This is a genomic window from Bacillus sp. RHFS10 (assembly GCF_016757475.1).
Classification (GTDB): domain Bacteria; phylum Bacillota; class Bacilli; order Bacillales; family Bacillaceae; genus Bacillus; species Bacillus subtilis_G.
Genome location: NZ_JAESPO010000010.1, coordinates 1 through 56,080 on the forward strand (window position 1 = coordinate 1; position 56,080 = coordinate 56,080).

A 56,080-nucleotide genomic window follows, 5' to 3' on the forward strand; every position below is an offset into this window, starting at 1 on the left:
GGCATTTGTTTGGTGGCGATAGCGAAGAGGTCACACCCGTTCCCATGCCGAACACGGAAGTTAAGCTCTTCAGCGCCGATGGTAGTCGGGGGTTTCCCCCTGTGAGAGTAGGACGCCGCCAAGCAATTGCACGATAGTGCATTTATGGAGGATTAGCTCAGCTGGGAGAGCATCTGCCTTACAAGCAGAGGGTCGGCGGTTCGAGCCCGTCATCCTCCACCATTTTTCATTATACATATCGGTTTTACATATATGCCGGTGTAGCTCAATTGGTAGAGCAACTGACTTGTAATCAGTAGGTTGGGGGTTCAAGTCCTCTTGCCGGCACCACTTTTATATGATATAATATTCAAGTCTCTTGTAAGAAGAGCCATTAGCTCAGTTGGTAGAGCATCTGACTTTTAATCAGAGGGTCGAAGGTTCGAGTCCTTCATGGCTCACCATTTACATCTTGCGGATGTGGCGGAATTGGCAGACGCGCTAGAATCAGGCTCTAGTGTCTTTACAGACGTGGGGGTTCAAGTCCCTTCATCCGCATCATTTCTGCGGAAGTAGTTCAGTGGTAGAACACCACCTTGCCAAGGTGGGGGTCGCGGGTTCGAATCCCGTCTTCCGCTCCAACTATACCATCCACGCCGGGGTGGTGGAATTGGCAGACACACAGGACTTAAAATCCTGCGGTAGGTGACTACCGTGCCGGTTCAAGTCCGGCCCTCGGCATTAAGTTTTGCGCCCGTAGCTCAATTGGATAGAGCGTTTGACTACGGATCAAAAGGTTAGGGGTTCGACTCCTCTCGGGCGCGCCATGATATACATGTAATCGGGAAGTAGCTCAGCTTGGTAGAGCACATGGTTTGGGACCATGGGGTCGCAGGTTCGAATCCTGTCTTCCCGACCATTCTTGGGGCCTTAGCTCAGCTGGGAGAGCGCCTGCTTTGCACGCAGGAGGTCAGCGGTTCGATCCCGCTAGGCTCCACTTGGTTTTAATAAATATTTGGCGGTGTAGCTCAGCTGGCTAGAGCGTACGGTTCATACCCGTGAGGTCGGGGGTTCGATCCCCTCCGCCGCTACCAATGGACCTTTAGCTCAGTTGGTTAGAGCAGACGGCTCATAACCGTCCGGTCGTAGGTTCGAGTCCTACAAGGTCCACCATTATACGGAGGAATACCCAAGTCTGGCTGAAGGGATCGGTCTTGAAAACCGACAGGGGTGTCAAAGCCCGCGGGGGTTCGAATCCCTCTTCCTCCGCCATATATATTCTTAATCATCGCGGGGTGGAGCAGTTCGGTAGCTCGTCGGGCTCATAACCCGAAGGTCGCAGGTTCAAATCCTGCCCCCGCAACCAAAAAATGGTCCGGTAGTTCAGTTGGTTAGAATGCCTGCCTGTCACGCAGGAGGTCGCGGGTTCGAGTCCCGTCCGGACCGCCATTTAAATAATACTTAGGCTCGGTAGCTCAGTTGGTAGAGCAACGGACTGAAAATCCGTGTGTCGGCGGTTCGATTCCGTCCCGAGCCACCATTTATCAATATATATGTTTTGGCGGTTGTGGCGAAGTGGTTAACGCACCAGATTGTGGCTCTGGCATTCGTGGGTTCGATTCCCATCAATCGCCCCAAATAAAAATTGCGGGTGTAGTTTAGTGGTAAAACCTCAGCCTTCCAAGCTGATGTCGTGGGTTCGATTCCCATCACCCGCTCCATTTCTATATTGTCATGGGCCTGTAGCTCAGCTGGTTAGAGCGCACGCCTGATAAGCGTGAGGTCGATGGTTCGAGTCCATTCAGGCCCACCATGATTTATATTCCACAGTAGCTCAGTGGTAGAGCTATCGGCTGTTAACCGATCGGTCGCAGGTTCGAATCCTGCCTGTGGAGCCAAATGGAGAAGTACTCAAGTGGCTGAAGAGGCGCCCCTGCTAAGGGTGTAGGTCGTGTAAGCGGCGCGAGGGTTCAAATCCCTCCTTCTCCGCCATATGATTACAGTTAGAAGTTCTCAATCATCGGCCCGTTGGTCAAGCGGTTAAGACACCGCCCTTTCACGGCGGTAACACGGGTTCGAATCCCGTACGGGTCATCATCCAAAAACCTTGCATATTCTGCAAGGTTTTTTATTGTGGAAAAGAAAACCCTCGGCTAGGCCTATGATTCCAAAAAGCTTCCAGCGCGTTATAAAAAAACATTCCTCCGAGGTGCTAAATATTTTTGGTTCGCCAACCAAAATATGAGCATACGGAGGAGTTATAATGTCAAAAGACAGTAATAGTCTAGCACACACATAGTATCACATCGTAATTGCCCCGAAGTACAGAAGACAAGTCATTTATGGGAAAATCAAAAAAGATATAGGGGGAATTTTCGGTACCCTACGTGAAAGAAAAGGTGTCGAGGTTATCGAAGCAACAGCGTGCAAAATAGATCCATATGTTAGTGAGCATTCCGCCAGTGATAAGTGAATAGGCATTCATAGGATATTTGAAAGGAAAAAGTAGTTTAATGATATTTGATCGTCACGCAAATTTGAAATACAGATATGGGAACCGGAAATTTTGGTGTACTTGATATTATGTAGATACGGTTGGGAGAAGGTAAACGAAGAATATATACGAAATCAGATACAAGATGATATCGTGGCAGAACAATTAACAATGATGGAATATATCGATCCATTCACAGGTGAAGAGGTCAAGAAAAAGAAAAGGAAATAGGGAGAAGGCCTTTGAGGTCTCGCCAGTAGAAGTAGTACATAAGGCGAACCATTCAGAAGCCCTTTAGGGTTTGGTCAGTAACAAAGGCTTTCAGCCGCAGAGAAAACCACCCGTTATCACGGGTGGTCATTATTTTATATAATTCATGATAGATTTCATGCTTTATTCTATAAAAAAACAACAAAAATCTCCATATATTTCGTTTTTCTTCAGAAAATGAATTTAAATGTCAATAAGTATAAGCGCTTTCATGAAAGGGCTTTTTTTTATTTCTTCGAATAAATACTATATATAAAAACTATGATGTCAGAAAGGATGATTACATGACCGCTGCCAGCCCGACAGCACATGATGTTTATCTTTATCACGAAGGCAGTCTGTTTAGAAGCTATCAGCTATTTGGCTCGCATTATCGTGAGCTGAATGGCCAAAGCGGATATGAATTCTGTGTGTGGGCGCCTCATGCGTCAGAAGTTCGAGTAGCTGGGGATTTTAACAGCTGGTCAGGAGAACAGCATGTGATGCATAGAGTGAACGATAACGGCATTTGGACTTTATTTATTCCGGGCTTGGCAGAACAGGAACGATATAAGTATGAAATCGTGACTCATAGCGGTGAGATCAGGCTGAAAGCAGATCCATACGCCTTTTATTCAGAAGTCCGGCCTCATACAGCGTCACTGACTTATGATCTGACAGGATACAGCTGGCAAGATCATAAATGGCAAAAGAAACAAAAGGTTAAGACGATGTATGAGAAACCACTTTTTATTTATGAACTTCATCTCGGTTCTTGGAAGAAACATTCTGATGGCAGGCATTACTCTTATAAAGATTTAAGTCAGTCGCTTATTCCTTATATCAAAAAGCATGGGTTTACCCATATCGAACTGCTCCCGGTATATGAGCACCCCTATGATCGTTCCTGGGGATACCAAGGAACGGGGTACTACAGCCCGACAAGCAGGTTTGGCACGCCTCATGATTTGATGAGGTTTGTCGATGAATGCCATCAAGAAAACATCGGAGTCATTCTCGATTGGGTACCCGGACATTTTTGTAAAGATGCACATGGTCTTTATATGTTTGATGGAGGGCCTCTTTATGAATATCAAGATGAACGTGATCGGGAGAACTGGCTATGGGGAACGGCAAACTTTGACTTGGGAAAACCGGAAGTTCATAGTTTTTTAATTTCTAATGCGTTGTACTGGGCGGAACTCTATCATATAGATGGATTTAGGGTTGATGCAGTGGCTAATATCCTGTATTGGCCAAATCAGGATGAACGCCACACGAATCCATATGCTGTTGGGTTTTTAAAAAAACTCAATCAAACGATGAGAGAGGCATATCCGCATGTCATGATGATTGCGGAAGATTCGACGGAATGGCCTCAAGTGACGAGTGCCGCTGAGGAAGGGGGGCTCGGTTTTCATTTTAAATGGAATATGGGCTGGATGAATGACGTACTGAAATACATGGAGACGCCGCCAGAAGAAAGGCGGTATTGTCATCAGCTTATTTCTTTTTCATTACTGTATGCGTTTAGTGAACATTTTGTATTGCCATTTTCTCATGATGAAGTCGTTTACGGAAAAAAATCAATTCTTAATAAAATGCCTGGCGACTATTGGCAGAAATTTGCCCAGTATCGGCTTTTGCTCGGTTATATGACGGTTCATCCCGGAAAGAAATTGATTTTTATGGGAACAGAATTTGCCCAATTTGATGAATGGAAAGACACAGAGCAGCTTGATTGGTTTTTGGACTCCTTCCCCATACATCGGAAAGCCAGCGTTTTTACGCAAGATCTTCTCCGTTTTTATAAAAAAAGCAAAATCCTTTATGAACATGATCATCGTGCACAGTCATTTGAATGGATTGATGTCCATAATGACCAACAATCGATTTTTTCTTTTATTCGATATGGCAAAAGGCACGGTGAGGCGCTTGTCATCATTTGTAATTTTTCACCCGCAGTCTATCATCAATATGATGTTGGAGTTCCTTTTCTTACCCAATACATCGAAGTGCTGAATAGCGACAGTGAAACATATGGAGGCTCAGGACAAATCAACAAAAAGCCGTTAGCATCCAAAAAGGGAGCTTTACATCATAAACCGGGTTATATCACGATGACCATTCCCCCTTACGGCATTTCGATTTTACGGGCGGTTAAAAAAAGAGGAGAGATAAAAAGATGAAAAAACAATGTGTAGCCATGCTCCTTGCCGGCGGGAAGGGCAGCCGTCTCAGCGGATTAACAAAAAATATGGCCAAACCGGCTGTATCTTTCGGGGGAAAATACAGGATTATTGATTTTACCCTCAGCAACTGTTCCAATTCAGGCATAGACACAGTCGGGATTTTAACACAATATCAGCCGCTTGAGCTGAATTCCTATATTGGCATCGGCAGTGCGTGGGACCTTGACAGACATAATGGCGGCGTGACGGTTTTACCCCCTTATGCCGAGTCATCAGAAGTCAAATGGTATAAAGGGACGGCAAGCGCCATTTATGAAAATCTCAATTATTTGAATCAGTATGATCCTGAGTATGTGCTGATTTTATCAGGAGATCACATCTATAAAATGGACTACGGCAAAATGCTTGATTTTCACATTGAAAAGAAAGCGGATGTAACGATCTCTGTCATCGAAGTGGGCTGGGAGGAAGCAAGCCGGTTCGGTATCATGAAGACCAATGCAGATGGGACGATCACACATTTTGATGAAAAGCCCAAATTCCCTAAGAGCAATCTTGCCTCAATGGGAATTTATATATTCAATTGGCCGCTTTTAAAACAGTATCTTGAGATGGACGACCGAAATCCTTATTCAAGCCACGACTTCGGCAAAGACATTATTCCTATGCTTTTAGAGGAGAAAAAGAAGCTATCTGCTTATCCGTTCAAAGGATATTGGAAGGATGTCGGAACAGTGCAGAGCTTGTGGGAAGCCAATATGGATTTGTTACGAGAGGACTCGGAGCTGAAGCTTTTTGAACGGAAATGGAAAATTTACTCCGTCAATCCGAATCAGCCTCCGCAATTTATTTCATCTGACGCACAGGTTCATGATTCGCTTGTGAATGAAGGGTGTGTTGTGTATGGAAATGTGACTCATTCCGTTCTTTTTCAAGGTGTTACTGTCGGTAAGCATGCGACTGTCACGTCGTCGGTTATTATGCCGGATGTGACGATTGGCGAGCATGTGGTGATTGAAAATGCCATTGTTCCTAATGGTCTGGTGCTTCCGGATGGCACAGTAATTCAGTCTGAAAAAGACATTCAGGAGGTGCTGCTCGTTTCCGGGGAATTTGTAGAAAAAGAATGGATCTAATACTGAAGAGGGGGCAGAGTCAGTGTTTAATAATCAAATGTTAGGTGTTATAGATGAAACCACATATAAGCATTCTCTTCAGGATTTAACGGCACAGCGGTCGCTGGGGGCAATCCCTTTTGCCGGCAGGTACCGTCTGATCGATTTTATGCTCTCCAACATGGTAAATGCGGATATTAGGAGTGTCGCGATTTTTCCGAAGTATCGCTACCGTTCGCTTATGGATCATCTTGGAGCGGGTAAGGAATGGGATTTGCATCGAAAAAAGGATGGTCTCTTTTTTTTCCCGTCGCCCCACCTTCATCAAGAATATGATGAATTCGGTTCTTTCCGCCAGTTTTCAGACCATCTTGATTACTTCCACAGAAGCACACAGCAATATGCTGTCATCTCCAACAGTCATACCGTTTGCAACATTCAATTTCAATTTGTGCTGAAACGCCATCAGGAGGTTGGCTGCGACATCACAGAGGTATTTCAGGACGGCCAGTCGCTGCAAATCTATATCATGTCTACAACGCTTTTGAAGGACCTGATCTATGGACATCGTGAAAAAGGCTATAAAACCATTCAGGAGGCTGTTGAAAAGGAAGCTTCCGCCTTGACCATTTGCCCTTATGAGTATTCAGGTTATGCCGCTGTCATTGATTCGGTGGAAAAATATTATACCCACAGTATGGAACTCATTCAGCCTCGTTTTTGGCAGCAGGTGTTTTTGCCGCAGCAGCCGATCTATACAAAAGTGAAGGATGAGCCGCCGACGAAATACGGAAAACACAGCACTGTTAAAAACGCCTTGGTGGCAAATGGCTGTGTGCTTGAAGGAGAGATTGAAAACTGCATTTTGTTCAGGGGGGTTCATGTCGGAAAGGGAACGAAGCTAAAAAACTGCATTATTATGCAAAAAACGCAGATTGGCGAGGAGTGTCTGCTTGAGCAGGTTATTTCTGATAAGGACGTTAAAATCGGCAATTCGACTGAGGCTGCGGGAACAGCCGAGCAGCCGCTTGTATTAAGAAAAGGTTTGGTGCAAGGCGAGCTGATGAATTCTTGAAGATATTGTTTGCTGTATCTGAATGCACCCCGTTTGTTAAATCAGGAGGTCTTGCCGATGTAGCCGGCGCTCTGCCAAAGGCACTTGCGCGATTAGGCAATGAAGTAGCTGTGATATTGCCGAAGTACAGCCAAATACCTGAACGCTGGAAAAAGTGTATGAGAAAAGCGGCTGAGTGTACGGTAGCCGTCGGCTGGCGTCAGCAATATTGCGGGGTTGAATATATGGCCGATGATGATGTGAATTATTATTTCATCGACAATGAATATTATTTTAACAGGGATTCGTTGTACGGGTATGATGATGACGGTGAACGCTTTGCTTTTTTTTCTAGAGCTGTGCTGGAGGCCGTCGAAGCTGTAAATATTCAAGCCGATATTGTTCATACTCACGACTGGCATACAGCGGTGGTCAATTATTTGCTGAAAGAGGAATACGGGAAACATCCTTTTTATGAACAGATGAAAAGTGTGCTCACGATCCACAACCTGCAGTTTCAGGGTATTTTTCCGCCTGATGTCACACATGACTTGCTAGGGCTTGAGATGGATCATTTTCATTATGAAAAGTTAGAATGCAACGGATTCGTTAATTTTATGAAGGCGGGCATCATTGCGGCTGATCATGTGACAACTGTAAGCCCGACTTACAGAAATGAAATATTGACGCCTTATTACGGTGAACAGCTGGATCAGGTTTTGCGATATAGGGAAAATGATGTAACCGGCATTTTAAACGGCATTGATGATTCTTTCTATCAGCCGAAGAGCGATCCTTATATAGCTGTGCATTACGATTCGGAGCATCTTGCATGCAAGGAAGAAAATAAAACGAAGCTTCAGCGGCGGATGGGGCTTCCAGAGCGAAACGATATTCCGCTGATCAGTATGGTGACAAGGCTCACTAAGCAAAAGGGACTTGATCTTGTGCGCAGGATTATGCACGAACTCCTTGAGGAGCAGGACATACAGCTGATTGTGCTGGGTACAGGGGAACGTGAATTTGAAGACTATTTCCGGTATGCAGAATTTGCTTTTTATGAGAAGTGCCGAGCGTATATGGGGTTTGACGAGCCGCTTGCCCATCAAATTTATGCCGGCTCTGATGTGTTTTTGATGCCTTCGAAATTTGAGCCGTGCGGCTTGGGCCAGCTGATTGCTCTCCAATATGGTGCCATTCCGATTGTCAGGGAGACAGGCGGTCTTTATGATACTGTTCATTCTTATCAGGAGGAAGAGGGATCGGGCAATGGCTTTACGTTTTCCGCCTTCAATGCGCATGATCTGAAATATACGATTGAGAGGGCGCTGTCGTTTTATCGCCAAAAGGATGTATGGAAGAGCCTCATGAAGACCGCAATGAACGCAGATTACAGCTGGGAGCAGTCAGCGAAAGAGTATCAGCGCATTTTCGAGCATGTGACAAGGAGTGGACGGGATGTTCTCGAGTAAAGAACGATTTGCAGCCTTATTTTTAAAGCGTCTGGAAATGACGTGCGGAAAAAGCTTTAGAGACTCTGCCAAGCTGGACCAATATAAAACGTTGGGCAATATGGTCAGAGAGTATATCAGCGCTGAGTGGATCCAGACGAATGAAAAGAGCAGGTCCAATTCCGGAAAGCAGACATATTATTTGTCAATCGAATTTCTTCTCGGTCAGCTCCTTGAACAAAATTTAATGAATCTTGGCGTTCGTGATGTGGTAGAAGCAGGCTTGAAGGATATCGGCATCAATTTAGAGGAGATCCTTCAGATAGAGAGTGATGCAGGTCTGGGCAACGGCGGGCTTGGGCGCTTGGCCGCTTGCTTTTTAGATTCTCTCGCTTCGTTGAACTTGCCGGGACACGGGATGGGCATTCGTTATAAGCACGGCTTGTTTGAGCAAAAAATTGTAGACGGGCATCAAGTGGAGCTGCCTGAACAATGGCTGAAAAACGGAAACGTATGGGAAGTAAGAAATGCGGATCAGGCTGTTGACGTGCCGTTTTGGGGCGAGGTGCATGTGACAGAAAAAAACGGGCGTCTGCATTTTCGGCATGAACAAGCTACAATCGTTACCGCTGTTCCTTATGATATTCCGATTATCGGCTATGAAACGGGGACCGTCAATACATTGAGGCTATGGAATGCCGAGCCCTATGCGCATTATCATGGCGGCAATATTTTGTCTTATAAGCGGGAAACAGAAGCCGTTTCAGAATTTTTATATCCTGATGACACCCATGACGAGGGGAAAATTTTACGGCTGAAGCAGCAGTATTTTTTAGTATGCGCAAGCTTAAAAAGCATTGTGAACAATTACCGCAAAACGAATAAATCTATGTCCGGCCTGCATAAAAAAGTAAGCATTCATATTAATGACACCCATCCCGCGCTTGCGGTGCCTGAGCTGATGCGGATTTTACTTGATGAAGAGAACATGAGTTGGGAAGAGGCCTGGCATATCACCGTACATACGATTTCTTATACTAATCATACGACATTGTCAGAAGCGCTTGAGAAATGGCCGATTCATTTGTTTAAGCCGCTGCTTCCGCGAATGTATATGATTATTGAAGAAATCAATGAAAGGTTTTGCCGTGCGGTTTGGGAAAAGTATCCCGGAGACTGGAAAAGGATAGAGGACATGGCGGTTACGGCGCATGGTGTTGTCAAAATGGCTCATCTGGCCATAGTGGGCAGCTACAGTGTAAACGGCGTTGCCAAAATCCATTCTGATATTTTAAAGGAAAGGGAGATGCGCGACTTTCATTTGCTGTTCCCGAATCGTTTTAACAATAAAACGAATGGAATTGCCCACAGACGCTGGCTTCTAAAAGCGAATCCAGGTCTGTCTGCTGTCATCACGGAGGCGATCGGCAATGAATGGGTAAAACGGCCGGAATCACTGATCCGCTTAGAACCGTACGCCTCAGATCCCGCGTTTATTGAGCAGTTTCAAAACAACAAAAGCAGGAAAAAACAAGAGCTTGCTGATTTGATTTTTTGTACGGCTGGGGTGGTTGTGAACCCTGACAGCATATTCGACGTACAGGTGAAACGGCTTCATGCATACAAACGGCAGCTGCTGAATGTTCTTCATATTATGTATTTGTATAACCGTCTAAAGGAGGACTCGGGATTTTCTATCTATCCGCAAACCTTTATTTTCGGGGCTAAGGCTTCACCAAGCTATCATTATGCCAAGAAAATCATTAAGCTGATCCATTCTGTCGCAGAAAAGGTTAACTATGACCCGGCAGTCAAACAGCTGATTAAGGTTGTTTTTTTGGAAAATTACAGAGTTTCTATGGCTGAGCGGATTTTTCCGGCGTCGGATGTAAGTGAACAGATTTCAACCGCAAGCAAGGAAGCGTCTGGTACAGGAAATATGAAGTTCATGATGAACGGCGCTTTGACGATCGGCACACATGACGGCGCAAATATTGAGATTCTTGAGCGGGTGGGATCAAATTGTATTTACACATTCGGTTTAAAGGCGGATGACGTTTTATCGTATCAGGAAAACGGCGGCTATAGATCGAGGGAATATTATCAGCATGACCGCAGAATCAGACAGGTGGCGGATCAGCTGATTAATGGTTTTTTTGAAGGGGAAGCAGATGAATTTGAATCGATCTATGACTCTCTGCTTCCGCATAATGATGAGTATTTTGTGCTCAAAGATTTCAGCTCATATGCGGATGCGCAGGAGCGTATTCAAGCTGATTATCGCGATCGGCGGAAATGGTCTGAGCGGTCGATTGTAAACATTGCCCATTCAGGTTATTTTTCCAGTGACCGCACGATCCGGGAATATGCGAAAGACATTTGGGGAATCCAGCCGATGATGTGAAAAAGCCGCTGTAAGAGCGGCTTTTTTTGTTCACAGGTTCATTGAATAGATTGTAAAGGATAAGAACGTCGCAAATGCACTCCATAAAAAATAAGGCAGCAGAAGATAGCTTGTGGCTCTGCTGTATTTTTTTGCTATGATCATTAATATGAATGCTGTAATGGCGACAAGCAGGCAGTCAATCGATGCAGCCAGCAGGTTCTTTTGCGTAAACTGAAAATAGCTGAATGCCTGATTAAGCACATAATTAATCAAAAGCATAAACCAAAAGTTTTTCGCGTCTTTAAATGAAAACGCGGCATACACAAGGGCAGCTGAAAGGGAGATCAGCGCAAACAGGATGGCCCAAATGATGCCGATCGCGGAGCCGGGTGGCGTCCAGTCCGGTTTTTTTAGTGAATTGTACCATTCTTGGTCAATTGGAAACAGGAAGCCTGCGGCTGAAAACAGTGCGTATGTAATCACAAAAACCGCTATGGCGCCGAGAATTTTCTTCATATTTGCAACCTCCGTATGTATTTATTTTACATTTAGACTTATCCTTACCCTTTATCTTATAAAGATCAAACCCCCGATATGCAGGGGGAATGATTATTTTAAATTAGCTGCTGCAATGCCTTTGCTTTAATGCGTTCATATTCAAACGCTGACTCTAACTCTTCCTTTGGCAAAGCGGACTTGCGGACGTATTTTTCGCGAATGACATCATAAAGCTCATAAGGAAAAAGCATATCAATAAACATGACTTGTTTTTGTTGATCAGTTAATGGGGTTCTGGATTCGTAAGCGTTCAGCATGACATGAAATGTTTCTTCATCCCAAACGCCTGTCGTATCCAAAAGCGGGATAATCATTTTGCGCAAATCTCGAATAGGCAGATCAAATGATACGGTATCTAAGTCGATAACCCAAATCTGTTCATTTTCCCCTAAGAGTGTATTTCCTGTTCCGTAATCCTGGTGGCAGAGGTTAGGGCTTTTTTTCAGCTGTTCAGTCCATGGAATATAGGACGATTGCAAAAGCCGGTCTTTGATGCGCAGTCCGTCTTCAATAAAGCTGTCTATTTCCTGAAGATAAAGCAGTGAGAAAGGATCTTCTTTTTCCATCTGCGCCATCAGCTTCCACGTTTCCATTTGTTTGCAGCGTTTCGTGTAGTGATTCGGCCAGCGCCCTAATTTCGTAAATACGGGAACGCCATTTGGCGGCTGATATCCGACGGAAGCTGTGTGAAAATCAGCAAGGCCTTTCATGATAAACTCCAAATCCTGCTTTACAGTCAGCTCAAACGGCCTTCCTTCGATCCAGTCATATACGACAAATAGAAAGGAGCCATGCTTGGAATATAGGCTGCCTTTTTTGTTTGGGAGTATGCCGGGAACATTCATGCCTTTTTTGGCTAAATAGTCCTGTGCGAAAATGGAAAACAAGGCTTTCTTTTCGGGTCTGTGTATTCGTTTCAGACAAACCGCACCGGATCCTGTGTGAACCTTCCACACAAGCGCCATCTGGTTACCCTGAATGACGTCTATTTTTTCAGCCTGAACATCCCATCCTTGAAGCACATTTTCAGCCAGCTCCGTTAATTTTCTTTCATCTTCTGCTGATAAAGGAAGCTCTGATGAATTCCCCTCCTCCATGACTTCTTGGTTTTCTGCCATTAAAGGACACATCCTTACCTGTTTTACTCCTACCTTATGAATCAAATGAAAAAAGTGATTGAGATATTTGACTATATGTATAAAAGAATATGGTTGTTTACCCGTTTTGTTTTTGGGGCAGTCCTATTCCGCACAAGTTGGTTGTTCAGCCGTATCATGATTTTAACTAGTTAAAAAACATGCAGGAATGGAGGCTATGTATGAAAATAGCACTGATCGCCACAGAGAAGCTTCCTGTCCCCTCGGTTCGAGGAGGCGCCATTCAAATCTACCTAGAAGCGGTTGCCCCTTTGATTGCCAAAAGACATGAGGTGACGGTGTTTTCGATTAAAGATCCGAATCTTGCTGATAGAGAGACGGCAGAAGGAGTCCATTATGTGCACTTGGATGAAGACCGTTACGAAGAAGCTGTTGGGGAAGAGCTGAAAAAGAGCCGTTTTGATCTTGTGCATGTTTGTAATCGCCCAAGCTGGGTGCAAAAACTGAAGAAAAAGACGCCAGACGCTGTTTTTATTTTAAGCGTTCACAATGAAATGTTCGCTTACGATAAAATCAGCCAGACAGAAGGCGAGATTTGCATTGATTCTGTAGCGCAGATTGTTACGGTCAGCGATTATATCGGCCGGACGATCACAAGCCGTTTTCCGTCAGCACGATCAAAAACAAAAACCGTGTATTCCGGTGTGGACTTGAAAGCGTACCATCCCCGCTGGACGAAAGAAGGGCAGCGGGCTCGTGATGATATGCGAAGCGAGCTGGATCTTCACGGCAAAAAAATCGCCCTGTTTGTCGGCCGGCTCAGCAAAGTCAAAGGCCCGCACATTTTATTGCAGGCTTTGCCGGACATTATCGAGGAGCATCCCGATGTCATGATGGTGTTTATCGGGTCAAAATGGTTCGGAGATAATGAATTAAATAACTATGTCAAACATCTTCATACACTTGGTGCGATGCAAAAGGATCATGTCACATTTATTCAATTTGTGAAGCCAAAGGACATCCCGCGCCTTTATACCATGTCAGATGTATTTGTGTGCTCTTCGCAATGGCAGGAGCCTTTAGCGAGGGTGCATTATGAAGCGATGGCCGCTGGACTGCCTATTATCACAAGCAATCGAGGAGGCAATCCAGAAGTCATAGAAGAAGGGAAAAACGGCTATATCATTCATGACTTTGAAAATCCTAAACAATATGCCCAACATATCAATGATTTGCTCAGCAGTTCTGAAAAACGCGAACGGCTTGGGAAATACAGCCGCCGTGAGGCAGAAAGCCAATTCGGCTGGCAGAGGGTGGCGGAAAATCTGCTCAGTGTGTATGAAAGAAACAGATAGAAGGGGTGAACAGAGTGTACCAAAAAGAGCATGAAGAACAGATTGTATCCGATATTCTCAGCTATTATCCGTTCCATTTCGAACATGTGGCACTGAAATCAAACAAAAGCGGGCGCAAAATCTGGGAGATACAAACTGATCAAGGCCCAAAGCTATTAAAAGAAGCGCAGATGAAGCCGGAGCGAATGCTTTTTATCACTCAGGCACATGCCCATTTACAGGAGAAAGGGCTGCCCGTAGCGCCGATTCATCAAACAAAAAATGGCGGAAGCTGCTTAGGCACGGATCAGGTCTCTTACAGTTTATATGACAAAGTGACAGGTAAAGAAATGATTTACTATGATGCAGAGCAAATGAAAAAAGTCATGTCATTTGCCGGCCATTTTCATCATGCGTCAAAAGGATATGTTTGCACAGATGAAAGCAAGAAAAGAAGCAGGCTCGGCAAATGGCATAAATTGTATCGCTGGAAGCTGCAGGAATTAGAAGGGAATATGCAGATCGCGGCCTCTTATCCTGAAGACATATTTTCGCAAACTTTCTTAAAACATGCTGATAAAATGCTGGCCAGAGGTAAAGAAGCACTGCAAGCACTTGATGAGTCAGATTATGAAAACTGGACGAAAGAAACGCATGAACATGGCGGATTCTGTTTTCAGGATTTTACATTGGCGCGGTTAACTGAGGTAGACGGAGAGCCTTTTTTAAAGGAGCTTCACTCGATTACGTACGATTTGCCGTCAAGAGATCTGCGCATTTTGCTGAATAAAGTCATGGTTAAGCTTTCTGTATGGGATGCGGATTTCATGATTGCGCTGCTTGCAGCCTATGATGCAGTGTATCCGCTCACAGAAAAACAGTACGAAGTGCTATGGATTGATCTGGCGTTTCCGCATTTGTTCTGTGCAATCGGCCATAAATATTATTTGAAGCAAAAGAAAACATGGTCAGATGAGAAGTACAACTGGGCGCTGCAAAATATGATTTCCGTTGAAGAATCTAAAGACGCGTTTTTGGATAAACTGCCGGAACTGTATAAAAAAATAAAAGTGTATCGGGAGGCGAATTGACATGAGGTCATCGAGACAAAAAGCCTCCATTTCTAAACTCGATCTCGACCAATTCGTATTTACACCGCCCGGATCGATGGGATGGCAGGCTCATGACAAAAGCACGGCTGACAATGAAGAAGAGGAGCATATGGCTGCGGGCCGGATCCGAGAGCTCCCTAACATCACTGCACCGAGAGATTCTCAAGAAGAAACAAAGGAAACGGAAACAAACCACAAAGTCATGGATGATGAAAAGACGAAATTGAAAACCATTGGAGAGCTTGATGAAGAGCGTGATTCTAAACGATCAGCGCCTCCAATTGAAGAAGAGGATGAAGAATCAGCGGAGGAAGCTAATGTGGAAATCATTGTTCTTCCAAGTAAATCCGCACCAGCCCCATGGATTTCTCAAACTGTAAAGCGCAAGGCATAAAATCACATTTATGCCTTTTTTATGCGTACCTGCAGCAAAAAAACAGCTCGTATCTGTAACACGAGCTGTAGGAATTATGATTTTGCTTTCACAAAAAGCTGATTTATAAATGATAAATCAAGGTTTTTCGTCAGAAGAGGCGGCGGAAATTGTTTGTTTTCCGGTGCCAGAACGGATTGATAAACAGCATTGAGCCGTTTGGCAACATGGGTAAAGGTAAATAAAGATTCTACACGGTGCCGGCCGTTTTTTGTGATTTTATTCATTAATTGTTGATCTGTAAAGGCTCTGTCAATTGCTTTCGCAAATGCAGAAGGTTTGTTATAGCTGTCGATCACAAGTCCGTTAACTTCGTGTTTTACGACTTCTCCGTTTCCGCCACGATTTGTGGTAATTAAGGGGGTGCCAGCTGCCATTGCTTCATAATTCACACGGGCCAGAGGTTCATTCCACTGAGAGCTGCACACGAATACATCCGCCATCAGAAAGAGGTTTGGAATGTCGTCTGCGGGAATGAATTTCGTAAAGATCACGTGTTCTCTGTATGGCAGCGCCAGCTTGCGCAGATAGGTTACATATTGGTTTTCGCCGTCATCGCTGAACCACTTTCCGCCTGCTATGACCAGCACAGCGTCGGGATGCTGCTGCAAAATCCGTTTCATGCTGTGAATGAGAAGGTGGGGCCCTTTGGTTGGGCTTAAACGGCCGGCGAATAAAATAACTTTTTTATCCTCAATGCCGTACTTTTTCCTGTATGTTTCTCTGACAGCCGAACCTTTCATCGTCCAGACAGGCGGATAGGAGCGGATATCAACGCCGGAATATACGACTTTTGTGATGTCCTCGGCTTCCGGGAAACGATCAATGACCGTTTGTTTAATAAATTCGCTGACGGTTGTGATCATGGTGACATTGTCGAGTACTTCTTTTCCTTGCGCGAAGGTCATCTTTTTTTCAGAAAACATTTCGTTATGCAGGCTCAAAACAATCATGCTGTTTGGTGAAGCTTTTTTATATAAAGAGACATTTAAAGGCCTGTTAAACACATGGATTAGATCAAAGGAAGAGGCCCGCAGCTCTTCGGCTACCGCCTCGCGGTAATGCTCTTTTGGCAAATGGATATACCGTACGCCGTCTTTCGTTTCTCTTTTTGGAAGTGATGGATCTTCTATTGAAAAAATGGTCAGATCGTACCGGCTGCTGAAATAAGGCGTGACACCGTCAATCATCATTTGAATAGCGCCGCCGCGTACCGCTGGCGCCGGCAGCTTTTCTGTACAGATAAAGGCAAGTTTCATTTTCATTCCCCCTTATACAGCGACGATAAATAGGCGATTTCGTTAGCCAAACCATCGTTTAAGGATGTGGCGGGATCGTAATGCAAGAGCTGTTTTGCTTTTGAAATATCCGCCCACGTTTTTCTTGGTTCCCCTGCTACTTTGTCCGAGAAGTGCAGTGTTGCTTTTTTACCGGAAATGTCTTCAATGAGGGAAACAACCTTTAAGACTGAGGCACGTTCTCTGCCGCCGATATTCACTGTTTCACCAATAAGATGGGGGTTCCCAAGAACAGCGGTGATGCCTTTGACACAGTCGCTGATATAGGTGAAATCTCTTGACTGCTGTCCGTCACCGAAGATGGTGAGCGGCTTTTTCAGAAGGTGCTGTTTGATGAGCCGGTGAAATGCCATGTCCGGCCGCTGTCTCGGCCCATAGACGGTAAAGAAACGGAGAATCACAATTGGAATGCCAAAGCTTTGTTGATATACATGGCAAAGCTTTTCTCCCGTCAGCTTTGTTACCCCGTACGGAGATAAAGGATAAAGCGCCGCATCTTCACTGACTTTCCCTTGTTTTTCGCCATAGACGGAAGAGGTGGAAGCAAAGACAAACGCTTGAACCGGATGTTTTCGGCATGCCTCAAGGAGCCTTTGGAGCGCTTGGATATTATGTGCGGCATATGGGTGAAAATGATCGCCCCAGCTTGAACGGACACCCGGTATGGCTGCCAAATGAAAGATGACGTTCACATCTTCCAGCAAAGGAGAAAGATCTGCTGTCAGCAGATTTTCCTTTATGAACGTAAATCGTTTTTCTGGCAGCAGGGCATCAAGGTTTCTTAATTTTAATGAAAATGGAGTCGGTCCGATAAAGTCGTCGATTCCGATAACGTGATGTGTTTCATCCTTCAGCAATTCTTCGCAGAGGTGGGAGCCGATAAATCCCGCTGCTCCTGTGACGAGTATTTTCATGGGCGGCCAACCCCCGTGCAGATCAGACCGCAAGCCTCCAGAGATTCTTTTTTCAATACGTTGCGCCCGTCGATCACCACACGCCCTTTCATGGTGCCTGCGGCCTTTTTCCAATCAATCGCTAAAAACTCGGGCCATTCTGTGGCCAAAAATAAAAAGTCACTTTCTTCTATCGCGTCAAAAGCTTGAGAATGCTGGGTCACACGTTGCCGCAAATGTTCTGGCAGAACAGCTTCAGGGTCATAAGCATGGACATCACACCCCAGATCCGTCAGCCTTTCCATCAGCCTGACGGCTTGAGAATTCCTAATGTCATCGGTATGAGGTTTGAAGGAAATGCCGAGTATAGCCGCTTTTTTGCCGTGAAGTGTATCGAAGAAAGATTTTATTTTTTTGACATACAGGCCGATCTGGGTGTCATTGATATGCTGAACGGCTTGAAGCAGGTAGGTCTCCGTGTTTTTTTCAATGGCAGCGAATTGCAGCGCCTGCAGATCCTTTGGAAAGCAAGAGCCGCCGTATCCAATGCCGGCCTGCAAAAAGTGCTCCCCGATTCTCGGGTCAAGTCCGATAGCGCGGGAAATATCTGTGATATCTGATTGGTAGGCTTCACATATGCGGGCCATTTCATTAATGAACGAAATTTTTGCTGCTAAAAAGAAGTTATTGGCATATTTAATCAGCTCTGCTCCTGCTAAACTTGTGATGATATAAGGGGTGTCAATGTGTTTGTAAATGGATTTGACGATTGCTGCCGATACGTGATCTCCTTTCTGAATACCGATAACTGTTTTGTCAGGATACAGCATGTCATGCAAGGCGCTGCCTTCCCGCAGAAACTCCGGATTGGATACGATGTTAAATGAATTTGCTGAAACGCCGGAGGCAATCAGCTGTTTTGCTATGTTTTCATTTGTCCCGGGGGGAACAGTGCTTTTCGTAATGATGGTTTTATACGATCGGATCGTCTGGCTCAAATCGCTGATAACGGACTGCAACGCTTTCGTATCTGCTGATCCGTCCGAGCGCGGAGGGGTTCCGACTGCGATAAAAATGACGGGACATTCCTCCATGCTTAATTTCACTTCGGAAGAAAACGAGAGATTATCGCAATGATGTACTGCATCTGAAAGCCCAGGCTCGTAAAAGGGAATGTCTCCATTTTTCAGCTGCTCGATTTTTTTGACGTCTTTGTCTGTGCATATCATGTCATGTCCGATGGATGCCAGTGCCGCTGATAGGGTTAAACCGACATATCCGGCGCCAACCACGCAAATTTTCATCACCTGAGCTCCTTTACAAGATTACTGGTCATATATCAATATCCTATTAAAAAAGGGCTGGTTCGTGATTCCGTTTTCAGCCCAGTTGCATCTGCCTAATTTCAGGTGTACAAACATCGGGGTGCGGTCTTGGAATATCATGTAATAAACATGAGCTGAGGGGAAAATAACATGATAAAAAAAGCAATCATTCCTGCCGGCGGATTCGGAACGAGGAATCTGCCGGTGACGAAGGTAATTCCGAAAGAAATGTTTCCGGTAGGATCTAAACCCGTCATTCATTATATTGTGGAAGAGCTTAAGGAGTCAGGCATTGAAGATATTTTGATGGTTGTATCGAGCCATAAAAATCTGATTGTCGATTATTTTGATTCTTCTTTAGCGCTTGAAGCCTTTCTGGCCTCCCGGCAAAAACTGCATTTACTCAGCAAACATCCGGTTCCGGATATGCGCATTCATTATGTGCGCCAGCCTTATGCAAAAGGTCTTGGCGACGCGATTTCTTTTGGAAAGCAATTTGCAGGCGAAGAGCCGTTTGCCGTCGTTTTGCCGGATGATCTGATCTTCTCCGCTAATCAGCCGGCCCTGGGGCAGCTGATTGAGGCGTATACGAAATATCAGTGCAGTGTGATCGGTTTAAAAGAAACAAAAACGGAGGATTTGCACCATTACGGTGTGATAAAAGGGGAATCTGTAGAAAAAGGGCTTTATCGCATTCAGGATATTGTGGAAAAGCCTAAACAAAACCCGCCATCTCATTTTGCCGCAGCAGGGCGTTATATTTTCACACCTGATATTTTTGATAAGCTGGAGACATTGGAAGCTGATGCCGGAGGAGAAGTGCAGGTAACGGATGCGATTAAATCTTCACTCGGGATATCGAACGTTTACGGAAAAATTTTGGAGGGCAATCGGTATGACATCGGACTGCAAAAGGATTATCTGAAGCTGATCACAGATATGCTGAAAACGTAAAAGAACCCCCATAACCGGGGGTTCAATCAGCGTGGAGATCGCCGAATGTTGTCATGATTCCCTCTTCGTCGAGTTCTTCCTCATAACGCTCATGGGCTCTGCTTTGATAAACGGTAATTTCTTTGCCTGTGATATCTGTAGCGATGAAATTTTCGTACGACTCTGTATTGCCGATATTTTCTTCGGCATTCATCGTCATATCATCATAGCTGAGCGGCGGGTTTTCCATATCCTGCGGTGTTGATGAATTTCCGTATTTTTCGACGTCTTGGTAAGAATCTTCACTGTCATATGGCGCTCTGATTTCTTCATCATCGTCAAATTCAAATTGCCCGAAAGGTGTTTCTTCTTCGATCGGACGGTCTTTAGAAATGATATCCTGTGACGAATACTCTGCGAGCGTCGTGGCGGTCGGGAGCGCTTCAAGACGTTCGTATGGAATTTCCTTTCCGCTGACTTCACAAATACCGTATGTGCCGTTTTCTATTGCCTTCAATGAATGCTCAATGTCCCGAAGATGCTCTCGTTCATGCAAGTCGAGAGCGATGTCTTTTTCCCGCTCATAAAGTTCGGTTGCATGATCTCCGGGGTGGTTGTCGTAAGCCGAAAGTTCCCCCATTGAATCATATGGAAAGGCTGAATTGAGCTGAAAATGGTCATTGTCTTTGAAACGGTTTAAGATATCCTCTTTTGTTTGTTCCAGTTCATGTTTCAAATGCTGAAGCTGGTCTTTTGTAAGCATTGTAATCGCCTCGTTTCTCTGTGATGCATACCTTTAGTATGAACAGATCGCCTGATAACTTTCATAAATGACAGGTGGAGGAATCTAGGAGATTTTCCTTAAATGGTAAGCGGATACAACCTTTGCTTTCAGCGGAGAAAGAAATTTAAGGTTTGTTTCTTTTTCATTTCTGTAATTAGGTTTATAATAGGTAAGGCAGGCCATTTGGACTGCATGATCTGTGTGTTTGACACAAAGGAGACACAGGTGTATGGTATTAAAAGCATTTTAAGGATTATGGAGGAATGCCTCATGGTGACAACGGTGCAGCGTACGTTCCGAAAAGGAGTTCTACATGCATTACATAAAGCCAAAGAAGTCAACCATGCTGTCTTAATAAGCTATTCGAGACAAATCGAGTCTCTTGACCCTCTATCATTTTTCAATTACGGAGCAAAAAAATATACAGGCAATCGATTTTTTTGGTCAGATCCTGAAAGTGAATTGACAATAGTCGGTCTTGGCAAAGAAGCGATTTTCCAGACAAATCAAAAAAACAGCGAGCGATATCGCGAGGTTTTTGACCAATGGGAGCGCTTTAAAAAGACGGCTTTTCATATTTGTGAAGAAGAAAAGCTGCAGCATTCTGCAGTGGGACCTGTGTTATTCGGAGGATTTTCTTTTGACCCTTGCGAAGAAAGAGGTACACAATGGGACCATTTCTCGGAAGGGGATTTCTTTGTGCCTGCGCTTATGCTGACGATGACTGCTGATGGCCCTTTCTTAACAGTCAACAGATGGGTAAGCGGAGAGGAAGACGCAGAAGGTGTTTTGGAAGGCTTAATTGCTTTTGCAGCGGAATTTATGGTTTCAGATTTAGATCAAAGAAATCAGGCTGTGATGGCGGCATCAGAAGAGCTGGATAAGGATGATTGGCTCAAAGCGATTGAAACGGCAACAAGCCAAATGAAAGAGAAACAATACGATAAAGTGGTTCTTGCCCGAGAGCTGCTGCTAACGTTTGACGGCCCGGTCCAAATTGAACCGGTGCTTAAAACGCTTCTGAACGATCAGCAGACAAGCTATGTTTTTGCAATCGAGCAGGAAGGAAAAACCTTTGTCGGCGCGTCTCCGGAAAGGCTGATCAAAAAAGACGGCAGCACTGTCATGTCTTCTTGTCTGGCCGGTTCCATTAGACGCGGCAAGGATGAAGAAGAAGACCGCCTCATAGGCCTTGAATTATTAAACGATAAGAAAAACCTGCTGGAGCATGATATTGTGGTCGGCATGATCCATGACGCTTTTGTATCAAGCTGTTCGGAGGTTGAAAAGCCTGGCGGACCTGTATTGTACAAAACAAAAAGTGTGCAGCACTTATTTACCCCGATTGTCGGTCAGCTTCGAGAGTCTGATTCGCTTTTTGACTTAATTGAGAAACTGCATCCCACACCGGCGCTTGGGGGGGCACCTCAGAAAAAAGCTGTTGAAGTGATCAGAGAGATCGAGCCGATGTCCCGCGGCTGGTATGCAGCTCCTATCGGCTGGATTGACAGCCAGAATAACGGGGAATTCGCAGTAGCCATCCGTTCAGGACTGATCGAGGGGAGCACAGCTAGGCTGTTTGCCGGGTGCGGCATTGTGGAAGACTCGGACCCGCAGTCTGAATATGAAGAAACGCAGATTAAATTGAAGCCGATGATCTCTGCATTAGGAGGTGTGAGGCGTTGACAGCCAACCCGATTACTCACTATATCGGAAGTTTTATTGATGAATTCGCCCTTTCCGGGATTACGGACGCCGTCGTTTGTCCGGGCTCAAGGTCTACACCGCTGGCTATTCTTGCAGCCGCGCATCCTGATATCAACGTCCATGTTCAAATTGATGAAAGATCTGCCGGGTTTTTTGCTCTCGGGCTGGCAAAAGCGAAGCAGCATCCCGTTCTTTTGATCTGCACATCAGGAACAGCCGCGGCCAACTTTTATCCGGCTGTGATTGAAGCCCATTATTCAAGAGTGCCTATTATTGTGTTAACTGCTGATCGGCCTCACGAGCTGCGCGAAGTAGGCGCGCCGCAGGCTATTAATCAGCACTTCTTATTCGGTAACTTTGTTAAGTTTTTCACAGACTCAGCTCTTCCAGAAGCGTCTCCGAATATGCTGAGATATATCCGAACGCTGGCCGGCCGCGCCGCCGGGGAAGCACAAAAGCGTCCAATGGGACCTGTGCATGTGAATGTGCCGCTGCGCGAACCGCTGATGCCGGATCTTTCGAATGAGCCGTTTGGAAGAATGAGAACAGGCCGTCACGTGTCTGTGAAAACGGGTACGCAGTCTGTTGACCGCGAATCTCTGTCTGATGTGGCTGCAATGCTGGCAGAGGCTGAAAAAGGAATGATCGTCTGCGGAGAACTCCACAGTGATACGGATAAAGAAAGCATTATTGCACTGTCTAAGGCGCTTCAGTATCCGATTTTAGCCGACCCGCTGTCTAATCTGCGGAACGGTGTTCATGATAAAAGAACTGTCATTGATGCGTATGATTCATTTTTAAAGGATGATGAGCTGAAGTCGAAACTGCGTCCTGATGTTGTCGTCCGTTTTGGACCGATGCCTGTTACAAAACCGGTTTTTTTATGGCTTAAGGATGACCCGTCGATCGAGCAGATTGTGATTGACGAGGATGGAGGGTGGAGAGATCCGACACAGGCAAGCGCACATATGATTCACTGCAATGCATCCGTTTTTGCCGAAGCGATCATGACCGAACATGCTGACATGACCAGATCACCAGAATGGCTGGAAAAGTGGCAGTTTGTCAATGAGAGGTTCCGTGCGCATCTGCAAACAATCAGCAGTGAAGAGGTTTCGTTTGAAGGCAATCTCTATCGAATCCTGCAGCATCTTGTGCCTGAAAACAGCTCGCTGTTTGTCGGCAACAGCATGCCGATCAGAGATGTTGATACGTTTTTTGAAAAGCAGGAACGCCCTTTCCGGATTTATTCAAACCGGGGCGCAAATGGGATAGACGGTGTTGTCTCCTCTGCCATGGGGGTATGTGAAGGCACAAAAGCGCCTGTTACCCTCGTGATTGGCGATTTATCTTTTTATCACGATTTAAACGGACTGCTGGCGGCCAAAAAGCTGGGTATTCCTCTTACTGTGATTCTCGTGAATAATGACGGCGGAGGGATTTTCTCATTTTTGCCGCAGGCTTCTGAGAAGGCACACTTTGAAGATTTGTTCGGCACGCCGACAGGGCTTGATTTCAAGCATGCGGCTGCACTATACGGCGGGACGTATTCATGTCCGGCCTCATGGGATGAATTCAAAGCAGCTTACGCCCCGCAGGCAGACAAACCCGGACTCCATTTGATAGAAATCAAAACGGATCGCCAGTCAAGAGTCCAGCTTCATCGCGATATGCTGAATGAGGCTGTGCGGGAAGTGAAAAAACAATGGGAACTGTAAACATAACGGTTTCAGATGGTGTCCGATATGCTGTGACAGACGACCGGCCGAACGCTTCAGAAGCCGTCGTCTGTCTGCACGGGTTTACCGGCAGCAAACAATCATGGACTTTTCTTGATGGGATGCTGCCTGATTCCCGTTTGATCAAAATGGATTGTTTAGGGCATGGTGAAACAGATGCCCCGCTGAATGGGAAAAGATACAGCACAAGCCGGCAAGTTTCTGATCTTGTCGAGATGTTTGATCAATTAAAACTTCACAAAGTGAAATTGATTGGGTATTCTATGGGAGGAAGGCTTGCTTATTCGTTTGCGGCGGCTTATCCCGAACGGGTATCGGCACTTGTGCTTGAAAGCACAACGCCGGGGCTTAAAACGCTTGAGGAACGGCGGGATCGGATCATACGGGACCGGAAGCTTGCTGATTTTATTTTGCGTAACGGGATCAAAGCTTTTGTGCAGTATTGGGAGAGTATCCCTTTGTTTTCATCCCAGCAGCGGCTGGCTGAAGATATTCTGCACAGGATACGGTCGGGCCGTCTGCGAAACAATAAGGTTGGGCTTGCAAATAGTTTAACCGGTATGGGCACCGGTTCACAGCCTTCCTTGTGGAGCCGTGTAGAAGAAATAGCCGTGCCTGTGCTTCTGATCAGCGGGGAGTGGGACGAAAAGTTTTGCGCCATCAATCAAGAGGTGCATAAGAAGCTCCCATCTAGTAAAATAGAGATTGTTCCTGAAGCCGGACATACGGTACATGTGGAACAGCCGCGTATTTTTGGTAAAATAGTGAGTGAGTTTTTGACAAGCTTATAACTGGTTCACATGGAAAAATAGAGGAGGTCATATCATGGCTGTAGAATGGAAAACTGAACGGACATACGATGAAATATTGTATGAAACGTATAATGGTATTGCAAAAATAACAATCAACCGCCCTGAGGTACATAACGCGTTTACTCCTAAAACGGTTGCTGAAATGATTGATGCGTTTGCTCGCGCGCGAGACGATCAAAATGTCGGCGTTATCGTGCTTGCCGGTGCAGGAGACAAAGCCTTCTGTTCTGGCGGAGACCAGAAAGTGCGCGGCCACGGCGGTTATGTAGGAGACGACCAAATTCCGCGCTTAAACGTACTGGATCTTCAGCGTTTAATCCGCGTCATTCCGAAACCGGTTGTCGCGATGGTGTCTGGATATGCGATCGGAGGAGGCCATGTGCTTCACATCGTATGTGACTTGACAATCGCTGCCGACAACGCGATTTTTGGACAAACAGGCCCTAAAGTGGGAAGCTTTGACGCTGGTTACGGTTCTGGCTATCTGGCTCGAATCGTAGGACATAAAAAAGCCCGTGAAATCTGGTATCTGTGCCGTCAGTATAACGCACAGGAAGCGCTGCACATGGGTCTTGTCAACACAGTCGTTCCTTTGGAACAGCTTGAAGAAGAAACGATTAAATGGTGTGAAGAAATGCTTGAAAAAAGCCCGACCGCACTGCGCTTTCTTAAAGCTGCGTTTAACGCGGACACAGACGGACTTGCTGGAATTCAGCAGTTTGCAGGGGATGCCACCCTTCTTTACTACACAACTGATGAAGCAAAAGAAGGCCGTGATTCCTTTAAGGAAAAACGCAAACCTGATTTCGGACAGTTCCCTCGTTTCCCGTGATCAGCAATACTTAGTCAACAAACAGCTTGAGACTTTGCGGTCCAAGCTGTTTTCTTTTCAATACAGACATTTTACCTCGGAGATGATGACATGCTGACAGAACAGCCCAATTGGCTCATGCAGCGGGCCCAGCTGACACCTGAGAGAATCGCTCTCATCTATGGAGACCAAACCGTGACATTTGCAGAATTGTTTGCGGCGTCTAAGCGAATGGCAGCGCAGCTTGCTGCTTATTCAGTTCGGAAAGGAGACACCGCGGCTATTTTGCTCCAAAACCGTGCAGAAATGGTATACGCCGTTCACGCTTGTTTTTTGCTTGGTGTTAAGGCGGTGCTTCTGAATACGAAGCTGTCAACACATGAAAGGCTGTTTCAGCTGGAGGATTCCGACGCCCGCTTTTTACTGACAGATTCAAGCTTTGACAAGCAAAATTATGAGCACATCGTTCAAATCATTGATGTGGACGAGCTTGCCAAAGAAGCCGCAGAGGAAATTGAAATCCAGGCCTATATGAAATTGGAAGAAACGGCAACGCTGATGTATACATCAGGTACGACAGGCAAGCCCAAGGGGGTTCAGCAGACATTCGGAAACCATTATTTCAGTGCGGTGTCATCCGCGCTTAATTTGGGTATAACAGAACAAGACCGCTGGCTTATCGCATTGCCGCTCTTTCACATCAGCGGATTGTCCGCGTTATTTAAATCTGTGATCTACGGAATGGCTGTCGTGCTTCACCAGCGTTATTCAGTAAGTGATGTGCTGGATTCTATCAACAGGCATCAAGTGACAATGATTTCTGCAGTGCAGACGATGCTGGCCAGTCTTTTGGCCGAAACAAGCCGCTGTCCTGAATCCATCAGATGTATTCTGCTAGGCGGAGGTCCTGCCCCGCTGCTATTGCTTGAGGAATGCCGTGAGAAAGGATTCCCTGTCTTTCAGTCATATGGAATGACAGAAACATGCTCGCAAATTGTGGCCCTGTCACCGGAATTCAGTATGGAAAAGCTCGGCTCTGCGGGTAAACCGCTGTTTTCATGTGAGATCAAAATAGAACGGGACGGACAGGCATGTGAACCGTTTGAACACGGTGAGATCTTGGTCAAAGGCCCGAATGTCATGAAAAGCTATTTTAACCGGGAGAGCGCAAATGAAGCATCCTTTCAAAATGGCTGGCTGAAAACAGGTGATCTTGGGTATTTGGACAGTGAAGGCTTTTTATATGTATTAGACAGGCGTTCAGACCTGATCATCTCAGGCGGAGAAAATATTTATCCGGCTGAGGTGGAATCAGTGCTGCTTTCACACCCTGCTGTGGCCGAAGCCGGTGTTTCAGGGGCTGAGGACAAAAAATGGGGGAAAGTGCCCCACGCCTATCTTGTCCTGCACAAGCCTGTAAGCGCAGAAGAATTGACCGCCTACTGCAAAGAACGTTTGGCGAAGTATAAAATTCCGGCGAAATTTTTTGAACTTGACCGCCTGCCGCGCAATGCGTCTAATAAGCTCTTGCGAAACCAGCTGAAGGATGCGCGTAAAGGAGAACTGTTATGATCGAAATAGAGAAAATTACGCTTTACCATTTGAGTATGAATTTAAAGAAACCATTTAAAAGCAGTATTGAAACGCTTCAAGAGCGTAAATTTCTGATCGTGGAAGCCATTGATACATCCGGTGTCACAGGGTGGGGAGAAGTATCTGCGTTCTCTTCGCCTTGGTACACCGAGGAAACCATTGGAACATGTTTGCACATGCTTAAGGATTTTTTTATTCCCAATGTTGTCGGACGTGAATTCAGTCACCCTTCCGACGTGCCGGACAGCCTGGCGCGCTATAAAGGCAACCGGATGGCAAAAGCGGGACTTGAATCGGCTGTCTGGGATATCTATGCGAAAAAGAAGGGCATGTCTCTCGCCGAGGCATTGGGCGGGACAAGAGATAAAGTCCCTGCCGGGGTGGTTGTCGGCTTGGCGCCACTTGACGATATGCTGAAGGAAATCGAGAGTTATCAAAAAGAGGGTTATCGACGAATAAAAATTAAAATTCAGCCTGGACAGGATGTGGAATTGGTCAAGGCCATCCGCAGCCGGTTCCCAAACATTCCGCTCATGGCCGACGCCAATTCTTCCTATGAGCTGAAGGACATCAGCCGGTTAAAGGAGCTTGATGAATATCATTTAATGATGATTGAGCAGCCTCTGCAAGCTGATGACATCGTTGACCACCGCCACTTGCAGAAACATTTGAAAACCGCCATTTGCCTTGATGAAAGTATTTGTTCATTTGATGATGCGAGACGGGCGATTGAGCTCGGAAGCTGCAAAATCATTAATATTAAGCCTTCCCGTGTCGGCGGCTTAACAGAAGCCTTAAAAATTCATGATTTATGCAGAGAGCATCATATGCAGGTTTGGTGCGGCGGAATGCTGGAAACAGGCATATCAAGAGCGCAGAACGTGGCGCTGGCTTCACTGCCGCAATTCACAATACCTGGGGATATATCCTCATCCTCACGCTATTGGGATGAGGATATTGTGACCCCGGATATCCGTATTGATAATGGATTTATTTCTGTGTCCAAACAGCCTGGTTTAGGGGTTGAAGTGAATCAGGATATTATGCGAAAATATGTGACTAAAATGGATGTTTTCACGCAGCATGGATAAGAAAAAAACATTTTGCCATTTTGAGAGAATGTCAATGTGCTGTTATAGTAAAAGCGTTCGTTGAATACATCCCTTCTCGTTTGGACCGGCTGCTGACCCAGCCGGTTTTTTTGTATGCAAATTACGCTTGACAAAAGTGGACAAACGCGATATTTTTGCATTAAGGAAACTTTTTGTCTCGTTTAAACAAAATATGCTTTTGTCTAATTTTATGTCACATGTCTAAGAAATGAAAACATAAGATAATACAATCTGACATTGATGGCAAAGAGGAGGGAAAATATGAAAAAGAGACTGATGGCAGCAGTGCTTTTGTCCTGCATTGCCTTAACGGGATGCGGGACGGATTCAGCCGGAAAAAGCGCTGACAAGCGCCTGCAGGTAACGGCAACAACATCCCAAATTGCCGATGCAGCCGAAAACATCGGAGGAAAACATGTGAAAGTGACCGCTTTAATGGGACCGGGAGTCGATCCGCACCTTTATAAAGCGTCACAAGGCGACACGAAAAAATTGATGTCAGCCGACGTCGTTCTGTACAGCGGATTGCACTTGGAAGGGAAAATGGAGGACATTCTTCAAAAGATCGGCGAACAAAAACAAACAGCGGCTGTCACTGAGGCCATACCGAAAAACAAGCTTATTTCCGCCGGAGAAGGCAAAATGTTTGATCCGCACGTTTGGTTCAGCATTCCGTTATGGATCTATGCGGTGGATGAAATTGAAGCGCAATTCAGCAAAGCGATGCCTGAGCATGCGGAAGATTTTAAGAAAAAGGCCAAAGAGTACAAAGAGGATTTGCAATATTTAGATAAATGGTCACGTCAAGAGATTGCGAGCATTCCGGAGAAAAGCCGTGTACTGGTCACCGCTCACGATGCCTTTGCGTACTTTGGGAAAGAGTACGGATTTCAAGTGAAAGGCCTGCAGGGGCTAAGCACAGATTCTGATTACGGATTGAAGGATGTTCAGGAGCTGGTCGATCTCCTGACAGAAAAACAAATAAAAGCTGTTTTTGTCGAAAGCAGCGTATCTGAAAAATCAATAAATGCAGTGGCGGAAGGGGCTAAAGAAAAAGGCCATACAGTCACAATCGGCGGTCAGCTCTATTCGGATGCCATGGGTGAAAAGGGCACAAAAGAAGGCACATACGAAGGGATGTTCCGCCACAATATCAATACAATTACCAAAGCGCTTAAATAAAGAAAAGAGGTGATGGATATGTTTCCTGTTGAGCTCGAAAATGTAACGGTCGCTTATCATAAAAAGCCTGTTCTGCAGGACATTTCACTGCAGGTGCCTGAAGGAAAGCTAATTGGCATTATCGGTCCAAACGGCGCGGGAAAATCAACCTTGATCAAAACCATTCTCGGTCTTGTGCCCCGGGCTTCAGGAGACATCTCTATTTACGGCAAAGACTATAAGAATCAACGGACAAGAATCGGATACGTTCCGCAGCGCGGATCAGTTGACTGGGATTTTCCCACAAACGCGCTCGATGTCGTGCTGATGGGGCGATACGGCCGGATTGGCTTATTGAAAAGGTCCAAAAAAGCTGATGTGGAAATGGCGAAAGCCGCTTTAGACAAAGTAGGAATGCTTGATTATGCGAAAAGGCAGATCAGCCAGCTGTCAGGAGGCCAGCAACAGCGGGTGTTTCTTGCCCGGGCGCTATGCCAGGACGCCGATGTTTATTTTATGGATGAACCGTTTGCCGGCGTTGATGCAGCGACGGAGCGGGCCATTATGACGCTTTTGGCAGAACTCAAAGAAAAAGGGAAAACAGTGCTTGTCGTCCACCATGATCTGCAGACTGCCGAGGATTATTTCGATTGGATCTTACTGTTGCATTTAAGAAAAATCGCTTTCGGGCCGGCAGAGAACGTTTTTACGATCGACAACCTGCAAAAAACGTATGGAGGAAGGCTGACTTTTCTAAAAGATAAAGTGCTGGCAGAAGGACTTAAGGGGTGAGCGCATTGTTTGAAAGTTTGTGGCTGCAGCTCCAGCATCCGAATACACAGTGGGTGCTGGCGGGTACGCTTTTGCTCGGAGCGGCAAGCGGGGTTTTGGGCAGTTTTGTGCTTCTGAGAAAGCAAAGTTTAATCGGTGATGCGATGGCCCATTCAGCTCTGCCGGGAGTGTGTCTCGCTTTTCTGTTCACCGGGCAAAAATCACTGCCTTTCTTTTTGCTTGGGGCAGCAATTGCCGGGCTGCTTGGAACGTGGTGTATTCAGCTGATTCCGCGGCTTTCAAAAACAAAAGAGGACTCGGCGATCGGGATTGTTCTCTCGGTGTTTTTTGGCGTCGGAATCATATTGCTGACATATATTCAGCAACAAGGGACGGGAAGCCAAAGCGGGCTTGATTCTTTTTTATTCGGCCAGGCGGCTTCATTGGTCAGGCGGGATATCATGCTGATTGCAGGAATATCCGCAGTTTTATTGCTGCTTTGTATTGTTTTCTTTAAGGAGTTTACATTGATTACTTTTGATCTAGCGTTTGCAAAGGGATTGGGAATGCCGGTGCGTTTTTTAAACGGGCTTTTGTCTTGCCTGATCGTCTGTGCTGTTGTTATCGGGCTTCAGACAGTTGGGGTGATTTTAATGGCAGCTATGCTGATTACGCCTGCCATAGCTGCAAGATATTGGACCGAGCGATTAACCCGAATGATGGTCATTGCCGGTTTCATAGGCGGTGTAAGCGGCGTAGCCGGAACCTTGCTTAGCACGACGATGAAGGGTATGGCGACAGGGCCATTAATGATCTTATCAGCAACGATGATCTTTCTATTTTCAATGATCTGCGCGCCAAAGCGTGGATTGGCAGCAAAAGCAATAAGGCTGATCAGGCTGCGGCGCAAAACAAGCCGGGACCAGGTGTTGCTGACGATTTACGAGCAGTATGAAAAGAACGATCTTTATGTAACGGCTGAAGGTGTAAGAAAGAAAAGGCGGCTATCCCCTTCATTATGCCATAAGGTATTGAATGAATTAGAAAAAGAGCGATGCATCGTGCGTGTTGAAAATGGGATTTGGCAAATGACACGAGCTGGAATAGAAAAAGGCTATCACATCGCTTTGAAGCATCGAATGTATGAAGTGTACCTCATGCATGAAATGGAGCTAGCGAATATAGAATTCGATCAGGAGCATTTTGTCCCGGATCGTTTGCCTGAGGAAACGAGAGAGCGGCTTTTTTCACTCTTAAAGCTGTATGGACGGATGCCTGAGCTTCGAAAAAAAGCATCTCCTGATTCAGAGAAGGGACAAATCGCAAATGAGTTTTGAAGCGTGGATAATAGCTACTGGTGTATTAGTCGGTGTAAGCTGCGCATTGATCGGCACCTTTCTTGTGTTGAGAAGAATGGCGATGCTGGCCGACGCGATCAGCCATACAGTGTTGCTTGGCATCGTCAGTGCTTTTCTTGTGACAGGAAGTCTTGACGGGATACCTATGTTTATCGGCGCGGCCGTATCTGGATTGTTAACGGCATTTTTGGTTCAGCTTCTCCACAGCAAGGGGGTTCAATCAGATGCCGCTATAGGCGTTGTTTTTACATCTTTATTTGCGGTGGGCGTCATTTTGCTATCTGTGTATGGAGCGAATGTCCATCTCGATATTGAGCACTCGTTGATGGGAGAAATCGCTTTTGTGCCGTGGAATACGATCACGATATTCGGAGCTGACATCGGGCCGAAAGCGTTTTGGATGCTGGCATCTGTTTTGGTTTTAAATGTAGTGTTGATCAGTGTGTGCTATAAGGAGTTCAAAATCGCTTCGTTTGATCCGCAAATGGCTTTAGCGCTGGGAATACCCGTGTTGCTGATTCATTATGTGCAAATGGGCATGCTCTCACTCACGACCGTTGCTTCTTTTGATTCGGTGGGTGCTGTATTGGTTGTGGCTATGCTGATTGTCCCGCCTGCTGCGGCTCATTTGCTGACAGACCGGCTGTTGTATATGCTGATTCTCAGCGCTGTGATTGGAGGGCTGTCGGCTGTCATGGGCTATTTCTTCGCAACGTGGCTTAATGTTTCGATTTCCGGAGCGATGGCGGCCATGACAGGTGTATGGTATGCAGGCGCCTTATTGTTCTCACCTGCAAACGGGGTCGTGACAAAAAAGATAAGAACACTGAACATGCGAAAAGAAAGAGCTGGCTGATGCAGCTCTTTCTTTTGATTACAAATCATGCGGCTTAAACGTTTTACAGTCGGTTTCCCGGCTGTTGTCAGCCGTATCACCAGTATGGCTGACAACATAAATGGCATCAGCGGTGCACTTGTTTCCTTTGCCCCAATAAGAACAGTTGTTGACTTCGCATAGAATTTTCTGCTCCATGCCATCCCCTCCTTATAAAGGTTCTGGCTTAGTATAGCCGGCAGACTTGTCCTCTATTCCTCCTGGCGGATATAACGCTTATCCCTCATAAACATTTTCCAGAAGAAAAAGAAGCCGGGAAAAAGGATGATAAATGCAACGATATACGTCGCAAACAGCGCTCTGAACGTTGCCGGCTCTGTAAAACCCGACATGATTGTCACATCAGGGTAAATCATGTACGGAAGATGCGCCCGCCCGTACGCGTAGCTGGCGAGAAAATACTGTACCGCAATCGCGACAAGTGCTAGCCGCGGTTTGCCGATGTTTTGGCCAAAGCTCTTGTTAGGCAGAAAAAGAGCGATTCCCGCAATGACAAATGTAATAAACGATGCAATTATCCAGGAGAGATCATTCATCATGCCGCTATACAGCCAGTTGGCTTCATTTCGCATGGTCAGCATAATGCATATAGCAAACAGGAGTGAAATCGGGCCGGTAATCAAGGCGCTTTTTCTGTAAGCGCTGTACGCATCCTGTTCCTCCGCTACATTTGAAAAATCAGCAAGCAGAAGCGAGGACAAAAATAAAGTGCTTAAAATCGCAAACCCCATGAATGAATAGGCGTTCGGGCTTGAAAAGATTTTAGACATATTCAAATTATAGATTCCGTCCGTTTTTTCGATAAACCCTCCGTGTGTCACAGGGAGAACCAAAATTAATATAGCCGGGATGAGAAAACCAGAGATTCCGGAAATATATCTTAGCGTTTTTCGTTCTTTCGCTGTGTTTGAAAAAACGAGAAAGCCGCTTCGGATCGCTAAAAACAGTAAAATCATGCTGCCGGGAATTAATAAAACAGTTCCGAGCACAAATGTCGCGCCCGGAAAAAAGCTGAAAAGCGCCACGACGATGGCCACAATAAAGACGTTTGTGACTTCCCAAGTCGGGGACAGAAATCGGTTCGCAATATCGGTGGCCTTCATGTGCTCCTTGTTTAAATAGATCATAGACCAAAATCCCGCTCCGAAATCCATTGTCGCCATGACGGCGTAGATAAACACAAAGCCCCAGATAATTGAGATGGCGATCAGAGCGTCAGTTGTAATGTCCATTTGTCGATCTTCCTTCCGTTTGGTTTCCTGTTTGCGGAGCCATTACGAATCCGCTGTATTTAAATCTTCGTCAACCGGGTGTTTGCGGAAATAGTACAGCAGCACGTAAACGACAGCCGCACCTAACACGGCGTAAACGAATGTGAAAAATAAGAAAAGGATCCCGATCGAGCCGGTCGTCGTCACCACATCCGATGTTTTCTGGAGATGATAGATGACCCATGGCTGCCTCCCTGTACAGGCGAAAATCCAGCCGAATTCAATGCCGATGATACTAAAAGGGCCTGCCGTCATAAAAATGACCAAAAGCCACGTTGGGAAACGGTCTTTCTTCAGCACCTTTTTCCATACCACACCGATAATGGAATAGAGAATAAGCAGCATACCCACTCCGACCATCGCATTAAACAGCGTGTGAACGAACAGCGGCGGCCATTCGTCTTTTGGAAACGCGTTTAATCCTTTCACAACAGTGTCAAAACGGTCGGCTGCCAAAAAGCTTAACGCCCATGGAATTTCGATGGCCCATTTTACTTTTTCTTCATTCGGGTCGGTAAAACCGCCGATCGCAAGCGGGGCGTGAGACGTTGTTTCAAACAAACCTTCTGCAGCGGCTAATTTTTCGGGCTGGTATTCGTGCAGCATCTGAGCTGATTCGTGGCCGTTCAATGCCGTCAACAATGAAAAAATACCGCCGATTGTCAATGAAAGCAAAAGCGCTTTCCGGTGAAAGCGATAGATGTTTTCCTTTTTTTGCGACCGGATCATCTTGTATGCGGCAACAGAAGCGACGATAAAGGCCCCCGTCATAAACGCGGACACCACGACATGGCCGGCGGTGATAAAAAAGCTCGGGTTGAAAAACGCGGCCCACGGATCAACATCAGTAATTTTTCCATTTTCCATTTTAAAACCCGCAGGCGTGCCTTCAAAGGCGTGAACATTCGTGATGAGAACAGCTGAAGCTGCCGCTCCGACTAATACAAAGAAAACGGCAACAATCCTCATAGCCGGTGATAAGCGGTCTGCGGCGTATACGTAAATCGACATGAATAGGGCTTCCACAAAAAAAGCATAGATTTCAATTTGAAACGGGAGGGACATGACTCGGCCGATGACTTCCATAAATCCCGGCCATAAAAGCGCGAGCTGGGTGCCCGCAATCGTCCCGGTCGGTATGGCGACCCCCAGCAAAACGGCTTGTGCTTTCGTCCATCTTTTCGCCATGATCGCATAATGGTCATCTTTCGTTTTTTGATAAATCAATTCAGCCACTAAAATCATGAGCGGCAGACCGACTCCAAGCGTTGCGAAAATGATATGAAAGCCCATTGTCGTGCCAAAAAGGCTTCTGGCCAAAACTAAATCATCCACAATCGTAAACCACCTTTCTCAAAAGACGTTCTATATGTATTTTGGGTTTATTATTTGCTTCCTCGTTTAGATTATTCTTCCTGTTCTTAAATGCCCATGAGGTTTACGATATGGAAACGCAGGGAAGGATGTAAGAAGATTGACAAAACGTTTTTGATAATATAGAATAAAACGTAATAATTACGATTTGAAAGAAGGAGATAGATATGAAAGAAGGAATTCATCCAAAGAACCACAAAGTCATTTTTCATGATGTCAACAGCGGCTACCGTTTTCTCAGCACCTCTACTAAAACATCCAATGAAACGGCAGAGTGGGAAGACGGCAACACATATCCGGTCATTAAAGTAGAGGTCAGTTCTGATACGCATCCGTTTTATACAGGCCGCCAGAAATTTAATGAAAAAGGCGGAAGAGTGGAGCAGTTCAAAAAACGCTATAACATGGGGAAATGAGGCAGACCTGAGGGTTTGTCTTTTTTTCTGTCCTCGTTTGTTTTCGATAAGATGACGAAAAGACAAATGCTGTGATATATTGAAGAGTAAAAAGACCAGAAAGGATACAACTAGTTATGAGCCTGCTAAATGATATTCTCGACTTTAACAAAACATTTACTGATCAAAGGGAATACGAAAAGTATCAGACTTCAAAATTTCCAGATAAAAAAGTGGCGATTCTTTCTTGTATGGACACTCGTTTGGTAGAATTGCTGCCGCATGCGATGAATATGAGAAACGGTGATGTGAAAATCATTAAAAGTGCCGGTGCGCTTGTGACACACCCATTCGGAAGCATCATGAGAAGTTTGCTTGTCGCAGTGTATGAGCTGAACGCCGATGAGGTATGTGTGATCGGGCATCACGATTGCGGCATGAGCAAAATCAGCAGCAAAAGCATGCTTGATAAAATCAAAGAAAGAGGAATTACGGAAGAACGCATCGAAACATTAAAGTACTCCGGTGTGGACTTTGATCAATGGTTTAAAAGCTTTGATTCAGTGGAAGCGAGTGTGAAAGACAGCGTAGACGTTATTAAACATCATCCGCTGTTCCCGGAAAACGTTCCTGTCCATGGATTAGTCATTGATCCTAAAACAGGAAAACTGGATCTTGTCGTAAACGGCTATAACGATTAATGTTTTCGTTTCTTTTCAGGAACAGGATCGACTCCTCCCGGATGGAACGGGTGGCATTTCAAAATCCGTTTGATGGTCAGCCATCCGCCTTTTAAAGCGCCATGCGTTTTAATCGCTTCGATTCCATATTGGGAACAAGTCGGATAAAAGCGGCATGTTGGCGGCGTTAGCGGCGAGATGAATTTTTGATATCCTCTGATCAGAGCGATAAATAGGGTTTTCATATGTTTCAGCAACCTTTCTGATGCAAGTATAAGAAAAAAAACACAGATTGAAAAGTTATTCGATAATTCTCATCGGAAAGGTATGTTATAATGAAATTACATTTTAAAAAAAGAGGAGAGTGCCATTATGCCTTCAGTAGAAAGTTTTGAGCTTGATCATAATGCGGTTGTTGCTCCATACGTAAGACATTGCGGCGTGCATAAAGTAGGAACAGACGGCGTTGTCAATAAATTTGATATTCGTTTTTGCCAGCCAAATAAACAGGCGATGAAACCTGACACCATTCACACACTTGAGCATTTGCTCGCGTTTACGATTCGTTCTCACGCTGAGAAATATGATCATTTTGATATTATTGATATTTCTCCAATGGGCTGCCAAACAGGCTATTATCTTGTTGTGAGCGGAGAGCCGACACCTGCGGAAATCGCTGATCTGCTTGAAGACACAATGAAGGAAGCGGTAGAGATTACCGAAATTCCGGCTGCGAATGAAAAGCAGTGCGGACAGGCGAAGCTTCATGATCTGGAAGGCGCTAAACGTTTAATGCGTTTCTGGCTGTCACAGAATAAAGAAGAATTGCTAAAAGTATTTGGCTAAATATAAAAAGACCTTTTTGCGCTTAAGCAAAAAGGTCTTTTTTGTGACGTCTCATATTTTGTGTACCATTTGTTGTAAGCGTTTGCTACTATTTAGGTAAACAATGAAAGGGTGATGGCATGAAAAAGATGTGGATTGTTCTGCTTTTTTCTGCTTTTTTGCTTAACGGGTGCGGATCTGATGAAAACAAAGCAAATACTGCTGAGACGCCGGAGGTATTGGATGTCAAACTGACCGGCCCTGAAAAAGTAAATGCCGGAGAAAGCGCCGCTTATGAAGCAGCGGTATCATATGGCGACGAAGCGGTGACGGATGCCGATGAAGTGGAGTTTGAAGTGTGGAAAGAAGGAGAAAAAGACGCCAGCCACATGTTTAAAGCAAAGCAAGAAAAAGGCTTATACCGATTGGAAACAACGTTTAAGGAAGATGGTGTATACACTGTCCAATCCCATGTCACAGCAAAAAAACAGCATAGCATGCCGACCATAAAAGTCCAAGTCGGAAACGCCGATGCTGTCAGCAATCAGTCTGAAGACGAGCATTCACACAATCATTGATTTTTTGAATCAGAACGAGTTTCTTGCGGAGGATCAATGGTGTGCTTTACATTATAGGCTTTCACAGTCGACCAAATGGTTATAAGCAAAACAGCCAGCACAATCAACATACTTACCGTAATGAGAAGCGTCATGACATTCCACCTCCCGTTTTTTAACAATTGTAACATAGTGAAAACAGATAAGGGTAAAAAAGAGGTTTTAGCGTACGATATAGAGGGTATATATATTCATATAAACAAGGAGGAAGATAATCATGTCAGAACAATTGATTCAAGCAGTGAACAAACAAGTAGCCAACTGGACAGTCATGTATGTGAAACTACATAATTATCACTGGTATGTGAAAGGGAAAGATTTTTTCACTCTTCATGAAAAGTTTGAAGAGCTGTATAACGAAACAGCAACTTATATTGATGACTTGGCAGAACGTCTTTTGGCGCTGAACGGAAAACCGATTGCGACAATGAAGGAATCCTTGGAAACGGCTTCTGTAAAAGAAGCGGAAGGAAATGAATCAGCTGAACAAATGGTTCAGAGTGTATATGATGATTTCACAGTCATCGCGGAAGAGCTTAAAAGCGGCATGGATTTAGCTGATGAAGTTGGTGACGAAACAACAGGGGATATGCTTCTGGCGATCCATCAAAATATTGAAAAACACAACTGGATGCTGAAAGCTTACCTAGGATAAATTCAAAAAATGAAAGGCCGGATGTCTTATATAAGACGTCCGGCTTTTGATGTTGTATCTGAAAAAATAGGCGACAACCAGTCCATTTTTCTGAAAAATCCAATCCGTTCGGCTTGTTTTCCATAGAATATCGTAAGGCCGTTTCTGTGAAAGGATGTTGGGATAATGGATAGAGACTTTGGCATCTTTTCGTTTTTAGCAGTCAGCGTTTCAGCAGCGGGTTTTTTCTTTGGCGGTTTTCAGTATTCATTCCTGATTTTGCTCTCTCTTATGGCAATTGAATTTATCAGTACGACCTTGAAGGAAACGATTATTCACAAGTTGGCGTTTAAAAAGGTATTTGCCCGGCTTGTTAAAAAATTAGTCACGCTGGCTCTGATCTCTGTATGCCACTTTTTTGATCAGCTGCTGAATACACAGGGGTCAATACGTGACTTGGCTATTATGTTTTATATTCTTTATGAATCTGTGCAAATTGTAGTGACAGCCAGCTCTCTCGGCATACCGGTTCCTCAAATGCTTGTCGATCTTTTAGAAACGTTAAAAAATAAATTCAAGCGCAAACCGTAACTTTTAGCTATTCACAGGTCATAATAAAGCCCAGAGCGTCAGTCGCACATCTTGGCAAAAGGCAAGGCAAAAACTGTACGAGCTAGTCTGTATGCTTTTAGACCCTGATGGCGTGCTGGGTTTCCCTTATTTTTTGTTAAAGGGCTTCCGAAGAAACATAACTGTGGTATGATGTATGGAAGATAGCTAGGAACGGATTTGAGGGATAAACATGTACGAGTTTAAAGATTATTATCAGAATACTGTTCAGCTTTCCTTTGACGATCAGCCTTTCTCGGACAGCCCGAAGCATGTCTGGGTGATTTGCCGTTTTGGCGGCAAATGGCTTTTAACAGAACATGAGGACAGAGGCTATGAGTTTCCAGGCGGGAAAGTAGAGCCAATGGAGTGCGCAGAAGAAGCGGCGCTCCGGGAAGTAAAGGAAGAGACGGGTGCGAGAGTGAAAAGCCTCAAGTACCTCGGACAGTATAAAGTTCTCGGTAAAGAAAAAGTGATTGTGAAAAATATATATTTTGCAGATGTAGAAAAGCTTGAAAAGCAAGCTGATTACTTTGAAACGAAAGGTCCGGTTTTGTTTCATCAGCTGCCGGAAAACCTTTCCCGTAATAAAAAATTCAGCTTTATTATGAAGGATTCCGTTCTTCCGATCAGTTTAAAAAAATTGAAAGAAGCTGGCTGGATTGAATAAAAACCCCGGCAGTATCAGGTTTTCTGATTTTGTCATTTTTCAGCGTGATTGAAAACCTTGAAGTATAGGAAGGACGCTCTAGCGTATAGCCGATGATCTTTTTTACGTGAGCACCGAAGCGCAGGCCTGGCAACGAATGCGAGGGTTTGCCGACACGCTGAAAACCCGGCACATGTGCCGGGTTTTTTTATGTCCTGCCCTTCGTCCATTTCTTTTCCAGCAGCTCTACGCCCTGATACATCAGAGTGGCGAATATGGCGATGATCAGCAGGCTTAAGAAGACGAGCGTAAAATTGAAGACTTGAAAACCGTAAATAATCATGTATCCTAATCCGATCTTGGAAACTAGGAATTCGCCTACAATGACGCCAACCCATGATAAACCGACGTTTACTTTCAGAGTTGAGATAATAGCGGGGGAGGATGCGGGCAGAATCACTTCTTTAAAAATGCCCCATTTCGTTGCGCCGAATGTTTTCATAACTTTTATATAGTTTTCGTCAACCTCCTGGAAGGCGGTGTACACGACGATGGTTGTGATAATGACGCTGATGATGGCCCCCATCGCAATAATGCTGATCAAACTGGGGCCGAGCGCGACAATCAGAATCGGGCCCAGAGCCACTTTCGGCATTGCATTCAAAATAACGAGATACGGATCTAAAATCCTCGCAAGCCGGTTGGACCACCATAACAAAGCAGCGAGGCACGTACCCATAAACGTCCCAAGCAAAAAGCCAAGCACTGTTTCAAATAAAGTGACGCCGATATGTGACAGTAAAGACCCGTCACCGAGCTTCTCCAGCAATAAGTTCCATACAGCTGATGGAGAGCTGAAGATCAGCGGATCGATCCAGCCGAGCCTGCTGGAGATTTCCCACCCCGAGAAAAAGAGAATAAATATGGCAAGCTGAAAGGAATAGACATTCCGTTTTTCCTTTTTCTGTTTGAATTGATATTGCTCGTGAAGCAGATCAATGGTTTCTTTGCTGTTTCTCAAGAGAATTCAGCTCCTTCCATATCGTTTGAAACAGCGTTTGGAAGGATGGCTCCTGACGGGCGTCGAAAGGCATCATCGCGGCCAATTCTTTAGGGATCGTAAAAATCTGGTGAATGCTGCCCGGCTGATTTGAAAATAAAAAGATCGTATCGCTCATCGCTATCGCTTCCCCAATATCATGAGTGACAAGCACCGCTGTTTTTTGATACTCCTTTAATGTGCGGAATACCAGGTTTTCCAATGAAAGCTTTGTCTGAAAATCAAGCGCGGAAAATGGCTCATCCAGCAAAAGCAGACTTGGATTTGGCGCAAGAGTTCTTGCAAGCGCGGCCCGCTGGCGCATACCGCCCGACAGCTCTTTCGGATATTTTTTCTCCACATCTATGAGACCGAACCCAGACAATAGACCGAGTGCAGCAGCCTTGCTTTCTTCCGTCAGCGTGTCGGCGATTTTTAAACCGAGAAGCACATTTTCCTCGATAGATTTCCAGGGAAATAAGTAATCCTGTTGAAGCATGTAGCCAATGTTATGTTCTTTTTGATTCGGCTCACTGCCTTCAATCAGAACTCTGCCTTCCGCTGGCTCAATCAGGCCGGCGATAATGGAAAGCAGCGTTGTTTTTCCGCAGCCGCTTGGGCCGAGAAATGAGATGAAATCACCTTTTTCGGCCTCGAAATGAATATCCCGCACGGCCGTCGTTTTTTCTTTAATAGAAAAATAAGTATGGGTTACATGGTCGACATGTAAGAAAGACATAGATGGCGCCTCCTATTTTTCCGAGGTGACTTTTTCGGCAATTTGTTTATTTACAAGCTGATTGTATGGAATGCGCTTCGGCAGTTCTCCCGATTGATCCATAATGGTTTGGAGCAGCTCCCATTCTTTTTCGTTGAGCAGAGGGTCCGGCGAATACGAATGCTGTTTTTTATAGCGGTCAATGGATGTTTCGATGACTTCTGGATCGGTATCATCAAATTCTCCTTTAATGGCTTCTGTGATTTCTTTCGCAGAGTGATTTTCCACCCATTGCTGTGCCTTATAAATGGCTTTTGTAAACTTGACTGCGGTGTCTTCATGTTTCTTCAGGTAGCTTTGTTTCGCCATAAAAGTCGTATAAGGAACCTGGCCTGATTCTTCTCCGAACGAAGCCGCGATATGGCCGATGCCTTTTTTCTCAAACAGCGAAGCTTGAGGTTCAAAGAGCTGTACATAATCGCCGGTTCCAGAAGCAAATGCATTGGCGATATTGGCGAAGTCTATGTTCTGGATGAGATCAACATCCTTATGCGGGTTAATCTTATGTTTGTTCAGTACATACTCGCCGACCATTTGCGGCATGCCGCCTTTTCTCTGGCCGAGAAACGTTTTTCCTTTCAGCTGATCCCAGTCGAAGTGTTCAGCATCTTCTCTCGCGACAAGAAACGTTCCGTCTGTCTGAGTCAGCTGGGCGAAATTAATGACGGGGTCTTTAGCTCCTTGCGCTTCGACATAAATAGATGTTTCTGATCCGACAAGGGCGATGTCGGAGCCGTTTGAAAGAAGCGAGGTCATCGTTTTGTCGCCGCCCCATGTCGTGCTTACATTGACATCAAGCCCTTGTTCCTTGAAAAATCCTTTAGACTCAGCGACATATAAAGGCGCGTAAAAAATCGAATGGGTCACTTCGGCTACTTTGACTTTGGTGAGTGTTTCTTCCTGCTTGCAAGCTGCCAGAGCGATCATCAGAAATATACTGCCGACACAGGCGCATCCCAGCCTTAACCATTTGTTCACATAGACAACCTCCTTATTTAGCATCAAGTTAATATCCTTTTTTGCTTTACATATCGTATGATGGGTATAAAAATGTGTGAATGCCTAATCAGGTTCGCCGGATGTAAGTTTAGAGTAAGGAAAACATATAGAAAAGGAGGCGGCTGCTTTGATTGTTGAGAAAAGAAGATTTCCGTCGCCAAGTCAGCATGTGCATCTGTATACGATCTGTTATCTTTCAAATGGCTTACGGATAAAGGGGCTTCTTGCTGAGCCGGCGGCACCGGGACAGTATGACGGATTTTTATATTTGCGCGGCGGGATTAAAAGCGTGGGCATGGTTCGGCCGGGCCGGATTATCCAGTTTGCGTCCCAAGGATTTGTTGTGTTTGCTCCATTCTACAGAGGAAATCAAGGAGGCGAGGGCAACGAGGATTTTGCCGGAGAAGACAGGGAGGATGCTTTTTCTGCTTTTCGCCTGCTTCAGCAGCATCCGAATGTCAAAAAGGACAGAATCCATATTTTCGGCTTTTCCCGCGGCGGAATGATGGGAATGCTCACTGCGATTGAAATGGGCCGGCATGCGGCTTCATTCGTTTCCTGGGGAGGCGTCAGCGATATGATCCTTACATATGAGGAGCGGCACGATTTGCGGCGAATGATGAAAAGAGTCATCGGGGGAACACCGAAAAAGGTGCCTGAGGCATATAAATGGAGAACACCGTTTGACCAAATAAACAAAATTCAGGCTCCCGTGCTGTTAATCCATGGAGAAAAAGACCAAAATGTTTCGATTCGGCATTCCTATTTATTTGAAGAGAAGCTAAAACAGCTGCATAAGCCGGTGGAGACGTGGTACTACAGTAAATTCACACATTATTTTCCGCCAAAAGAAAACCGGCGTATCGTGCGGCAGCTGACACAATGGATGAAAAACCGCTGACGGTGAAATATGTTATGATAAAGAAAAAAGAGAACGAAAGGGGATTTCACTTTGGGAATGCCTGTTGAATTTAATACACTGATTGTGACAAAAGGAAAAGAAGTTCGCATAGATGAAAATATATTCACGTTGGAAAAAGACGGATATCGTGTGTATCCGATGGAGATTCCGATGGACGTGCGTAAAACAAAGTTCGGCGAAAAGTCGGGCACAGCTGAAGTGCAGAAGCTTCAATGGGAAGACGGCCGGACCATTATTACGTACAAGCTGACGTCCCTGCATTCTGTCAATTAAAACAAGCCAAGAGCGTAAATGCTCTTGGCTTTTGCTTTTTAAACGAGAGGGCCGCCTGCCTGCGCAATGGCATCTGTATGTGCGAACTTTTTAAAATTCTCTTTGAATTCATTTGCGAGGTAGATCGCTTTTTCTCTGAATTCTTCCTTGTTGTTCCATGTGTTTTCCGGCTGAAGGATCTGATCAGGTACGCCGGGAACGTGAACCGGAATATGCAGGCCGAAAATATCGTCAGTCGTCATTTCTGCATTTTCTAATTTGCCTTCAATCGCTGCTTTGACCATCGCTCTCGTGTAAGAAAGCTTCATACGTTCGCCTGTGCCGTAGCCGCCGCCGGTCCAGCCGGTATTGACCAAGAAAACGTCTGCGCCGTGTTCATCGATCTTGTTGCCTAGCATTTCAGCATAGACATGGGCAGGAAGCGGCAGGAATGGTGAGCCGAAACATGTGGAGAACGTCGTTTCAGGAGACGTTACACCGCGTTCGGTTCCAGCAAGCTTGCTCGTATAACCGCTCAAGAAATGGTACATCGCCTGCTCCTTCGTCAGTTTGCTGATCGGCGGCAGGACTCCGAATGCATCAGCCGTCAAAAATACAATGGCTGAAGGATGGCCTGCCATGCTTGGTGTGACGATGTTGTCAATCATATGAATCGGGTAAGCCGCCCGCGTGTTTTCGGTATAGAAGGAATCATCATAATTGGCTTCGCGTGTCTCTTCATCAACAACAACATTTTCGAGAACAGACCCGAAGCGGATCGCGTTAAAGATTTGAGGCTCCTTTTCCTCGCTTAAATGAATGCATTTGGCGTAGCACCCGCCTTCAATATTAAAGACGCCTGTGTCAGACCAGCCGTGTTCATCGTCGCCGATCAGCTTGCGGTCAGCATCGGCTGACAGGGTGGTCTTACCTGTTCCAGAGAGTCCGAAGAAAAGGGCGACATCGCCTTTTTGACCGACATTGGCAGAGCAGTGCATGGATAGAATATCTCTTTCGGGGAGCAGGAAATTCATAATAGAGAAAATGGATTTCTTCATCTCTCCGGCATACTCTGTTCCGCCGATTAAAATCGTCCGCTTTTCGAAAGAGACAATAATAAACGTTTCGGAATGTGTGCCGTCTGTTTTTGGATCTGCTTTAAAATGCGGAGCGGAAAGAATGGTAAACGGCTGTTCAACTGTTTTCTTATCATGGCCTTCCGGGCGGATAAACAGCTGTCTGGCGAATAAATTGTGCCAAGCGAACTCATTCACGACGGTAATCGGCAGTCTGTATTTTTCATCTGCTCCGGCAAATCCTTCAAAAACAAATAGCTCATCCCGCTGTTTCAGATAGCTGACAACTTTTGTGTAGAGCCGCTCAAACGCTTCTTCTGAAATCGGCTGATTCACCGTACCCCAATCGATCTTATTTTTCGTGCTTTCTTCCTGCACGATGAATTTGTCTTTAGGCGAACGTCCTGTGTAAGCGCCTGTTGTCGCCCGAACGGCACCCGTGGATGTTAAAATGCCTTCGTTTCGGGACAGTGCTTTTTCTGTAAGCTGTGCTGCTGATAAATTATGACACACATTTGGACTTGTTAATAAGGCTTGTAAATCAGCGGTTAAATCAACTGAGTTCATATGAAACCTTCCTTTATCGTTTTTTGTGTTTTGCTAATTGTGAATTAGTATAACATATATTTTCAAATAGTCTATACTATTTATCGTTTTTTGTGTGTGCGTTTCCATTGTTTTCCCTTGATATAGGTGCCTATTTCTTCTGAATCATATTGACATTGCAAACCCTTTTACGATAAGATATTTCATTGAGCGGATACTCTTATCCCGAGCTGGCGGAGGGACAGGCCCTATGAAGCCCAGCAACCGGTTTCTCTGTTATTTATTAGGTTCAGCTGTGTGAGACAACCAAGGTGCTAACCTGTTGCAAGGTTGTATGATTCCTTGAGCGATAAGAGTGAAAGGCACAAAGACCAAACCCTTTCCTCGATGGAAAAGGTTTTTTTATTTCATAAAATATGCCAATTAACATTCTCTAATATAACGTTACATTGTATAAGAGGGAGCGAGTTCCGTATCATATATACAAGGTCTATCGGGAGGCCTTGTGCAGGAGGAAGCAAATCATGAGTAAAAATCGTCGTTTATTTACATCAGAATCTGTTACGGAGGGACATCCGGATAAAATCTGCGACCAGATTTCTGACAGCATTTTAGATGAAATTTTAAAGAAAGACCCTAACGCGCGTGTGGCTTGTGAAACGTCAGTGACAACCGGTTTGGTTCTTGTCAGCGGAGAGATCACAACATCTACGTATGTTGACATTCCGAAGACGGTTCGTCAAACCATTAAAGAAATCGGATACACACGTGCGAAATACGGATTTGATGCGGAAACTTGTGCGGTTTTAACATCAATTGACGAGCAGTCTGCTGATATCGCGATGGGTGTAGACCAAGCGCTTGAAGCCCGTGAAGGCACAATGAGCGATGAAGAAATTGAAGCGATCGGTGCGGGTGACCAAGGTTTAATGTTCGGTTATGCGTGCAACGAAACGAAAGAGCTTATGCCTCTTCCGATTTCACTTGCTCATAAATTGGCCCGCCGCCTGAGTGAAGTCCGTAAAGAAGATATTCTTCCGTACCTTCGCCCTGACGGCAAAACACAAGTAACCGTTGAATACGATGAAAATAACAAACCTGTCCGTATTGACGCGATTGTTATTTCAACTCAGCACCACCCTGAAATTACGCTTGAGCAAATCCAGCGCAACATTAAAGAACATGTTATCAATCCGGTTGTTCCTGAAGAGCTGATTGATGAAGAAACAAAATATTTCATCAACCCTACAGGACGTTTCGTTATCGGAGGCCCTCAAGGGGATGCGGGACTTACAGGACGCAAAATCATCGTTGATACGTATGGCGGCTATGCACGCCACGGCGGAGGCGCGTTCTCAGGCAAGGATGCGACGAAGGTAGACCGTTCTGCTGCTTATGCAGCGAGATACGTTGCGAAAAACATCGTTGCGGCTGAGCTTGCTGATTCTTGCGAAGTGCAGCTTGCTTACGCGATCGGTGTTGCACAGCCTGTGTCAATCTCAATCAACACATTCGGTTCCGGAAAAGCTTCTGAGGAAAAACTGATTGAAGTTGTTCGCAATAACTTTGATTTACGACCTGCCGGCATTATCAAAATGCTTGATTTACGCCGTCCGATCTACAAACAAACTGCTGCGTACGGCCACTTCGGACGTCACGATGTTGATCTTCCGTGGGAGCGTACAGACAAAGCGGAGCAGCTGCGCAAAGAAGCGTTAGGAGAATAATTTTATAGCCGCTTACTGGTTAAGCGGCTTTCCTTTTTTTATCGTTGTATTCATGTTTATATTTTTACATAACTGTGAAACCAAATACTATTCACAGCGTCTATAAATAGGGGTTCAATGATGACAATTTTAATTATGGAGGCAATACTATGTGTGGATTTGTCGGGGTTTTTAACAAGCATCCGTTAGCTCAAACCGCTGATCAAGAAGAACTAATCAAACAAATGAACCAAATGATCGTTCACCGCGGTCCTGACAGTGATGGATATTTCCATGATGAGCACGTTGGATTCGGATTCAGACGGCTCAGCATTATTGATGTAGAAAATGGCGGACAGCCTTTATCATATGAAGATGAAACCTATTGGATTATCTTTAACGGAGAAATCTATAACTATATTGAACTGAGAGAAGAACTTGAAGCAAAGGGGTATACATTCAATACGGATTCGGACACAGAGGTTCTTCTTGCGACTTATCGTCACTACAAAGAAGAAGCCGCGTCCAAACTGCGCGGTATGTTTGCCTTTCTGATTTGGAATAAAAACGATCATGTGCTGTATGGAGCAAGAGATCCGTTCGGCATTAAACCATTGTATTACACAACGATCAATGATCAGGTTTATTTTGCCTCAGAGAGAAAAAGTTTAATGGTTGCTCAAAATGATATTGAAATAGATAAAGAGGCATTGCAGCAGTACATGTCATTCCAATTCGTTCCTGAACCAAACACGCTTGATGCCAATGTGAAAAAAATAGAGCCGGGTTCACAGTTTACAATCCGCCCAGATGGCGATATCACATTCAAAACGTATTTCAAAGCGAACTTCAAACCAGTTCAGACTGAAGAAGATAAGCTTGTGAAAGAAGTCAGAGACGCGATCTATGACTCTGTAAATGTTCATATGAGAAGTGACGTTCCTGTCGGTTCATTCCTGTCTGGCGGAATTGATTCTTCCTTTATTGTATCTGTAGCGAAGGAATTGCATCCGAGCTTAAAAACATTCTCTGTCGGATTTGAGCAGCAGGGCTTCAGTGAAGTTGATGTAGCGAAAGAAACCGCCGCGGCGTTAGGCATTGAGAATATCAGCAAAGTCATTTCGCCTGAGGAATACATGAACGAGCTTCCAAAGATCGTATGGCATTTTGATGATCCGCTTGCTGATCCGGCAGCGATTCCATTGTACTTTGTTGCAAAAGAAGCGAAAAAACATGTAACGGTTGCTTTATCAGGTGAAGGTGCGGACGAGCTCTTCGGCGGATATAACATTTACCGTGAGCCGCTATCCCTTAAACCGTTTGAACGCATTCCGTCCGGCCTGAAAAAGATGCTTCTGCACGTTGCGGCTGTTATGCCTGAGGGCATGAGAGGAAAGAGCCTGCTTGAACGCGGCTGCACACCGCTTCAAGATCGTTACATCGGTAACGCGAAGATCTTCGAAGAGTCTGTCAAAAAACAGCTGCTGAAGCATTATAATCCGAACCTTTCATATCGCGATGTGACGAAGACTTACTTTACAGAGAGCAACTCATACAGCGATATTAATAAAATGCAGTATGTCGATATCCACACTTGGATGCGCGGGGACATTTTGTTAAAAGCGGATAAAATGACGATGGCGAATTCTTTAGAACTCCGTGTGCCATTCTTGGATAAAGTTGTATTTGATGTTGCTTCGAAAATTCCTGATGAGCTGAAAACGAAGAACGGCACGACGAAGTATCTTCTTCGCAAAGCCGCTGAAGGAATTGTGCCTGAACACGTATTAAACCGCAAAAAGCTCGGTTTCCCTGTACCGATCCGTCATTGGCTGAAAAACGAAATGAACGAATGGGTGCGGAATATTATTCAGGAAAGCCAAACGGATGCTTATATCCACAAGGAGTATGTCCTGCAGCTTCTTGAAGACCATTGTGCGGACAAGGCAGATAACAGCCGTAAAATCTGGACTGTACTGATCTTTATGATCTGGCATAGCATCAATATCGAAAAACGCTATATGCCTGAAGAGCTGAACCATCAGCCTAAAGAAGTCATCTTTGTGTAACAGACAAGGCTTTCGATTCGTCGAAAGCCTTGTTATGATACCTTTATTTCTCCATCATTATTGATTACCAATCCGTTTTTTTCTGTTTGCGTCTTAAATATCATTGGCATTTTTAGCATTTATCTTTATTCTTATGGCTTACAGTTCTGATACAGGAGGATCCGTGATTGTCGGACCGGTTTGGTTTCTCATCTTACTTGCTGTATTATGCAAAAGGTTTCCATAAGAAAAATGTCTATTGCCAGCGAACGAAATATCAGTTGACAAAAAGAGCTCACAGTGAGCTCTTTTTGTGTGTGCTCATAGAAAATCAAGAACAGGAAAGAATAGGAATGTGTTTTTGAGCGGCTGCCTACAGTTGTGAATCATGTTTTATGATAAGATAAAAGTCATACGTTTGATGCCATATGTGAATGTTTGATGGAAAAATCAAAACCCGAACGGTCATTACGCCCGGGTAACCGATGGTTATTGCTTTCAAACATAATTTGAAAAATGGTAAAGTAAGACGAAGCAGGTCTTATGTTTATTGAAGTGATTTATAGTATTGGCCCTTTGCTACATATTCCGACCGTATTCGCTGCATATCTTGCCGGTCTTCTTCCGTCAAAGGGCGGATGACTTTTGCAGGACGGCCAAAGGCGAGATGGCCAGGCGGAATGGTTTTTCCCGGCGGCACAAGACTGCCGGCACCAATAAAGGCGCCTTCGCCAATTTCGGCTCCGTCCAAAATGATTGAGCCCATGCCGATTAAGGCATTCTTGCGGATGACAGCGCTATGAAGTGTAACCTGATGGCCTATCGTGACGTCATCTTCAATGAGAAGCGTCCGGTTCGGGCTTTGATGGAGGCAGCTTAAATCTTGAATATTGACTCTGTTTCCGATTCTGGTCGGCGCGACATCTCCCCTTATGACAACAGAAAACCAAATGCTGGACTGTTCTCCGATAACAACATCACCGGTAATTGTTGCGTTATCAGCTACAAAGGCTGTTGGGTGGATATCTGGCATATGTTTCTTATAAGGGTAGATCATAATATTCATCCTTCTTTCTCTATTTAAATTTCGTATGAGGTGAAGAGCATGTGGACCTGGAAAGCAGACAGACCTGTTGCAGTCATTGTGATGATTCACGGAGCAAGTGAATATCACGGACGATATAAATGGCTGATTGAAATGTGGAGATCTTCGGGTTATCACGTTGTCATGGGCGACTTGCCGGGTCAGGGAACAACGACAAGGGCAAGAGGTCATATTCGCTCATTTCAAGAATACATTGATGAAGTAGATACTTGGATAGATAAAGCACGAACCTTTGAGCTGCCGGTTTTTCTTCTTGGACACAGCATGGGCGGCCTGATCGCGATTGAATGGTTTAAACAGCAAAGAAATCCCCGGATCACGGGAATTATTTTATCATCACCGTGTCTCGGACTGCAAATTAAAGTCAATAAAGCGCTTGATCTTGCATCAAGAGGCCTAAATGTCATCGCTCCGTCGCTTAGGGTTGATTCGGGTTTATCAATTGATATGGCGACGCGTAATGAGGATGTCATCGAGGCCGACCAAAACGACTCGTTATACGTCAGGAAAGTATCTGTCAGGTGGTACAGAGAACTATTGAAAACAATTGAGTCAGCGATGGTGCCGACAGATGCGTTTTTGAGAGTGCCGCTTCTTGTGATGCAGGCAGGTGACGACAAGCTTGTTGACAAAACGATGGTGATCAAGTGGTTTTCAGGTGTTGCTTCCCGAAATAAAGCGTACAGAGAGTGGGAAGGGCTTTATCATGAAATTTTTAATGAACCCGAAAGAGAAGATGTCTTTAAAGCAGCAAGAGCGTTTACTGATCAATATATTTGAACGAATTGGGGGTGCATGTGTTGACAGTACCGGAACATCCTTTTGGACTGATGGCAAAAGTATATCGAGATATTTTTCCGCTCGTTCATCAAGAGCTGGACATATGGAAGCGAAAATCAGAATCAATTCATAACAGTGAATTAAAAGCACAGGCAACCGCAAGTATTCGAGACAAAACGTTTCACTGTGAAGGCGGCGGCATACTGGCGTTATTGTCAGGCAATCAAAAGCAGAAATGTGTCGAGTTTATCATCGCGTATCAAACGATCAGTGATTATCTGGACAATCTGTGCGACCGCAGCACCTCACTTGACCCGCAGGATTTTCGGATGCTCCACGCCTCAATGCAGGACGCACTGACAGTGGGAGCGGAGCCGCGCAATTATTATCAATTCAGAGAAGAACAGGATGACAGCGGGTATTTGCATGAATTGGTCAAAACGTGTCAGCGTGTTCTTGGTTCAATTGAGCACTACGACATGATTAAACCGTATCTGCTTGAACTATGCGGCTATTATTGCGATTTGCAGGTGCATAAGCACGTCATTGAGCATGAGCGTGTTCCGAGGCTTGAGAAGTGGTTTACTCAATATGAATCAGAGCTTCCTGAGATGGAATGGTATGAATTTTCGGCTTGTGCAGGCTCTACATTAGGCATTTTCTGTCTTGTTGCGTATTCATTCCAGCCTGATTTCACGGAAAACACCGCTAAAAAAATTCGCAATAGTTATTTTCCTTACATACAAGGTCTTCACATTCTGCTCGATTATTTGATTGATCAGGAGGAGGACTTGCTGGAAGGGGACTTGAATTTCTGCTCGTATTATCAATCGCATGAAGAAATGATGAAGCGGCTTGAACACTTTATCCAAAAAGCCGATGAACATTTGCACGGCATTCCGCATGAAAACTTCCATCGTTTAATCAATCGCGGCTTGCTGGGCGTTTATTTGTCAGATGATAAAGTGGCGGGCCAAAAGGAAATGGGCCGGCTCGCGAAGAAGCTGATCAAAGCCAGCGGAAAAACCTCCTTTTTCTTTTATATCAACGGCAGAGCCTATCGAAAATTTCAAAAAATAGCCTGGATGAAAAACTCAAAGAAAAAAGCTCAAATCATTTGCTGATTTGAGCTTTTTTTTCGATGGCGACAATAAATGGCGGATCATTTTGCTGATTGATAAATCCATATGTTAACACACGAGCTGATTGCTGATCCAAGTCTCGGCAAAAATCGAGCACGTCGTTTTTTTCAGCTTTGCCTTCCGGGTGGCCATGATAAACAACCAGAACAATCAAGCCCCCATCTTTCATGATGCTGAGAAGCTGCTCAATCGCTTTGATGGTTGAATTTCCGTTGGTCGTAACCGACTTGTCCCCGCCCGGCAGATAGCCAAGGTTAAACACAGCGGCAGCCACTTTGCCATGTGTTTCCGGCGGGAGGGATTCAGCGATTTTGTCATGGCTTTTGTGAAATAACGTTGTTCGTTCTTGATATGTCTTACCGAGCCGATCCTTCGTGTTGGCTACGGCTGATTCTTGGATGTCGAATGCGTACACATGGCCGTTTTCACCGACGAGCTCCGCTAAAAACTGCGTATCATGGCCGTTGCCCATCGTTGCATCTATGACGATATCTCCTTCCCCCGCTGCCATTTTCAGCAGTTCTTTACTGTAAGGAAGAATTTTTTTCAAAATCATAGAGCTGATTCCTCCTCAAGATGCTGGAAGAACTTCCCTTGATAGCTGCCGCGATTTTCAAGTTCTTTATTAATGGCGCCAAGCACTTCCCATTTGTTGACGCTCCACATCGGCCCGATCATCAATTCAATTGGTCCGTCACCTGTAATGCGGTGAACGATCATTTCCGGCGGAATGATCTCAAGCTGATCACAAACGAGCTGCACATATTCATCTTGAGAAAGGAATTCCAGTTTTCCCTTTTCATATTGCTTGACCATCGGCGTGCCTTTCAATAGGTGCAGCAGGTGGATTTTAATGCCCTGGACGTCCAAATCTGCGACGGCCTTTGCGGTTTCCATCATCATGTCCCGGTCTTCCAAAGGCAGTCCGTTGATAATATGGGAGCAGACACGTATGCCGTGTTTTCTTAACTTATTGACGCCTTCCACATAACAGTTAAAATCATGTGCGCGGTTGATCAGAAGAGCAGTCCGTTCATGAACCGTTTGAAGCCCAAGCTCCACCCACAAATACGTGCGTTCATTCAGTTCTGCCAAATAGTCAACGACATCATCGGGCAGACAGTCCGGACGTGTGGCGATCGAAATGCCGACCACATCGTCTAGGGCGAGAACGGATTCAAATTTCTCACGAAGCACCTCAACCGGCGCGTGAGTATTGGTGAAGGCCTGAAAATAAGCGATGTATTTTCCGTCCTTCCATTTTTCGTGCATGCGGTTTTTGATGTCATGGAATTGCGTAATTAAATCATCGGCCCGGTTTCCGGCAAAATCGCCTGAACCTGCTGCGCTGCAAAAAGTGCAGCCGCCGTGGGCAACGGTGCCGTCCCGATTCGGACAGTCAAAGCCGCCGTCAAGCGCCACTTTAAACACCTTATGGCCGAAATGTTCTCTAAGATGATAATTCAATGTATGATAGCGTTTTTCCGTATTTGAATAAGGAAAAGGATTGTTCTGCATCACAATTCATGTGCCTCCTTGCGTACGATTGCATCCTAAAATTGTAGCACGCATTTCACAAGAGAACAAATGAATATCGACCATAAATTACTTTATTGAACGAAGTGAGATGGGGCTACAATATGAGTGATGGATTGTTTCCATTACCAAGAGGAGGGGTTACTGTGGCAACAAGACAATCAGTAGATGAACATCTCCAGCAATGTATGCAGGCGTATGATGATGCTGAAGAACAGCTTAAACTCGCTTCAAAACAAGAGCATTATAACGACCAAGAATACAGTGACGCGCAAATGCAGCTTGAAAATGCGGTAAATGCTTTAAATAAGCTGTGGCTGTCGTCAAATGACCAGCAGAGAGAACAGCTGTACAGAATGAGGCTTCAGCTTCAAGCTTTGCAAAATAATATGATCCTGCATCACCCTCTTGATGTGTAAGAAACGGACCCTTTTGACTAAGGGTCCGTTTTTTTGTAAAAAAAGGATTGACTTTAGGCGTAAAAGTATTTATTGTATTGAGTGTACTAATTGATGTAATACACTATAGACACTCAAAATAGATTAGTCAATTTAGATTGAAATGAAGGAGGCAGTTATGAAACATAAAAAACGAAACAAACGTAACTTGCCGATGCTGATCGCGGCATCTGTGATCGCTTGTTCTTTTTTTCTTGTTCTTGTGATGATCGGTTTTGAATGGCAAAAAAGTATAATTGATCAGTTTTATTTATAAAAGGTTCAGATCGTATAGAAAGTAGGGAAGTAAATGATTCAAATCGATCCAAGAAGCTCAACACCCATTTACGAACAAATCATTCAGCAAATGAAAGAGCTTTGTTTAAAAGGGATCATGACGCCTGGTGATAAGCTTCCTTCTGTCAGAGAATTGGCGACGATCATTATTGCGAATCCGAACACTGTCAGCAAAGCGTACAAAGAGCTTGAGCGTGAAGGGATTATCGAAACGCTGCGGGGCAGAGGGACCTATATTTCGGAGCAAGCGAAAACAACTTTGGTTGAAGGGAAGATGACGATGATTAAAGAGCAACTTAAACAGCTCATCATCGATGCCCATTATGCAGGGGTTGAGCTGGAAAAACTGCAAAAATGGATGAAGGAAATCAGCATGGATGTGAAAGGCGGGCAAGAGGATGATTGAATTACGGCAGCTGTCAAAAACGATTGACGGCAATCAAGTATTAAAAGATGTTTCATTAACGATTGAAAAAGGAGAAATCTTCGGGCTCCTCGGCCGCAATGGGTCAGGCAAAACGACGATGCTCCGTTTAATCCAGCAAATCATTTTCGCAGACAGCGGGACGATTTTGTTTGACGGCGTAGAAATCAAAAAGCATCCGAAGGTCAAACAAAATATTATCTACATGCCCGTTCAAAACCCTTTCTACGACAAGTATACATATAAGCAGCTTGTCGACATCCTGAGAAGAATTTATCCGAAATTTGACGTCACGTACGCGAATGAGTTGATGAATAGATACGAAATTCCAGAAACGAAAAAGTACCGTGAGCTGTCGACGGGCCTGAAAAAACAGCTGTCTCTCGTTCTGTCGTTTGCGGCGAGACCGGCGCTGATTCTCCTTGATGAGCCGACAGACGGAATAGACGCGGTGACAAGGCATGATGTGCTGCAGCTGATGGTCGATGAAGTGGCGGAGCGTGATACGAGCATTCTGATCACCTCCCACCGGCTTGAGGACATAGAGCGGATGTGCAACAGAATCGGTTTTCTCGAAGATAACAGGCTGACGAATGTGATGGATCTTGATGAGCTAAAAGAGGAATACATCAAAATTCAAATGGCGTTTGATACAGATGTCAACTTGGAGATCAGAGAACAAAATATTCCGATGCTCGATCAGGCCGGCGTGTTCTATACGGTCCTGATTCCGAAAAGCGACGAAGAGAAGAAGAACTTTTTAAGAAAGCTGAAGCCAAAAGTGTGGAACGAGCTTCCTGTCAACTTGGAAGAAGTGTTCATTGCGAAGTTTGGAGGGAAGCGGAGATGGTAGACCGAGGTCTCCTCTATCGAGAGTGGAAACAGAATCAAGTGGTGATTTTGCTAAGTATTGTGTTTTTAGTGCTGGCAAATCCGCTCTCTATTGTGAATACGTATTTGTCTTATCAAGGATGTCTTGCTCATCAAGACCCGCAATATTGTGATTTTATTGTCAATTATAGAGTAAGCAATCTGATAGACATCAACTGGATGCCAGGTGTCATTTTGGCGGTTTGCTTCTTGGGAATGGAACGTTCGAAAGACACGATGGATTTTATATTAAGCCTCCCATATAACAGAAGCCAAATTTTCCAGACGAAATTTTGGTTAGGCGGTTTAGTGATTATGCTGTCGCAATTGCTTGGCTTTTTACTTGCTTGGCTGCTAATTCTTGTCTATAACCCTGAACACGTCTACTTTTTTGAGCACGGCAGTGTTGGAGTAATCGTCATT

The 56,080-nt window shown here is 45.0% G+C and carries 55 protein-coding genes, 21 tRNA genes, 1 rRNA gene, 2 pseudogenes and 1 riboswitch (1 of these 80 cut by a window edge); of the genes and pseudogenes, 61 read left to right on the forward strand and 18 right to left on the reverse strand.

The annotated features are described in order from the left end of the window. The first annotated feature begins 8 nt into the window (after positions 1-8). The 28 genes and pseudogenes from rrf (at position 9) to glgP (ending at position 10,938) form a co-directional block, all read left to right on the forward strand. Positions 9-124 (forward strand): 5S ribosomal RNA (gene rrf / locus JMN17_RS20350). A gap of 22 nt (positions 125-146) precedes the next feature. After that, positions 147-222, forward strand: a tRNA-Val gene (locus JMN17_RS20355). A gap of 32 nt (positions 223-254) precedes the next feature. Continuing rightward, positions 255-330: transfer RNA gene (locus tag JMN17_RS20360), tRNA-Thr, on the forward strand. A gap of 37 nt (positions 331-367) precedes the next feature. Beyond that, positions 368-443 (forward strand) — tRNA-Lys (locus JMN17_RS20365). A gap of 10 nt (positions 444-453) precedes the next feature. Next, positions 454-537, forward strand: a tRNA-Leu gene (locus JMN17_RS20370). Between the two features lie 8 nt (positions 538-545). Next, positions 546-620: transfer RNA gene (locus JMN17_RS20375), tRNA-Gly, on the forward strand. Positions 621-634: 14 nt separating this feature from the next. Further along, positions 635-720: transfer RNA gene (locus JMN17_RS20380), tRNA-Leu, on the forward strand. 9 nt (positions 721-729) lie between these two features. Then, positions 730-806: transfer RNA gene (locus tag JMN17_RS20385), tRNA-Arg, on the forward strand. A gap of 15 nt (positions 807-821) precedes the next feature. Continuing rightward, positions 822-898: transfer RNA gene (locus tag JMN17_RS20390), tRNA-Pro, on the forward strand. A gap of 5 nt (positions 899-903) precedes the next feature. Then, a tRNA-Ala gene (locus tag JMN17_RS20395) sits at positions 904-976 on the forward strand. A 20-nt stretch (positions 977-996) separates the two neighbouring features. Further along, positions 997-1,073, forward strand: a tRNA-Met gene (locus tag JMN17_RS20400). Positions 1,074-1,075: 2 nt separating this feature from the next. Then, a tRNA-Ile gene (locus JMN17_RS20405) sits at positions 1,076-1,152 on the forward strand. A gap of 6 nt (positions 1,153-1,158) precedes the next feature. Continuing rightward, positions 1,159-1,251 (forward strand) — tRNA-Ser (locus tag JMN17_RS20410). Positions 1,252-1,268: 17 nt separating this feature from the next. Beyond that, positions 1,269-1,345 (forward strand) — tRNA-Met (locus JMN17_RS20415). 6 nt (positions 1,346-1,351) lie between these two features. Beyond that, a tRNA-Asp gene (locus JMN17_RS20420) sits at positions 1,352-1,428 on the forward strand. Positions 1,429-1,443: 15 nt separating this feature from the next. Next, positions 1,444-1,519, forward strand: a tRNA-Phe gene (locus JMN17_RS20425). 21 nt (positions 1,520-1,540) lie between these two features. Beyond that, a tRNA-His gene (locus tag JMN17_RS20430) sits at positions 1,541-1,616 on the forward strand. Positions 1,617-1,626: 10 nt separating this feature from the next. After that, positions 1,627-1,700, forward strand: a tRNA-Gly gene (locus tag JMN17_RS20435). A 15-nt stretch (positions 1,701-1,715) separates the two neighbouring features. Continuing rightward, positions 1,716-1,792, forward strand: a tRNA-Ile gene (locus JMN17_RS20440). Positions 1,793-1,802: 10 nt separating this feature from the next. Then, positions 1,803-1,877 (forward strand) — tRNA-Asn (locus JMN17_RS20445). Between the two features lie 3 nt (positions 1,878-1,880). Next, positions 1,881-1,971, forward strand: a tRNA-Ser gene (locus tag JMN17_RS20450). A gap of 30 nt (positions 1,972-2,001) precedes the next feature. After that, a tRNA-Glu gene (locus JMN17_RS20455) sits at positions 2,002-2,073 on the forward strand. A gap of 211 nt (positions 2,074-2,284) precedes the next feature. After that, positions 2,285-2,704: pseudogene (gene tnpA / locus JMN17_RS20460) on the forward strand (IS200/IS605 family transposase). Between the two features lie 323 nt (positions 2,705-3,027). Then, on the forward strand, positions 3,028-4,911 hold the full coding sequence (gene glgB, locus JMN17_RS20465) for a 1,4-alpha-glucan branching enzyme (protein WP_202329137.1): 1,884 nt from the start codon (positions 3,028-3,030) through the stop codon (positions 4,909-4,911). Further along, complete coding sequence (locus tag JMN17_RS20470) at positions 4,908-6,050, forward strand: glucose-1-phosphate adenylyltransferase (protein WP_202329138.1); 1,143 nt, start codon at positions 4,908-4,910, stop codon at positions 6,048-6,050. The genes glgB and JMN17_RS20470 overlap by 4 nt, the downstream gene beginning before the upstream one ends. A 22-nt stretch (positions 6,051-6,072) precedes the next feature. Further along, on the forward strand, positions 6,073-7,104 hold the full coding sequence (gene glgD, locus JMN17_RS20475) for a glucose-1-phosphate adenylyltransferase subunit GlgD (protein ID WP_087992935.1): 1,032 nt from the start codon (positions 6,073-6,075) through the stop codon (positions 7,102-7,104). Continuing rightward, positions 7,101-8,555: a glycogen synthase GlgA gene (gene glgA, locus JMN17_RS20480; protein ID WP_202329139.1), complete on the forward strand. Its 1,455-nt coding sequence runs from the start codon at positions 7,101-7,103 to the stop codon at positions 8,553-8,555. Before glgD ends, glgA begins: the two co-directional genes overlap by 4 nt. Beyond that, positions 8,542-10,938 carry a glycogen phosphorylase GlgP gene (gene glgP / locus JMN17_RS20485; protein WP_202329141.1) on the forward strand — a complete coding sequence of 799 codons (2,397 nt, stop codon included), beginning with the start codon at positions 8,542-8,544 and terminating at the stop codon, positions 10,936-10,938. The genes glgA and glgP overlap by 14 nt, the downstream gene beginning before the upstream one ends. 30 nt (positions 10,939-10,968) lie before the next feature. Here the strand turns inward: glgP and JMN17_RS20490 are convergent, their stop codons facing one another. Both JMN17_RS20490 and cotI read right to left on the reverse strand, forming a co-directional pair. After that, the gene (locus JMN17_RS20490; RefSeq protein WP_087992932.1) at positions 10,969-11,436 is read right to left on the reverse strand and encodes a TspO/MBR family protein; all 468 of its coding nucleotides are present in this window, start codon (positions 11,434-11,436) and stop codon (positions 10,969-10,971) included. A gap of 98 nt (positions 11,437-11,534) precedes the next feature. Further along, positions 11,535-12,608 carry a spore coat kinase CotI gene (gene cotI, locus JMN17_RS20495; RefSeq protein WP_087992931.1) on the reverse strand — a complete coding sequence of 358 codons (1,074 nt, stop codon included), beginning with the start codon at positions 12,606-12,608 and terminating at the stop codon, positions 11,535-11,537. Between the two features lie 188 nt (positions 12,609-12,796). Between cotI and cotSA the strand changes: the two genes are divergently transcribed. Genes cotSA through JMN17_RS20510 form a run of 3 tightly spaced genes read left to right on the forward strand, consistent with a single transcriptional unit; the run spans position 12,797 to position 15,415 of the window. Next, a complete protein-coding gene (cotSA, locus tag JMN17_RS20500; protein WP_087992930.1) occupies positions 12,797-13,930 on the forward strand; it encodes a spore coat protein CotSA in 1,134 nt (377 codons plus the stop codon). 14 nt (positions 13,931-13,944) lie between these two features. Then, entirely contained in the window at positions 13,945-15,000 is a 1,056-nt protein-coding gene (gene cotS, locus JMN17_RS20505) for a spore coat putative kinase CotS (RefSeq protein WP_087992929.1), read from the forward strand. A gap of 1 nt (position 15,001) precedes the next feature. Next, positions 15,002-15,415, forward strand: coding sequence for a hypothetical protein (locus JMN17_RS20510; protein ID WP_087992928.1), 414 nt, complete (start codon positions 15,002-15,004; stop codon positions 15,413-15,415). 74 nt (positions 15,416-15,489) lie between these two features. Here JMN17_RS20510 and JMN17_RS20515 read toward each other — a convergent pair whose 3' ends face one another. From JMN17_RS20515 to JMN17_RS20525, 3 genes are read right to left on the reverse strand one after another with little or no spacing between them, the layout of a single operon-like run. Further along, positions 15,490-16,713: a glycosyltransferase family 4 protein gene (locus JMN17_RS20515; RefSeq protein WP_087992927.1), complete on the reverse strand. Its 1,224-nt coding sequence runs from the start codon at positions 16,711-16,713 to the stop codon at positions 15,490-15,492. A gap of 2 nt (positions 16,714-16,715) precedes the next feature. Continuing rightward, positions 16,716-17,666, reverse strand: a complete 951-nt coding sequence (locus tag JMN17_RS20520) for an NAD-dependent epimerase/dehydratase family protein (RefSeq protein ID WP_202329143.1) — start codon at positions 17,664-17,666, stop codon at positions 16,716-16,718. Then, on the reverse strand, positions 17,663-18,949 hold the full coding sequence (locus JMN17_RS20525; RefSeq protein ID WP_202329144.1) for a UDP-glucose dehydrogenase family protein: 1,287 nt from the start codon (positions 18,947-18,949) through the stop codon (positions 17,663-17,665). Before JMN17_RS20525 ends, JMN17_RS20520 begins: the two co-directional genes overlap by 4 nt. A 171-nt stretch (positions 18,950-19,120) precedes the next feature. Between JMN17_RS20525 and JMN17_RS20530 the strand changes: the two genes are divergently transcribed. Next, entirely contained in the window at positions 19,121-19,924 is an 804-nt protein-coding gene (locus tag JMN17_RS20530) for a UTP--glucose-1-phosphate uridylyltransferase (protein ID WP_202329145.1), read from the forward strand. Between the two features lie 22 nt (positions 19,925-19,946). On the opposite strand, the gene JMN17_RS20535 is transcribed toward JMN17_RS20530, so the two are convergent. Further along, complete coding sequence (locus tag JMN17_RS20535; RefSeq protein ID WP_087992923.1) at positions 19,947-20,666, reverse strand: yteA family sporulation protein; 720 nt, start codon at positions 20,664-20,666, stop codon at positions 19,947-19,949. 291 nt (positions 20,667-20,957) lie between these two features. On the opposite strand from JMN17_RS20535, the gene JMN17_RS20540 reads away from it, so the two are divergent. The 10 genes from JMN17_RS20540 (at position 20,958) to mntD (ending at position 32,607) form a co-directional block, all read left to right on the forward strand. Beyond that, entirely contained in the window at positions 20,958-22,373 is a 1,416-nt protein-coding gene (locus JMN17_RS20540; RefSeq protein WP_202329146.1) for an isochorismate synthase, read from the forward strand. Then, complete coding sequence (gene menD / locus JMN17_RS20545; protein ID WP_202329147.1) at positions 22,370-24,112, forward strand: 2-succinyl-5-enolpyruvyl-6-hydroxy-3-cyclohexene-1-carboxylic-acid synthase; 1,743 nt, start codon at positions 22,370-22,372, stop codon at positions 24,110-24,112. Before JMN17_RS20540 ends, menD begins: the two co-directional genes overlap by 4 nt. After that, positions 24,100-24,924, forward strand: coding sequence for a 2-succinyl-6-hydroxy-2,4-cyclohexadiene-1-carboxylate synthase (gene menH, locus JMN17_RS20550; RefSeq protein ID WP_202329148.1), 825 nt, complete (start codon positions 24,100-24,102; stop codon positions 24,922-24,924). Before menD ends, menH begins: the two co-directional genes overlap by 13 nt. A gap of 34 nt (positions 24,925-24,958) precedes the next feature. Beyond that, on the forward strand, positions 24,959-25,777 hold the full coding sequence (gene menB / locus JMN17_RS20555; RefSeq protein WP_202329150.1) for a 1,4-dihydroxy-2-naphthoyl-CoA synthase: 819 nt from the start codon (positions 24,959-24,961) through the stop codon (positions 25,775-25,777). A 90-nt stretch (positions 25,778-25,867) separates the two neighbouring features. After that, positions 25,868-27,328, forward strand: a complete 1,461-nt coding sequence (locus JMN17_RS20560; RefSeq protein WP_087992919.1) for an o-succinylbenzoate--CoA ligase — start codon at positions 25,868-25,870, stop codon at positions 27,326-27,328. After that, positions 27,325-28,440: an o-succinylbenzoate synthase gene (gene menC, locus JMN17_RS20565; RefSeq protein WP_087992918.1), complete on the forward strand. Its 1,116-nt coding sequence runs from the start codon at positions 27,325-27,327 to the stop codon at positions 28,438-28,440. Before JMN17_RS20560 ends, menC begins: the two co-directional genes overlap by 4 nt. Before the next feature lie 282 nt (positions 28,441-28,722). After that, positions 28,723-29,643 carry a metal ABC transporter solute-binding protein, Zn/Mn family gene (locus JMN17_RS20570; protein ID WP_202329151.1) on the forward strand — a complete coding sequence of 307 codons (921 nt, stop codon included), beginning with the start codon at positions 28,723-28,725 and terminating at the stop codon, positions 29,641-29,643. Between the two features lie 18 nt (positions 29,644-29,661). Beyond that, positions 29,662-30,414 (forward strand): manganese ABC transporter ATP-binding protein MntB, encoded by a 753-nt coding sequence (mntB, locus tag JMN17_RS20575; RefSeq protein ID WP_087992916.1) that lies wholly within the window; start codon positions 29,662-29,664, stop codon positions 30,412-30,414. A gap of 5 nt (positions 30,415-30,419) precedes the next feature. After that, positions 30,420-31,730 carry a metal ABC transporter permease gene (locus tag JMN17_RS20580; protein WP_202329152.1) on the forward strand — a complete coding sequence of 437 codons (1,311 nt, stop codon included), beginning with the start codon at positions 30,420-30,422 and terminating at the stop codon, positions 31,728-31,730. Next, positions 31,720-32,607 (forward strand): manganese ABC transporter permease MntD, encoded by an 888-nt coding sequence (mntD, locus tag JMN17_RS20585; protein WP_202329153.1) that lies wholly within the window; start codon positions 31,720-31,722, stop codon positions 32,605-32,607. The genes JMN17_RS20580 and mntD overlap by 11 nt, the downstream gene beginning before the upstream one ends. Before the next feature lie 18 nt (positions 32,608-32,625). Here mntD and JMN17_RS20590 read toward each other — a convergent pair whose 3' ends face one another. From JMN17_RS20590 to JMN17_RS20600, 3 genes are read right to left on the reverse strand one after another with little or no spacing between them, the layout of a single operon-like run. Further along, positions 32,626-32,784 carry a DUF1540 domain-containing protein gene (locus JMN17_RS20590; RefSeq protein WP_087992914.1) on the reverse strand — a complete coding sequence of 53 codons (159 nt, stop codon included), beginning with the start codon at positions 32,782-32,784 and terminating at the stop codon, positions 32,626-32,628. Between the two features lie 53 nt (positions 32,785-32,837). Next, positions 32,838-33,878 (reverse strand): cytochrome d ubiquinol oxidase subunit II, encoded by a 1,041-nt coding sequence (locus JMN17_RS20595; protein ID WP_087992913.1) that lies wholly within the window; start codon positions 33,876-33,878, stop codon positions 32,838-32,840. A gap of 42 nt (positions 33,879-33,920) precedes the next feature. Then, complete coding sequence (locus JMN17_RS20600) at positions 33,921-35,252, reverse strand: cytochrome ubiquinol oxidase subunit I (RefSeq protein ID WP_087992912.1); 1,332 nt, start codon at positions 35,250-35,252, stop codon at positions 33,921-33,923. A gap of 206 nt (positions 35,253-35,458) precedes the next feature. Between JMN17_RS20600 and JMN17_RS20605 the strand changes: the two genes are divergently transcribed. Further along, entirely contained in the window at positions 35,459-35,707 is a 249-nt protein-coding gene (locus JMN17_RS20605; RefSeq protein ID WP_087992911.1) for a type B 50S ribosomal protein L31, read from the forward strand. 116 nt (positions 35,708-35,823) lie between these two features. After that, entirely contained in the window at positions 35,824-36,387 is a 564-nt protein-coding gene (locus tag JMN17_RS20610; RefSeq protein WP_087992910.1) for a beta-class carbonic anhydrase, read from the forward strand. On the opposite strand, the gene yidD is transcribed toward JMN17_RS20610, so the two are convergent. Continuing rightward, complete coding sequence (gene yidD / locus JMN17_RS20615; protein ID WP_087992909.1) at positions 36,384-36,611, reverse strand: membrane protein insertion efficiency factor YidD; 228 nt, start codon at positions 36,609-36,611, stop codon at positions 36,384-36,386. The genes JMN17_RS20610 and yidD overlap by 4 nt on opposite strands. Before the next feature lie 127 nt (positions 36,612-36,738). Between yidD and JMN17_RS20620 the strand changes: the two genes are divergently transcribed. Both JMN17_RS20620 and JMN17_RS20625 read left to right on the forward strand, forming a co-directional pair. Further along, positions 36,739-37,212, forward strand: a complete 474-nt coding sequence (locus tag JMN17_RS20620) for an S-ribosylhomocysteine lyase (protein ID WP_087992908.1) — start codon at positions 36,739-36,741, stop codon at positions 37,210-37,212. Positions 37,213-37,331: 119 nt separating this feature from the next. Next, positions 37,332-37,769, forward strand: a complete 438-nt coding sequence (locus JMN17_RS20625; protein ID WP_202329154.1) for a FixH family protein — start codon at positions 37,332-37,334, stop codon at positions 37,767-37,769. On the opposite strand, the gene ytzI is transcribed toward JMN17_RS20625, so the two are convergent. Then, positions 37,763-37,903 carry a YtzI protein gene (gene ytzI, locus JMN17_RS20630; RefSeq protein WP_176365300.1) on the reverse strand — a complete coding sequence of 47 codons (141 nt, stop codon included), beginning with the start codon at positions 37,901-37,903 and terminating at the stop codon, positions 37,763-37,765. The two genes, JMN17_RS20625 and ytzI, sit on opposite strands and share 7 nt — an antisense overlap. Before the next feature lie 122 nt (positions 37,904-38,025). On the opposite strand from ytzI, the gene JMN17_RS20635 reads away from it, so the two are divergent. From JMN17_RS20635 to ytkD, 3 genes are all read left to right on the forward strand, one after another. Beyond that, the gene (locus tag JMN17_RS20635; RefSeq protein ID WP_087992905.1) at positions 38,026-38,463 is read left to right on the forward strand and encodes a Dps family protein; all 438 of its coding nucleotides are present in this window, start codon (positions 38,026-38,028) and stop codon (positions 38,461-38,463) included. Positions 38,464-38,628: 165 nt separating this feature from the next. Then, positions 38,629-39,033: a phage holin family protein gene (locus JMN17_RS20640; RefSeq protein WP_014114879.1), complete on the forward strand. Its 405-nt coding sequence runs from the start codon at positions 38,629-38,631 to the stop codon at positions 39,031-39,033. 211 nt (positions 39,034-39,244) lie between these two features. Beyond that, on the forward strand, positions 39,245-39,721 hold the full coding sequence (ytkD, locus tag JMN17_RS20645) for an RNA deprotection pyrophosphohydrolase (protein ID WP_087992904.1): 477 nt from the start codon (positions 39,245-39,247) through the stop codon (positions 39,719-39,721). Between the two features lie 187 nt (positions 39,722-39,908). Here the strand turns inward: ytkD and JMN17_RS20650 are convergent, their stop codons facing one another. From JMN17_RS20650 to JMN17_RS20660, 3 genes are read right to left on the reverse strand one after another with little or no spacing between them, the layout of a single operon-like run. Beyond that, complete coding sequence (locus JMN17_RS20650) at positions 39,909-40,721, reverse strand: ABC transporter permease (protein ID WP_087992903.1); 813 nt, start codon at positions 40,719-40,721, stop codon at positions 39,909-39,911. Then, positions 40,696-41,478 (reverse strand): ABC transporter ATP-binding protein, encoded by a 783-nt coding sequence (locus tag JMN17_RS20655; protein WP_087992902.1) that lies wholly within the window; start codon positions 41,476-41,478, stop codon positions 40,696-40,698. The genes JMN17_RS20650 and JMN17_RS20655 overlap by 26 nt, the downstream gene beginning before the upstream one ends. Positions 41,479-41,490: 12 nt before the next feature. Further along, positions 41,491-42,495, reverse strand: coding sequence for an ABC transporter substrate-binding protein (locus JMN17_RS20660; RefSeq protein ID WP_087992901.1), 1,005 nt, complete (start codon positions 42,493-42,495; stop codon positions 41,491-41,493). Between the two features lie 148 nt (positions 42,496-42,643). Between JMN17_RS20660 and JMN17_RS20665 the strand changes: the two genes are divergently transcribed. Further along, on the forward strand, positions 42,644-43,417 hold the full coding sequence (locus tag JMN17_RS20665) for an alpha/beta hydrolase family protein (protein WP_087992900.1): 774 nt from the start codon (positions 42,644-42,646) through the stop codon (positions 43,415-43,417). Between the two features lie 51 nt (positions 43,418-43,468). Continuing rightward, complete coding sequence (locus JMN17_RS20670) at positions 43,469-43,711, forward strand: DUF2584 domain-containing protein (protein WP_003223304.1); 243 nt, start codon at positions 43,469-43,471, stop codon at positions 43,709-43,711. A 38-nt stretch (positions 43,712-43,749) separates the two neighbouring features. Here the strand turns inward: JMN17_RS20670 and pckA are convergent, their stop codons facing one another. Continuing rightward, positions 43,750-45,333: a phosphoenolpyruvate carboxykinase (ATP) gene (gene pckA / locus JMN17_RS20675; protein ID WP_087992899.1), complete on the reverse strand. Its 1,584-nt coding sequence runs from the start codon at positions 45,331-45,333 to the stop codon at positions 43,750-43,752. 196 nt (positions 45,334-45,529) lie between these two features. Then, a riboswitch (SAM riboswitch) is annotated at positions 45,530-45,668 on the forward strand. Between the two features lie 168 nt (positions 45,669-45,836). On the opposite strand from pckA, the gene metK reads away from it, so the two are divergent. The 3 genes and pseudogenes from metK to JMN17_RS22030 form a co-directional block, all read left to right on the forward strand. Continuing rightward, positions 45,837-47,039: a methionine adenosyltransferase gene (gene metK, locus JMN17_RS20680; protein WP_003229102.1), complete on the forward strand. Its 1,203-nt coding sequence runs from the start codon at positions 45,837-45,839 to the stop codon at positions 47,037-47,039. 149 nt (positions 47,040-47,188) lie between these two features. Beyond that, on the forward strand, positions 47,189-49,087 hold the full coding sequence (asnB, locus tag JMN17_RS20685; protein WP_202329155.1) for an asparagine synthase (glutamine-hydrolyzing): 1,899 nt from the start codon (positions 47,189-47,191) through the stop codon (positions 49,085-49,087). A 97-nt stretch (positions 49,088-49,184) separates the two neighbouring features. After that, a pseudogene (locus JMN17_RS22030) lies at positions 49,185-49,351 on the forward strand (amino acid permease); the annotation flags it as partial. Between the two features lie 262 nt (positions 49,352-49,613). Here JMN17_RS22030 and JMN17_RS20690 read toward each other — a convergent pair. Next, positions 49,614-50,123, reverse strand: coding sequence for a gamma carbonic anhydrase (locus JMN17_RS20690; RefSeq protein ID WP_087992896.1), 510 nt, complete (start codon positions 50,121-50,123; stop codon positions 49,614-49,616). Between the two features lie 48 nt (positions 50,124-50,171). Between JMN17_RS20690 and ytpA the strand changes: the two genes are divergently transcribed. Both ytpA and tbcS read left to right on the forward strand, forming a co-directional pair. Beyond that, on the forward strand, positions 50,172-50,951 hold the full coding sequence (gene ytpA, locus JMN17_RS20695) for a phospholipase YtpA (protein ID WP_087992895.1): 780 nt from the start codon (positions 50,172-50,174) through the stop codon (positions 50,949-50,951). 20 nt (positions 50,952-50,971) lie between these two features. Beyond that, a complete protein-coding gene (tbcS, locus tag JMN17_RS20700) occupies positions 50,972-52,075 on the forward strand; it encodes a tetraprenyl-beta-curcumene synthase (RefSeq protein ID WP_087992894.1) in 1,104 nt (367 codons plus the stop codon). Here the strand turns inward: tbcS and JMN17_RS20705 are convergent. Beyond that, a complete protein-coding gene (locus JMN17_RS20705) occupies positions 52,065-52,649 on the reverse strand; it encodes a tRNA (mnm(5)s(2)U34)-methyltransferase (RefSeq protein WP_202329156.1) in 585 nt (194 codons plus the stop codon). The two genes, tbcS and JMN17_RS20705, sit on opposite strands and share 11 nt — an antisense overlap. Then, the gene (locus tag JMN17_RS20710; RefSeq protein ID WP_087992892.1) at positions 52,646-53,614 is read right to left on the reverse strand and encodes a TIGR01212 family radical SAM protein; all 969 of its coding nucleotides are present in this window, start codon (positions 53,612-53,614) and stop codon (positions 52,646-52,648) included. The genes JMN17_RS20705 and JMN17_RS20710 overlap by 4 nt, the downstream gene beginning before the upstream one ends. A gap of 161 nt (positions 53,615-53,775) precedes the next feature. Between JMN17_RS20710 and JMN17_RS20715 the strand changes: the two genes are divergently transcribed. The 5 genes from JMN17_RS20715 to ytrC all read left to right on the forward strand — a co-directional run. After that, positions 53,776-54,048: a YtzC family protein gene (locus JMN17_RS20715; protein ID WP_087992891.1), complete on the forward strand. Its 273-nt coding sequence runs from the start codon at positions 53,776-53,778 to the stop codon at positions 54,046-54,048. Between the two features lie 157 nt (positions 54,049-54,205). Beyond that, complete coding sequence (locus tag JMN17_RS20720; protein ID WP_003223326.1) at positions 54,206-54,343, forward strand: hypothetical protein; 138 nt, start codon at positions 54,206-54,208, stop codon at positions 54,341-54,343. A 33-nt stretch (positions 54,344-54,376) separates the two neighbouring features. Then, positions 54,377-54,769 (forward strand): GntR family transcriptional regulator, encoded by a 393-nt coding sequence (locus tag JMN17_RS20725; RefSeq protein ID WP_202329157.1) that lies wholly within the window; start codon positions 54,377-54,379, stop codon positions 54,767-54,769. Further along, positions 54,762-55,640 (forward strand): ABC transporter ATP-binding protein YtrB, encoded by an 879-nt coding sequence (ytrB, locus tag JMN17_RS20730; protein ID WP_087992889.1) that lies wholly within the window; start codon positions 54,762-54,764, stop codon positions 55,638-55,640. The genes JMN17_RS20725 and ytrB overlap by 8 nt, the downstream gene beginning before the upstream one ends. Continuing rightward, positions 55,634-56,080, forward strand: the 5' end (the start) of a protein-coding gene (ytrC, locus tag JMN17_RS20735; protein ID WP_202329158.1) for an ABC transporter permease YtrC. The gene runs 540 nt beyond the window's last position; the window shows 447 of its 987 coding nt (coding positions 1-447); its start codon is at positions 55,634-55,636; its stop codon lies beyond the right edge, outside the window. Before ytrB ends, ytrC begins: the two co-directional genes overlap by 7 nt.

What these genes read in the sequence shown, in the direction of transcription:
- JMN17_RS20635 (WP_087992905.1), top strand. Translation starts at nt 38,026, where the DNA reads ATGTCAGAACAATTGATTCAAGCAGTGAACAAACAAGTAGCCAACTGG.
- JMN17_RS20535 (WP_087992923.1), bottom strand. Translation starts at nt 20,666, where the DNA reads ATGCTTACAAAAGACCAGCTTCAGCATTTGAAACATGAACTGGAACAA.
- glgB (WP_202329137.1), top strand. Translation starts at nt 3,028, where the DNA reads ATGACCGCTGCCAGCCCGACAGCACATGATGTTTATCTTTATCACGAA.
- yidD (WP_087992909.1), bottom strand. Translation starts at nt 36,611, where the DNA reads ATGAAAACCCTATTTATCGCTCTGATCAGAGGATATCAAAAATTCATC.
- ytpA (WP_087992895.1), top strand. Translation starts at nt 50,172, where the DNA reads ATGTGGACCTGGAAAGCAGACAGACCTGTTGCAGTCATTGTGATGATT.
- JMN17_RS20705 (WP_202329156.1), bottom strand. Translation starts at nt 52,649, where the DNA reads ATGATTTTGAAAAAAATTCTTCCTTACAGTAAAGAACTGCTGAAAATG.
- ytzI (WP_176365300.1), bottom strand. Translation starts at nt 37,903, where the DNA reads ATGACGCTTCTCATTACGGTAAGTATGTTGATTGTGCTGGCTGTTTTG.
- JMN17_RS20595 (WP_087992913.1), bottom strand. Translation starts at nt 33,878, where the DNA reads ATGGACATTACAACTGACGCTCTGATCGCCATCTCAATTATCTGGGGC.
- JMN17_RS20655 (WP_087992902.1), bottom strand. Translation starts at nt 41,478, where the DNA reads ATGTCTTTCTTACATGTCGACCATGTAACCCATACTTATTTTTCTATT.
- glgP (WP_202329141.1), top strand. Translation starts at nt 8,542, where the DNA reads ATGTTCTCGAGTAAAGAACGATTTGCAGCCTTATTTTTAAAGCGTCTG.
- menB (WP_202329150.1), top strand. Translation starts at nt 24,959, where the DNA reads ATGGCTGTAGAATGGAAAACTGAACGGACATACGATGAAATATTGTAT.
- JMN17_RS20570 (WP_202329151.1), top strand. Translation starts at nt 28,723, where the DNA reads ATGAAAAAGAGACTGATGGCAGCAGTGCTTTTGTCCTGCATTGCCTTA.
- cotI (WP_087992931.1), bottom strand. Translation starts at nt 12,608, where the DNA reads ATGTGTCCTTTAATGGCAGAAAACCAAGAAGTCATGGAGGAGGGGAAT.
- JMN17_RS20530 (WP_202329145.1), top strand. Translation starts at nt 19,121, where the DNA reads ATGATAAAAAAAGCAATCATTCCTGCCGGCGGATTCGGAACGAGGAAT.
- JMN17_RS20610 (WP_087992910.1), top strand. Translation starts at nt 35,824, where the DNA reads ATGAGCCTGCTAAATGATATTCTCGACTTTAACAAAACATTTACTGAT.
- JMN17_RS20625 (WP_202329154.1), top strand. Translation starts at nt 37,332, where the DNA reads ATGAAAAAGATGTGGATTGTTCTGCTTTTTTCTGCTTTTTTGCTTAAC.
- JMN17_RS20540 (WP_202329146.1), top strand. Translation starts at nt 20,958, where the DNA reads ATGGTGACAACGGTGCAGCGTACGTTCCGAAAAGGAGTTCTACATGCA.
- ytkD (WP_087992904.1), top strand. Translation starts at nt 39,245, where the DNA reads ATGTACGAGTTTAAAGATTATTATCAGAATACTGTTCAGCTTTCCTTT.
- metK (WP_003229102.1), top strand. Translation starts at nt 45,837, where the DNA reads ATGAGTAAAAATCGTCGTTTATTTACATCAGAATCTGTTACGGAGGGA.
- JMN17_RS20510 (WP_087992928.1), top strand. Translation starts at nt 15,002, where the DNA reads ATGAGGTCATCGAGACAAAAAGCCTCCATTTCTAAACTCGATCTCGAC.
- JMN17_RS20520 (WP_202329143.1), bottom strand. Translation starts at nt 17,666, where the DNA reads ATGAAAATACTCGTCACAGGAGCAGCGGGATTTATCGGCTCCCACCTC.
- mntD (WP_202329153.1), top strand. Translation starts at nt 31,720, where the DNA reads ATGAGTTTTGAAGCGTGGATAATAGCTACTGGTGTATTAGTCGGTGTA.
- JMN17_RS20725 (WP_202329157.1), top strand. Translation starts at nt 54,377, where the DNA reads ATGATTCAAATCGATCCAAGAAGCTCAACACCCATTTACGAACAAATC.
- ytrB (WP_087992889.1), top strand. Translation starts at nt 54,762, where the DNA reads ATGATTGAATTACGGCAGCTGTCAAAAACGATTGACGGCAATCAAGTA.
- JMN17_RS20690 (WP_087992896.1), bottom strand. Translation starts at nt 50,123, where the DNA reads ATGATCTACCCTTATAAGAAACATATGCCAGATATCCACCCAACAGCC.
- JMN17_RS20640 (WP_014114879.1), top strand. Translation starts at nt 38,629, where the DNA reads ATGGATAGAGACTTTGGCATCTTTTCGTTTTTAGCAGTCAGCGTTTCA.
- menH (WP_202329148.1), top strand. Translation starts at nt 24,100, where the DNA reads ATGGGAACTGTAAACATAACGGTTTCAGATGGTGTCCGATATGCTGTG.
- JMN17_RS20470 (WP_202329138.1), top strand. Translation starts at nt 4,908, where the DNA reads ATGAAAAAACAATGTGTAGCCATGCTCCTTGCCGGCGGGAAGGGCAGC.
- asnB (WP_202329155.1), top strand. Translation starts at nt 47,189, where the DNA reads ATGTGTGGATTTGTCGGGGTTTTTAACAAGCATCCGTTAGCTCAAACC.
- JMN17_RS20605 (WP_087992911.1), top strand. Translation starts at nt 35,459, where the DNA reads ATGAAAGAAGGAATTCATCCAAAGAACCACAAAGTCATTTTTCATGAT.
- JMN17_RS20560 (WP_087992919.1), top strand. Translation starts at nt 25,868, where the DNA reads ATGCTGACAGAACAGCCCAATTGGCTCATGCAGCGGGCCCAGCTGACA.
- menC (WP_087992918.1), top strand. Translation starts at nt 27,325, where the DNA reads ATGATCGAAATAGAGAAAATTACGCTTTACCATTTGAGTATGAATTTA.
- JMN17_RS20590 (WP_087992914.1), bottom strand. Translation starts at nt 32,784, where the DNA reads ATGGAGCAGAAAATTCTATGCGAAGTCAACAACTGTTCTTATTGGGGC.
- JMN17_RS20515 (WP_087992927.1), bottom strand. Translation starts at nt 16,713, where the DNA reads ATGAAACTTGCCTTTATCTGTACAGAAAAGCTGCCGGCGCCAGCGGTA.
- cotSA (WP_087992930.1), top strand. Translation starts at nt 12,797, where the DNA reads ATGAAAATAGCACTGATCGCCACAGAGAAGCTTCCTGTCCCCTCGGTT.
- JMN17_RS20525 (WP_202329144.1), bottom strand. Translation starts at nt 18,949, where the DNA reads ATGAAAATTTGCGTGGTTGGCGCCGGATATGTCGGTTTAACCCTATCA.
- JMN17_RS20490 (WP_087992932.1), bottom strand. Translation starts at nt 11,436, where the DNA reads ATGAAGAAAATTCTCGGCGCCATAGCGGTTTTTGTGATTACATACGCA.
- mntB (WP_087992916.1), top strand. Translation starts at nt 29,662, where the DNA reads ATGTTTCCTGTTGAGCTCGAAAATGTAACGGTCGCTTATCATAAAAAG.
- pckA (WP_087992899.1), bottom strand. Translation starts at nt 45,333, where the DNA reads ATGAACTCAGTTGATTTAACCGCTGATTTACAAGCCTTATTAACAAGT.
- JMN17_RS20620 (WP_087992908.1), top strand. Translation starts at nt 36,739, where the DNA reads ATGCCTTCAGTAGAAAGTTTTGAGCTTGATCATAATGCGGTTGTTGCT.
- JMN17_RS20720 (WP_003223326.1), top strand. Translation starts at nt 54,206, where the DNA reads ATGAAACATAAAAAACGAAACAAACGTAACTTGCCGATGCTGATCGCG.